The sequence below is a fragment of the Vibrio sp. 1288 genome, from assembly GCF_033344475.1.
The window spans coordinates 57672-100500 of record NZ_JAWPOX010000018.1 but is presented as its reverse complement, the minus strand read 5'-3'; the positions used below and the strand labels follow the sequence as shown (position 1 = coordinate 100500).

The following is a 42829-nucleotide window of genomic DNA, read 5'->3' as shown; positions in this document are numbered from 1 at the left end:
AGCGCATTATATAGTAATTGTTTTTGTGATGTAACACCAAAAGCAACCGTTTGCGTCATTTTTTTTGTCAAATTTGAATTACAACTAAAATGTCGATAAAACACACAATGTCACGTTATAAGTGTGTGATTCACTTTGCCCCATGAGCTCGCTTTGATATAAAGGCAAATAGAAATTTTCCAAGATGTACCTATTAATGCAAATAAGTCACTTCAACCGGCTCAAGCGCAGTGCTCTAATTTTAGTTTCTGTTCTTTTACTCTCTGCTTGCCAGATTGAGTCGGAGCCCAAAAGTGAATTTGAAAAAATTCAAGAACGTGGTGTGCTTCGTGTTGGCACGCTAAACAATCAGCTTTCCTACTACATAGGTCCCGATGGTCCCGCAGGGTTGGATTACGAATTGGCGCGTCAGTTTGCGGAGCAGCTCAGCGTCAAACTCGAGATTAAACCAGCCTTTCGCCAAGCTGAGCTTTTTCCTGCTCTTAAGAAAGGAGATATCGATATCATCGCTACGGGTTTAAATCAAACGTCACAAGCAGTCAAACGATTTAGACCAGGCCCTGCCTATTATTATGTAAGCCAACAAGTGGTATATAAAAAAGGGCAACTTCGACCACGTGATATCGAACAACTCATTGAATACCAAGCCTCGAAAGACGACGAGTCCGACGAAGATACAAATGCAGGCGCTCAAACATTAAAGATCGTTGAACAATCGCAATATGTTCCGACCCTAACAGCGTTACAGAAGCAGTATCCAGAACTTCAGTTTGAAATTGTTGGTGATGCTGACACGAGAGACTTACTCAAATACGTATCGACGGGTGAGTTACGTTTTACTGTGACTGATTCGGTAGAACTTTCCCTAGCTCAACGCCTTTACCCCGATCTTGCGCTCGCGTTTGAACTTACAGAAGATCAACCAGTGTCTTGGTTTACTCGACGTTCTGAAGACGAAAGTTTGTATGCGATGCTGATAGAGTTTTTCGGTAACATCAAACAATCAGGAGAACTGTCCACCCTCGAAGAAAAGTACATTGGTCATATTGAAGCATTTGACTACGTTGATACTCGCGCATTCATTCGAGCTCTGGATGACAAATTGCCTAAATGGGCACCTTTATTCCAAAAATACAGCGAAGAGTTCGACTGGCGATTAATTGCAGCATTGGCTTATCAAGAGTCACACTGGAAACCAACAGCAAAATCGCCAACGGGTGTTAGGGGGATGATGATGCTGACTCTGCCAACGGCGAAAAGCGTCGGGGTGACTAACCGTTTGGATCCTGAGCAATCTGTTCGTGGTGGTGTCGAGTACTTACGTCGAATTGTAAGTCGCGTGCCTGATAGCATTAACGAGCATGAAAAAATATGGTTTGCGTTAGCTTCATACAATATTGGTTACGGCCACATGATGGACGCACGACGACTCACCAAAGCACAAGGTGGCGATCCGAACGCTTGGGCCGATGTAAAAGACAGGCTGCCTTTACTACGTCAGAAGCGCTATTACAGCCAAACTCGCTATGGTTACGCCAGAGGCGATGAAGCGCGTAATTACGTAGAAAATATTCGACGTTACTACCAATCCATCATTGGTCATGTCAGCCAACAGCCAGCGATTGATGAGAATAGCGATGACTTGCAAGTGATTCCGCCGCTCAACCCCGACATTTTGATATCGGGCGCAGTAGAGACCGTCGTAGAACAAGTCTCTGGCGCTTCTGACGTCACGGTTGAAGAAGACACCGAACAAGAAAGCATTGAAGAATAAACCCGCGGTAAACTAAAAAATGACGAGCCTATGAAGCTCGTCATTTTTGTTGAGTCCTAACGAAAACTTATCTAGACTCCAATATTCTGAGTGACACCAACCACACTCAACCATTCCTTTGGTTGGTCGCCTTTTCTTCATCGTTAGTAAAACTGATTGCTTTGTAACAGATTACTTTACAACCACATGGTTTAGCTCACTTGATGAAGCGGCACTTTCGGCTACACTCTGCCGAAATAACGTCACTCCTATTATTAAGCATCGTATTGAAATTGTTTGCTGGCTCTGTGCAATGCAGAAGTCAAATGAAGAACGTTTAAACCATACAATGTTTAGTGCGATTATCGAGCCTATTGCCAAGCATCGATGAGCCGCGCTTTACTGGTATAAGTCTTGTCTGCAGGAGGTTTTGAATATGAGAAGACGTAGAGTGCAGTCAAAGCGTTTAAATAACACAGTAGCTGCTATCCGACGTAAACGTAAACTGACATGTATGAAAAAGAAAGTAAGTTCACGTAATCGTGTTTTTGTACATTTAGTCAATCACTAGTGCGTCCAAGCAAACATCTACCACGTTGTAGGTGTTTGCTAGCCCTCACTACTCCCACTACCTTGCTCGCTCTCTCGATTTTCTAATGCTTTTTGTGCTTGCTTCTTCGCTTTAATTTCCTTTCGGCGACGCTTAAAAAACGCTTGTAGCTGAGTGCGGCACTCATCTTCTAGCAGCCCCTTTTCAACTAAGGCGTAATGGTAAGCGGCTTGGCTTTCAAACAAATTAAGCACTGTTCCTGCAGCTCCAGCTTTTAAATCTGGCGCTCCAAAAACAACCCGCTTAACGCGGCTATGCAATAAGGCTCCGGCACACATTGGGCATGGCTCAAGTGTTACATATAACGTCGTATCCAGAAGGCGGTAATTTTCTAGCTTTTGGCCTGCTTTACGCAGTGTTTGGATCTCAGCATGTGCGGTAGCGTCATGGGTGCCAATAGAGCGGTTCCAGCCCTCAGCGATAATTTCACCATCTTTGACAAGCACTGCGCCGACAGGTACTTCCCCCTCAGCTTCTGCTTGCTCAGCAAGCTCCATCGCTCTGCGCATAAACAATTCATCTTGAGGGGAAAACGGATGGTTAGACAAAGGAGGCTCCAAAGAAACAAAAAACGATTGAAGTCAGGAATTTTATCACCAACTTCGGTTTCACTACAGCAACACATCACGGGACAAAGTCTGCAACTCCAAAAAACTAGTTACAAGACCTATCGATGTTCGTTTTACGAGAACAAAAAAGCGCAGATCGAAGACCTGCGCTTTTTGGCTGCCAATTAGCGGCTTTCACACCCTACACGTTTTTACATTGTGTAAGTGTAAGGAGCTTGAATGCCTAGCGGGATACCTACCATCCAATAAGCAACTAGGAAGATAGACCAACCGATCAGCATTGCGATCGAGAATGGCATCATTAGTGACGCAAGCGTACCGATACCAGCCGACTTCACATAACGCTGACAGTAAACCACTACAAGAGGGAAAAATACCATTAGAGGCGAAATGATGTTCGATACAGAGTCCCCCACACGGTAAGCCGCCTGAGACAGCTCAGGCGAGATACCAACCGCCATTAGCATTGGCACTAGGATTGGACCAATTAAAGCCCATTTTGCAGATGCCGAACCAATAAGTAGGTTTACAGACGCGGTTAGAAGTATCATACCGATGATGGTCACTTCACCTGGTAGGTTCATCGCTTTTAAGCCTTCTGCGCCATACAACGCTAGCATCGTACCGATGTTTGACTGAGCAAATGCAGATAGGAACTGAGCACAGAAGAACGACATAACAATGTATGCGCCCATGGTTGACATAGTATCAGCCATCGCTTTGATAATGTCGTTGCTGGTCTTGAACGTTCCAGACACTTTACCGTAAACGTAACCAGGAATGATAAACAGAATAAAGATCAACGGCACGATAGACTTCATTATCGGTGCTGAGAAGGCAGTAATTTCACCTTCAGGCGAGCGAAGTGCTGATGTTTCTGGAATTAACGCTGCAACAAGTAAAGCAATACCCGCCATCATTGCCCAACCAGCATAACGGAATGCTTTTGATTCCAGTTCAGTAAATGAACCTAGGTTTGGCGCGGTTTCCGCATCCTCATCAATTGGCATTTTTGATAAACGAGGCTCGATGATTTTCTCTGTCACGTACCAACCAATCCCCACAATAATGATGGAGGATAGGCCAGTGAAGAAGATGTTCGCTAATGGGTTAACCACATATTCAGGATCAAGAACCTGCGCCGCGGTTTGCGTAAAGCCTGCTAGTAGTGGATCGATACCTGAAGGGATAAAGTTTGCAGAGAAGCCACCAGATACACCTGCAAATGCTGCCGCAATACCTGCTAAAGGGTGACGACCTGCCGCATGGAAGATAATACCGCCAAGAGGAATAACCAGAACATAGCCTGCATCTGCCGCAGTATGCGATACAATGGCAACCAAAATAAGCATTGGAGTAAGAAGCTTAGCTGGCGTGAAGTTCAGCATCTTCTTAAGACCCGTCGTAATAAAGCCCGAAGAATCTGCAACACCCACACCTAGCATTGCGACAAGTACGATACCCAGTGGCGCAAAGCCAGTAAACGTCGTCACCATGTTAGCAAGGAAACTTGCTAGCGCTTCGCCCGTAAGTAAGTTGGTGATAGTAAGAGCTTCGCCCGTTCGAGGGTTTGGAAGATCGAATGATACATTCGACAAAAGTGCTGACGCCGCCCAAGTAATGATCAATGCCCAGAAGAACAAAATCGCAGGATCAGGAATTTTGTTACCTGTCCTCTCGATAAAGTTTAAAAAGCGCTCCATCCCGCTCGGCTTCGATGATGGTGCCTTATTTACAGCTTGGTTACTCATGGTAACTCCATAGTGAATGATGTTGGTGCCAAGGCCTATTTGAATAATTATAACGACCTACTATCCAACGAGTATTCTAGTAAACACCAATGGAGAAAGCACAAGGTTCTAGATTTTTTTTCATAATTGGAGACATATTTTGCAAAAACACCACTTCAATTAAACATAATAAAAACAGTAGCACATCAACTCGATTAACAGTTCAAAAACCATTTATTAACCGTGACAAATCCGGTATCAAACAGGAATTACACCCGCATTTGTCTCAGCCCATGTATGCAATTGAACTTAGTTTTCGAATTCACTGTATTGTGAGATCATCGTTTTAAGCTGAACTGATCGCGTCTCGCCGATTCTATCCTTCCAGATAGAGGTAATGGTGATAGTTTTCAGTGTTCCTGAAACCGTGGCAGCTGGAACTTCCCACTCGACGACATAAGATCCAGCAACAGAAGAGCCTGTTGCAATAGAAGCAAAATTTGCAGGTGTGATGGTAGACATCGCCGCAGAAGCACCACGCGTCCGGAACCATTCGAGCTGGTTTTCTGCTAGACGCAGTGCTTCAATACTTTTTATGGCATATTCGGATTCGCGTTCTAGATATACGTTTAGCTTAGTTAAACCTAGAGCCCCAACACCGATAAGCAGAAAAGAAATTAGAACTTCAAGAAGGTTAAAACCTTTTTGTTTAGAGATCATTCCAGGAGCCCTTCTTCCAGCGGAAATTAATAATCGGATCAACGACCTCATCGATGTTATCTCGGTTGTAAGCAAAATTTAGAGAGTTAACAAAATAAGCACTGTAACCTGGACTATCTAAGACTTGTCCCCCCGAAAAACTAAATGAGCCACGCTGCAGGTAAACGACTTTATCTAGAGCAAGCGTGGGAAAGTTAGCCGCATCCCCAAAATGATCTTTGGCCTCGAACAAGTTCCAATGTGTATCTAAATCTGTAAGTGAATTAGTCGTAAGTTGATAGAGCATACCAGGGAATGTCATTGAACCATGTACAGCAAAAATACCATCTTGAACCACAAGTAATATTGGAGCTTCTCCAGTAGCGGCAAAAGCTTCATTAAGATAATCAATGCCTCCTTTGATTAGTATCCCATCAGAATCATTCTCATACTCTCCAGAGCTATTCTTTTTAGAGGAAGTAAACTCACAGGACCCCGTAACCCAAATATGAGTTTTCCCTGCTGAAATTTGCTCCCCAACTTTCTTTCCACAATCAGTAACGACTTGGTTAGTTGAGTCGTCGTAATCAATCGTAGTAAACCCCCAGCCTGATTTCACCGAGTTCCAGTCACTGCGTTGCTCTCTAAAAATGTCGTAAAATGGCTCTAGGTCTGCATCTTGAATAAAGTCCTCTCCGTAATCTGAGTCAGAAGAGGTCACACTCATATGTTCCGATTTACAATCTATATTGTTGTGAACAAAATCAGCATAAGGGGCAGAACCATGTATAACCCCTTGGTTTGTCGCTCCAGCACGTGAGTGAAATGCATTCTTATAGCGAATAGCAACACACTCCCACCCACTTCCTACAAATTCGCCAGGATCTGGTGTTGAAAATGCGGAGCTACCATTAACGTATAAATCTGTACTACTTTTTAGTGCTCCGGACGCTCTTCCTCTTGAAAGGACAAGTTGTTTTTCAACGGTCCGGCTGGAGTTTGGAGCTGGTTTGCTTAACAGCTTGTTGTCGGTTTCCAATGCTAATTGATGTAAACCTAAAGGTGTTTCACATCGGCTTGAAATTAGTGAAGTTGCAGAAGAAATATCACCGGTACTTTGAACTAAAGAATAGAAACACTCCAATCCCCCTTCTGCAAGCCAATGTTCTTGTCGTGCTTCAATTTGATTGTTGGCACGCTTGATCTGATAAAAAAGAGACTTGTAGCTACCAAGCGACATCATTAATGCCGCAACTAGCAATACACCCACAACTAATAACGCAGCTGCACCTTGTTGTTTCTTCATTACTGCCAGTTCCTTTGCATCGCAGTAAACGACTGCTGCGTGCGAATATCTGTCACGTCTTTCAATTCGGTTCCCAATGTAATGGTCACCAGTGCACTTTTTGCATCAGTGCTTTCTAGCAAATCACTAGTCAGGTCAAATCGATTAACGTGAATAACTTTTTTATCAAAGAGAGTGTTACATGAGCCTGTGCCTGCAAGGTTGACCACGTCATTAACATCCCATATCGTTATTTGCTTTTTTTCACACACAAATAGCGACTCTGGCGTATTAACTCGTTGCTCATAAGCCACGTTTTTATATAAAGGAGCAGAGCCAGAAACACCTATGTAATAGGCGTAAGCAATTAGCCCTCTATCAACATCATCAAGAGTGTAAATTGTGTTCGCTGAGCCCGAGATTTTTATAGAATGACCATTGTTACCGTCAAAACCAGCACGCTGAATGTCGCTCTTGAGCATCTGCACGACACTTTCAGAATTCTGTAACAACATTAACTCTTTCGAACGCTCCATTATCACTCGTTGACCACTCACATAGATTGACCCCACTGTCGCAAGAGAAATAAGCCCAAGCACAGATGCGATCATAAACTCAATAAGGCTCGCCCCTTTTTGTTTAAACATAGCCATCCTTAAGAGCAAGTTGAATAACCGTAATATTCTGTGCCGCTGTTATCACTACATACTCTTACGCGGGCTGATAAAGTATGAGAAATGAGTTTTAAGGCTTTTGATGATTCACCAACAGGATGAAACTTCAAGTTTCCTGATGATGGTCGACCATGGACATCGTCGAAGCTGATTTGATCGGAAGCATAGCTCGGGGTAACGACAATACCGTAATACGGCTTACCTGATAAAGAGAACAACACAGTCCCAGCTCCCTCAGCTCCGTTATCTGTCAAATCAATACGCCAGTTTCCGTCACTGGATGAGCTCCCAGACATGATGATGTGTGCCCAAAGTCTTTCACGCCGTAATACTGCTTCAGACTTACCTTCAATAACAAAGCCATGCAATTCATTAGCTAAGCGCTGCATTTTGTTGGTTTCAAAGACATTCTTGAAAGATGGTGCAGCTGTAGCCAATAAAGCACTCAGTACAGCAACAGTAATAAGAAGCTCCAACAACGTAAACCCGCGAGGCATTTCCCAAATTCCTATGTAAACGGCAAAAGGGCCGTAATTCATCTTGCACAGATGCTATCACCTGCCAAAAATAGGCGGAAAAGTGAAAAGGAAACTACTCGTGATGATTCGAATTTCTCGTTGTAACGGCTACAAAAAAGGATTGAGAGGGATGACATTGATCGAATTACTGGTAGCTGTAGTGATTGTCGGGATCATTGCTGCAGTCGCATACCCCTCTTACACTAATCATGTAATCAAGTCTCATAGGACGGTTGCCTTGAGCGATCTTAGTCGAATTCAGCTAGAGCTAGAGACATCTTATGATGGTGGGTACGACTGGAGTCATATTCTCTCTGGAGGCACATGCACTCTATGTGACTCAGACACAAATAGATTTTCTTTCGATATTGCGAGCTCTGCAAGTACGGCCTATACCATTACAGCAACAGCAAAATCGTCTCTGGGACAAGACGACGACGAGTGCTTGACTGGTTCTAAAACGATTACTTTAACGTCAACAAATGTCGAAGAACCAAGTGATTGCTGGAATTAGGAAGAACACCGAGATGCAAAAAGGCCTGCATTTTAGCAGGCCTTTGTATGTGTGCTTTTCGCTAACGTCTTAGCTGGTTAAATCATCAAAGAACTTTTTCACACCGTTGAAAAAGCCTTCTGATTTAGGCTTGTGCTTTGTCGCCGCTTCACCACCACAAGACTCTTCAAACTCTTTGAGCAGTTCTTTTTGGCGTGAGCTTAGATTTACTGGTGTTTCGACAACCAACTTCACAATAAGATCACCAACACCGCCACCGCGAACGCCTTTCACACCTTTACCACGCATACGGAACATACGACCTGTTTGCGTTTCTGAAGGCACTTTTAGGCTTACGCGACCATCTAGGGTTGGTACTTCAACTTCACCACCTAGAGCTGCCATCGCAAAGCTTACTGGCACTTCACAGTATAGGTTGTTGCCATCACGCTCGAAGATATGGTGCTCTTTCACGTGCACTTGTACATACAAGTCGCCAGCAGGCGCCCCCATTTCTCCCGCTTCACCTTCGCCAGATAGGCGAATACGATCGCCAGTATCAACACCTGCCGGGATCTTAACGTTAAGTGTTTTTGTTTTCTGCTTACGACCTTGACCATGACACTCATTACAAGGGTCTTTAATGATTTTACCTTTGCCGTGACAGGTAGGACAGGTTTGTTGCACTGCGAAGAAGCCCTGGCGCATCTGTACTTGACCATGACCATGACAGGTACCACATGTTTCAGCAGATGAACCTTTCTTCGCGCCACTACCATCACAGGTATCACAGTGTACTAGTGTCGGTACTTCGATCTCCTTCGTTACACCACGAACCGCTTCTTCTAGCGTCAATTCCATGTTGTAACGTAGGTCAGCACCTCGCTGGGCACGGTGGCCACCACCGCCACGACGACCACCACCAAAGATGTCACCGAATACATCGCCAAAGATGTCGCCGAAATCAGCACCGCCGCCGCCAAAGCCGCCGCCACCGAAACCACCGCCGCCTTGTTCAAAAGCAGCATGACCGTATTGGTCGTACGCCGCTTTCTTTTGAGGGTCGGTCAGAACTTCGTACGCTTCTTTTACTTCTTTAAACTTGTCCGCCGCAGAATCATCACCCTGGTTTCGGTCTGGGTGGAATTTCATCGCTAGACGCTTATACGCCTTTTTGATATCGCGCTCTGAGGCATCACGGCTTACGCCTAACACTTCGTAAAAATCACGTTTTGACATGTTCTTCGTCACCAGTTAATTACTACAAACGGCATCGATTCACCGCTTGGTGTTTGTATCGTTCTAGGTAAGTGCACTTGTCTGCAACATACTTAACTAGAAAGACAGCGTTTACAAACAGACGGGCGTAAGAGTTGCCCCAAACGCCCGCACACGAAGTCTTATCGACCCCAGATGGCTATGCAACCATCTGGTTAAGAAATATTATTTCTTGTCGTCTTTAACTTCTTCGAACTCAGCATCTACAACGTCGTCTTCTTTAGACTGTGCACCTGCGTCAGCACCTTGTGCTTGCTGCGCTTGAGCTTGTTGTTGAGCGATTTCCATCAGCTTTTGAGAAGCAGTCATTAGTGCTTGAACTTTAGCATCGATAGCTTCTTTGTCTTCGCCTTTACGTGCTGTTTCTAGCTCAGAAATTGCTGCTTCAATCTTCTCTTTCTCTTCTGCAGGTAGCGCTTCACCAGCTTCTTCTACTTGCTTACGAGTACCGTGAATCATTTGGTCAGCTTGGTTACGTGCAGTTGCTAGCTCTTCGAACTTCTTGTCCGCTTCTTTGTTAGCTTCTGCTTCTTGAACCATTTTCTCGATGTCTTCATCGCTTAGACCGCCAGAAGCTTGGATAGTGATCTTCTGCTCTTTACCAGTCTGCTTGTCTTTCGCAGATACGTGTAGGATACCGTCCGCATCAAGGTCAAACGTAACCTCGATTTGTGGCATACCACGTGGTGCAGGCTGGATGCCTTCTAGGTTAAATTGGCCTAGAGACTTGTTGTACATCGCTTGCTTACGCTCACCTTGTAGAACGTGGATAGTTACCGCGCTCTGGTTGTCTTCCGCTGTAGAGAAAACTTGGTTCGCTTTAGTTGGGATAGTTGTGTTCTTCTCAACTAACTTAGTCATCACGCCACCCATTGTCTCGATACCTAGAGACAGTGGAGTTACGTCTAGTAGTAGTACGTCTTTAACGTCACCAGCAAGTACACCACCTTGAACTGCAGCACCCATTGCTACTGCTTCGTCAGGGTTTACGTCACGGCGCGCTTCTTTACCAAAGAACTCAGCAACTTTCGCTTGAACCATTGGCATACGAGTCTGACCACCAACTAGGATTACGTCAGTGATGTCGTTTACTGATAGGTCAGCGTCAGCTAGAGCTACTTTTAATGGCTCAAGAGAGCGTTGTACTAGGTCTTCAACTAGAGATTCTAGTTTTGCACGAGTCACTTTAATGTTCATGTGCTTAGGACCAGTTGCATCTGCAGTAACGTAAGGTAGGTTTACGTCTGTTTGAGAAGTAGAAGAAAGCTCGATTTTCGCTTTCTCTGCTGCTTCTTTAACACGCTGCATTGCTAGTGGGTCGTTCTTAAGGTTGATGCCTTGCTCTTTGTTGAACTCATCAACCAAGTAGTTGATTAGACGGTTATCAAAGTCTTCACCACCTAGGTGAGTATCACCGTTAGTTGCTAGAACTTCGAATGTTTTCTCGCCTTCAACTTCATCAATTTCGATGATTGAAATATCGAATGTACCACCACCAAGGTCGTATACCGCGATAGTGCGATCGCCGCCCTTCTTATCAAGACCGTAAGCTAGCGCAGCTGCTGTTGGTTCGTTGATGATACGTTTAACTTCTAGACCTGCGATACGGCCAGCATCTTTTGTCGCTTGACGCTGAGCATCGTTAAAGTAAGCAGGTACTGTGATAACTGCGCCAGTTACTTCCTCACCAAGGAAGTCTTCAGCAGTTTTCTTCATTTTCTTAAGAACTTCAGCAGAAACCTGAGGAGCTGCCATTTTTTGGCCTTTCGCTTCTACCCAAGCATCACCGTTGTCAGCCTTAACGATTTTGTAAGGCATGATTTCGATGTCACGCTGAACTTCTTCGTCTTCAAAACGACGACCGATTAGACGCTTAATTGCAAATAGCGTGTTTTCTGGGTTAGTTACTGCTTGACGTTTCGCTGGTTGACCTACTAGCGTCTCACCGTCAGTGTAAGCAATAACCGATGCAGTAGTACGTTCGCCCTCTGCGTTTTCAATTACACGTGGTTTGTCGCCGTCTAATACAGCAACACATGAGTTAGTAGTACCTAAGTCAATACCAATGATTTTACCCATCTGGCTATCTCCGAATAAATTCTATTTTCGTTTGGTTATAACCCCAATGTGGGGGGAGGAGAATCGGGTTTCAACCCTTGCTCACAAACAAAAATAATCAATGTTTGCTTCTCTATGCCACATAGATAAGGGCGGCAAAATGCTTTTCAAGGGCAGAATTAAAAAAAAGCGTCTTTTTTCGAAATTTATGTGTTTCTTTCTGATTAGTTGGGAACTCGTCACACTGCTGTAGCGCAACAAAACGTCATTTCCCAGATAAATTTATTTATGTCCGACTCTTCCTAAATAAAAAACGAGCTCATAAGAGCTCGCTTCAATATTAGGGTTAAAATAAATTATTCAAGGTATTAGGCGTTCGCTTGAGCAGGCTCAGCATCAACACCTTCTTCTTTACCGATCTCACCTTCTGTTTTTGCAACAATGGTGTTCACTGCCGTGTCGCCGACAACGTTAGATGATGTACAGAACATATCATTAATACGGTCGACCGCTGCAATGATTGCTAAACCTTCAGGTGGTAAACCTAGTTGGTGAAGCAAAACGCCTACCATTACCACGCCGCCCCCAGGAACACCGCCAGCACCAATAGATAACAGAAGAATAGTTAAGCCAAGTGTGAAGATGTCTGCGGTGTTAATTGGCTGGCCAAAAGCGTTCGCAACAAACATCGTTGCTAGAGCAATATAGATAGAAACACCAGACATATTCATCGTTGCGCCCAGTGGTACACCGAAGCCAGCAACCGATTTAGAGACCTGAAGCTTTTCTGTCAGTGTGCGCATCGTTACCGGGATAGTCGCGTTTGAGCTCGCGGTAGATAGAGAGAAAAGAATCTGCTCACGAGTTGCACGTAGGAAAGTCTTTGGAGAAGTTCCTGTCGCAATACTCACTGCCATTGGGTAGAAGAAGAAGATCCAGAACACCAACATCGCAACCACCAAAGCCACGTAACCGGCAACGGACATTAATGTATTGGCGTTTAGCGTTGCACCTAGTTGAATCATTAGTGCGAACACACCATATGGTGCAAGACTCATCACTAATCCAACCAATTTCATCATGATTTCATTTGCCATTTTGAATGTGCGAATAGCTGGGCCACCACGAGAATCCAAAGCTTGAATTGCAAGCCCCGTCAAAATTGCCATAAAGATGATTTGCAGCATGTCGCCGCTAGCAAACGCTTGTACAGGATTGCTAGGAACAATGTTAACAACTAAAGAGAAAATGTCCGGCGTCTCTGTCGTTGTCAGCTGTACAGCCTCAGATACCGTTCCTGCTAGATTAGCGCCCGCTCCTGGCTGGAAGATCAAGCCGACAGTCAAAGCCGCCGTAATCGCAATGATGGTGTTAAGAATGTAAAGGGTAAAAGTTTTTCCACCAAGACGACCAAATGCACTGATGTCTTTCAAGTCAACAATGCCGCATACGATTGAAACGTAAACTAAAGGAACAACAAGCAATTTGATCAGTGAGACGAACATGCCGCCAACACCTTCTGCTGCTCCAAGTAGGTATGTATCAAAAATCGCAATACCGCTAAATAAGTACTGAATTGCTGTCCCCAGCACAAGGCCGGCAAACAAGCCTATAAAAATCTTACTAGAAAGCGATTTATCCATTATAAATCTCCGATATGTTGTGTTTACTATTTACATTTTTGTAGTTATATATGCTTACTTTTAAAGCATTAGTCGCAAATCATACACACCGAAGTTACAAAATAAAGTGACAATTTACATTTTTGTTAACGACATTGTTTTAGAAAAAATGACTATATTTACATTCCTATGCAGAACAAATATTCACACAACGAATGATTACAATCACTTATAGCCCTTTCCGTTAATAAACACGCAGCGAGATGAGAGAAAATCTCCTATAGGAAAATAATTAACCAATAGGAAAAAATATGAAGGGGATCAAATTTTCATTTATCGATATACAACGAAGTTCGATGCAGTCATTTATGTTTAAAACAAAAAAGCGCCCATCAAAAATGATGGGCGCTTTTATATTTAAAAAACAGGTAGTTAAAGTTACTTAGCAACCATTACCATTGCCGGACGAATCACACGGCCGTTTAGTTCGTAACCTTTTTGCATAACAAACATAACAGTGTTTGATTCATGATCAGGGCTCTCCTGAATCGACATCGCTTGATGGAACTCTGGATTGAATGCTTCACCTTCAGGGTTGATTGCTTTCAAGCCAAATTTCGCTACAACGTCTACAAACGTTTTATGTGTTAGTTCAACGCCTTCTAGGAACGGCTTCACAGTTTCATTCTCTGTATCTGCCGCTTGAATTGCACGCTCTAGGTTATCAATAACAGGAAGCAGCTCTTCTGCAAACTTGTTCAACGCAAACTTACGTGCTTTATCGATCTCTTGCTCAGTGCGACGACGCATGTTTTCTACTTCAGCTTTAGAACGCAACACCGCATCTTGTTGCTCTTTTACTTTTGCCTCGCTAGACAATAGTGCCGCTTCTAGTTGAGCAATCTTAGCGTCTGTCTCATCACCAAGCTCTTCAAGCTCAGCTTCAACTTCTTGTGCTTCAGCTTCTACTTTTTCAGCCTCTTCGATGATTTGATCAAGCTCTTCTTCTGTAACTTTGTTTTCTTCGTTGCTCATGATATCTCCAGAATTCAACATAATGCCCTTAAAGCCATGCGCGTTTTTGCGGGCTTTAACCACATAAAAATTCGCATATTTAGGTGACTTGCCATTATTATGGGGATGAAGATTCCTGATTCAAGCCTCTTTAATGCGGAAATGCTATGAAAAATCCATGTAACGTGATCGCGATTATCGGAAAACCAAGAGATCAACAAGCAATTCAAACTCATAAAGAGTTGTACCAATGGTTGACCTCTGAGGGCTATAAAGTATTCATTGACGATCGCCTTGCCGCAATACTGGATGATATCCCACAGAGTCAGTTTGCTAGCTTAGTTGAACTAGGAAAAAATGCCGATCTAGCCATTGTGGTTGGTGGCGATGGCAACATGTTAGGTGCGGCAAGAATTTTATCCCGATTTGATGTGCCAGTTATAGGCGTGAACCGTGGAAATTTGGGCTTCTTAACTGACTTGAACCCAGACGACTTCCAAGCGTCTCTGCAAGCGGTACTCGACGGTGATTATATTGAAGAGGAACGTTTTCTTTTAGAGGCGGAAGTACACCGCCACGGACAAATAAAGAGCCATAACGCTGCGCTAAACGAAGCCGTACTTCACCCAGGGCAAATTGCTCATATGATTGAATTTGAAGTGTACATAGATGAAAGCTTCGCCTTCTCTTTACGGGCCGACGGTTTGATTGTCTCCACTCCGACTGGCTCGACGGCATATTCACTTTCTGGCGGCGGCCCAATTCTTTCTCCTAGCTTGAATGCCATTTCACTCGTGCCAATGTTCCCTCATACATTGTCGAGTCGACCTTTGGTGGTTGATGGAAAACGTCGAATTAAATTGGTGGTATCACCAGAAAACCGTGGAACACAAGAAGTTAGCTGTGATGGACAAGTCTCACTTCCAGTTACCCCTGGCGACGAAATTCACATCTATCAAAGTCCAAATGTACTAAAGCTCATCCATCCAAAAGACTACAGCTACTATCACGTCTTACGGAATAAGCTTGGCTGGTCTAGTAAATTGTTCTAACACTTGTTACTCAGGGCAATAACTTCAATAAAAAAGCCAGCAGCTTAATTGCTACTGGCTTTTGGCTTTCTTAGACAAGAAATAGACACAAAGTAGTGAGGCGACACGATATTTGTCATCATTAAAGAGAAGCTTATAAATTTTGATCCTGTGGGCAAACTTTACACAAAAGATAGAAAAGCAAATTCAATGATCTATGTCCGGTGATATTCTCACCATGAATAGAGTATTAACTCTATTTCATACAATCAATAAAGGACATATTATGAAGAAAACCATCATTCTGTCTGTTCTCAGTACATTAGCACTTATTGGCTGCCAATCAGAGGAAACGCAAGTCAACAGTGTGTCCAATGCAAAAGCGGAAGATATCACTAAGACGAAACGGGCCCTAGCTCAACAATTGAGTGAGAATTATGCTGCCATTGAACCCATGCTGAGAAGAGATATTACTCCGCAACAGACTAACGTGTCTGTATCAGCATTTGTTAAGCAAAACCCTAACTCAGAGTTCAGCCGCCAGCTTGTACAAGCTGACACTCAAATTCGTAGCTGGAAAGGTATTTCTGAATACTCTGATCAGTTGTTAGAAGTTCGCTTGGCAAATGAAGCCATGATAACAGCATGGCAAAGTGGCGAGGTCGAGCCATTATTTGCATTTGAACCAAGTGGTGATGATGAGAATTGGCAATACATCGAAGCATTTGATGTGTATGGCAACATCCATCAACTCGATGTTTACCAGCTCCCTGAGGTACCTGTACTTGTCGTTGATAACAATAGCTCTGCAGAGCTAAAAGCAGGCTTGCAAGCTATGCAAGCTGAGATGAAAAAACTCGGTCAACCAGCTTTAGTTCAACCATATATTGCTGATGAACAACGCCAAAATACACCGCTATTGTCAAGTAGCGCAGTGGGCGAAGCGGCTCCAATTCAAACCACGCAGCTGAAAAAGATCCGTCTAGCCGATGACAAAGAACCTTGGATCTCTGGCAAGGCAGAAATCTACGCTATCGTAACGGGCGTCAATCCAAGTCGTGATGAACCTACTCTCGATTTGGTGGAGCTTCCATACTTAGACTACGATAACCAAGATTACTATCCAAATCAGATCATTATTCACTGGTCTCGTTACCGCTGGGGTGCGGCAGACATTGTGCTCATGGAGCAAGATGACGGCACAGACTATAAACAACTGGCAAAACTCCTTGTTCAAGTTGCCGAAGAAGTATTGAAAGCGATTCCAGATCCAGAAGTTCAGGCTTACGCGATTATTCCGCAAATCACGAACAAGATCATCGACACTATCCCCGATGGTGTACTCACGAATGATGATGACTTCGTCGACGTTTACTACACTCTAATGCAAGACACTTCATACGTGGATCACCCAGGTGCAGGTGTGAATGCAGTCGTCACACTAGAACCACTAACGATTAACCCAACTCGTCCGTAACCTGTTCAACTTTAATGAGTCGTTGTAATCACATCGGCTCATTTTTCCCACTTCATCACAAAAAAACAGCCTACAAAGAAAATTTTCCTTACCCGACTTTACTGTATAAAGAAACAGTATATACTGTTCTCTTATACAGTATTGTTCAGTTATACAGGTAAATAAAATGCTGGCTCATCTAAGTGTTAATAATTTTGCGATTGTTAAGTCTTTACAACTCGAGCTTTCTAAGGGCATGACCACCATTACAGGTGAAACAGGCGCGGGTAAATCCATTGCTATTGATGCTTTAGGGCTCTGCTTAGGCGGACGAGCCGATGCCGGCATGGTGCGACAAGGTGAAGAGAAAACCGAAGTTAGCGCCGCTTTTTTATTGGACAACAACTTACATGCAACACGTTGGTTAGAAGATAACGATCTGCTAGATGGCAGTGAGTGTATTTTGCGTCGTATTATCACAAAAGAAGGCCGCTCAAGAGCCTTCATTAATGGCAGCCCTGTTCCACTATCACAGCTCAAATCTCTAGGGCAGCTACTTATCAATATCCATGGGCAGCACGCTCATCATCAATTGATGAAAAGTGAGCACCAAATGGCCATGCTCGACCAATATGCTGGGCATTTAAACCTACTAAAAAGCACACGAAGTGCTTACCAGCATTGGCGTCAGGCGGATAATAACCTCAAGCAGCTAAAAGAAAATAGCCAGCAAAACCAGGCGCAAAAACAGTTGCTTGAATACCAAATCAAAGAACTGAATGAGTTATCGCTAGGTGAAGAAGAATTTGCAGAGCTCGAGCAAGAGCACAAACGACTATCCAACAGTGGTGAACTCGCCACTACCTGTCAGCAAGCCATCGAACTTATTTACGAAGGTGAAGAAGTCAATGCGCTTGGTATTTTGCAATCGGCCAATCACTCCCTAATTCAATTAGCCGAATTAGATGAAAAGCTATCTGAGCTACCTAACATGCTGTCAGAAGCAATGATTCAACTTGAAGAAACGAAGAATGAATTACGCAGCTACTTAGATGGCATCGATGTTGATCCAGCTCGTATGGCTTATGTAGAAGAACGTTTTTCTAAAGTGATGTCTGTAGCTCGTAAACACCACGTAATGCCAGAAGAACTCTACCAGCATCATCAAGATCTTCTGGCCCAAGTAGAAGCGTTAGATTGCTCCGATGAACGTTTAGATGAACTTGCTCAAGAAGTAGAACACAAGTACCAAAGCTTTCTAACACAAGCAGAAAAACTGCACAAATCACGCAGCCGTTACGCAAAAGAACTGAACAAACTGATCACACAAAGCATGCACGAATTGAGCATGGAGAAAGCAGTATTCAGTATCGAAGTTAGCAATGACAACACGCACCCATCGCCGCTTGGCATGGACAGCGTGTGCTTCTTAGTATCGACCAACCCGGGACAACCATTACAACCTATAGCAAAAGTTGCGTCAGGCGGTGAGCTATCACGCATCTCTCTAGCGATCCAAGTGATCACCGCTCAGAAAGTAGATACACCAAGTTTAATCTTCGATGAAGTGGACGTAGGTATTAGTGGCCCAACAGCTGCCGTAGTGGGCAAAATGCTACGCAAGCTTGGCGAATCAACTCAGGTATTGTGTGTCACTCACCTCCCTCAAGTTGCCGGATGCGGCCATCAACAAATGTTTGTAGCTAAGCAAACCAAAGCAGGCCAAACCGAAACCCAAATGCACGCATTAGATGAACAACAACGTGTGGCAGAATTAGCTCGCTTACTTGGGGGTAGTCAAATAACCGACTCAACGTTGGCAAACGCAAAAGAACTGCTTATCGCCGCTTAATAAATCGACAAGGGATGAGAAATGGATATCAGAGCAATACACAAAACCAACTGCTTAGATCTCATCCCTATTTTTATTGAGTTAGAACATTACTACTTCAAAGAAAAAGCTTCATCAAAACACGATCTGGTCCATTATCTAAAGAACCAAGTTTTCTCTGAACATTCTGGCGTTCATATCATTGCGGTTTACGATAATGATGACGTCGTAGGCTTTGCATCTTATACCATCATGTTCCCTGCCCCAAAACTCTCAGGGCAGATGTACTTAAAAGATCTGTTCGTATCTTCGAAGGTTCGAGGAAAAGGGGTTGGTCTCAAGTTAATGAAGTATCTGGCATCTTTGGCGATCAAGTGTAGATGCCAAAGGTTGGACTGGACAGCTGAAAGTAGTAACCCTACCGCAGGTCAGTTTTACCGCTCAATTGGTGCAACACTAATTCATGAAAAAGAGTATTATCGTTTTTCAGGTGATGCATTACGCGAATTCGCCAAAACCGACTAACGAGTCACTAGGCTTTGCTCACCGCTGAAAGCGTCCATCACCCTACTTCCGATTGAAATTTGCTCTTCGTCACCTAACTAATACGTCATGTGGTGACATTTACCGCCTAATATCGGTGAATAAATGCAACTCAACTCAAAATTCGTTGTCAGATTGTCTACCATACGACGCATAGCTTTTTACATCTGCGTCGAGCTTGTTTATTATCAGCGCAGTATTTTAAAGGTTACTAAGAAATTATTATGCAATTAAAGAAGTGGTTAGTTGCCGTACCATTAGCAATGACATTGCTGACAGGATGTTCGGTATTGGAAAGACTGGTTTATCGTATTGATATCAACCAAGGCAACTATGTAGAACAAAGTGCGGTTGATAAATTAAAGTTTGGGATGACTAAAGCACAGGTTCGCTTCGTATTAGGGTCGCCAATGCTTATTGAAAACGGCTATCCAAACACTTGGTATTACATCTATCATCATACTCCTGGCCATGGCGAACCAGTACAGAAAGATCTGATTGTAAACTTTAATGACCAAGGCACACTCGCAGACATCAGTGGTGACTTTCCAAAAAGTGACGCATTTTACGAGCAAATTCAGTAAACTGACTTTTGCAAAAAAACCTCCCGTTTGGGAGGTTTTTTATTATATAGAAATCACGTTAGTCAAACTTTGAGTAACTCACATGAGCTATTGGGTTTATATTAATCCTGCTTATTTTTACGTACAGTACTAGGCTTGCCACCTGTGACTGGGTCTGCACTTCCCTCGGCTTTAGCCTGCTCCGCCCTTTTACGGCGAATCTCTTTCGGATCGGCGAGTAACGGACGATAAATCTCTATTCGGTCTCGATCTCGAACGGTCGCATCCAACTTCACGTTACGACTAAACACACCCACTTTGTTCTTGGACAAATCAATTTCAGGGTACAACTCCAATACACCGGATTGTCGAATGATCTCTTCTACCGTTGCGTGATTATTTACCACTAAGTTAAATACACGCTGTTCATGAGGAAGAGCATAGACAACCTCAACGTGAATCATATCTGACTCAATACTCATAACACTCGTAGACCTGTTTTGCGCGTTTAGTAAATGCATTTACCATATTACTAGTAAGCTCGTTAAAAATCTTACCGAAGGCCATCTCAATCATTTTACTTGAGAATTCAAACTCAAGCTTTAGTTCAACCTTGCAAGCTTGCTCATCTAGCGCGGTAAAAATCCAACCACCACGCAACGTCTTAAACGGGCCATCCACCAAGTTCATCATAATTGCCTGACCGGGGATCAACTCATTTGAAGTCGTAAACGTTTTGCTGATTCCAGCCTTCGCCACATCGACAGAAGCCACCATACCATTCCCCGAAGACTCAATGATTCTAGAGCCCGAGCAACCAGGCAGAAATTCAGGGTATTTAGCAACATCATTAACCAGATTGAACATCTGTTCGGCGCTAAAAGACACAAGCGCAGAACGGCTGACTTGCTTCATACATACTCCTATCGATACATGTACAGATTTAAAGCTACTCGCCAATTTTACTTTTATTCCACGATTGCGCAAATAAAAGGATTTCCTATCCGATATCCAACCCGTATAATGACGCTATTATGGCAAAGAAAAAAACGAAACAAAAAGCGGGTAGCAATACTATCGCGCTGAATAAAAAAGCTCGCCACGAGTATTTCATCGATGATGAAATCGAAGCTGGCTTGGAGCTCCAAGGTTGGGAAGTGAAAGCCCTTCGCCAAGGTAAAGCCAATATTTCTGAAAGTTACGTATTTATGCGTGACGGTGAAGCCTTTGTGAGTGGCATGACAATCACTCCTTTAAATCAGGCATCGACACACGTTGTGGCGAACCCTACACGTGTGCGTAAACTACTAATGAGTCGTCGTGAGCTGGATAACCTATTCGGACGTGTAAACCGTGAAGGTATGACATTAACGGCCCTCTCACTGTACTGGTCTCGCTCTTGGGTGAAACTAAAAATTGGCGTAGCAAAAGGTAAAAAGCTGCACGATAAACGTACGGATCTAAAAGAAAAAGACTGGGCAAGAGAAAAAGCACGCGTAATGAAGAGCGCACTGCGTTAATCTTGACCACTTAAACGCATAGTACTGGACAGCCAATGCTTTTCTGTTACTATGCGAATATTACCTGGGGCTGATTTAGGATTCGACGGGAATTCAGAAGTCTGAGGTGCATGCCGAGGTGCGGTAGGCCTCGTTAACAAACCGCAAAAAAATAGTCGCAAACGACGAAAACTACGCACTAGCAGCTTAATAACCTGCTAAGAGCTCTCTCGCCCTAGCTTCCGCACGTAAGACGGGGAATAACGAGGGATCAAACCCAAACGCGCTAGCCCGGATTCTCCCGCCTGAGAGATGAACGGCGAATTTTAATTCAGGCTAGTCATTCATTAGCGTGTCGGTTCGCAGGTGGGTGGCGAAATTAAAGATCGACTAAGCATGTAGTACCAATGATGAACGGTTTTCGGACGCGGGTTCAACTCCCGCCAGCTCCACCAAACGTTTGGAAAAGGCCACCTTCGGGTGGCCTTTTTTGTATCAACTAAAATAGTCTCTTTTTTCAAACATTCATGCTTTCTGAAATCTTACTACATAGATTACCGCATACCTTTGGCCCATGTAGGTTTACAAACTCGTTGAGTATTAATCAGTAAACAAGAAGTTCATAAGTACTAATCAAAAAGGCAGAAAGCATGGTACTAAAAGCCCTGCAACTTAAAAGTCTTCTGCTTACCTATCCTTTCTAAGAGATAACTAGATCTAAGTCTAAAGTCTATACTCATCTCCCTCGATGAATTGATTGATGTATTCATTGTTAGTCCCTACTCGCTTGTTTCATTACAACTCTATAGATGTAATGACTACAAACAGTAGTTACAAAAAATAATGTAACTCTAATCACAAAGTTAACCTTAGATATTGAACAGAAACACAACATATATAGATTTTTAAATTTCAAAATGAAAATATTGTTGTGAAAAATTAAGTTGCTGGAATTATTACAGTCATATTAGTGAGCATTGTAATGAATTTTGAAGAAAGTAAATTGAATGACGAACACGTTAATCAATACACACCGCAAATCAATGGTGTGTTAACAAAGAAAGGAAAACCACTTAGTAGCCTAAAGGTTAGCCTTAGTATTGGTTTAAGCATGTCAGGGAAATCAATAGACTTATCAACATTCACAGACAGTACTGGTCGCTTTGAGTTTTCTCCAGTCTATGAAAATAAAGACGTCATAAGCACTCCTCTCATTGATCGCTATGTAACTATTGTTTTAGTCGCAGAACTCAGCAATGATGAAAGTACTATTATTTGGGAAGGAAGCTTTGATGGTTATAAAATAGAGGATTACGTAAAAAATAACATGGCTAACCTTGCTTGTGACACTGAGAACCCTCTTAAGTACTTTGCTTTTTCAATTGATGATGAAGAAAACGATGACTACTACGTAAACAGCCAATGTAACTTATTTGGTTATATAGACTCTGACTTGTATGGAAATTAAATAATGCACTCATGATGAAACTCCAGTTCCTATGTCTCCTCTTTGGCCATTCATTCACGGGGGCATTGAGTATCGGTTAGAAGGAGGTTCTGGTATCGACTTCCACGCTCATGGACTAGGAAAAAATCTGTTCTGGGTTATGTCAATAACGCTACAAGTAATGAGTGATCGGCACTACAATCTAAGCCTTAAACTTATCTAGAACGCAACGTATTTCTTGACTTCAACAATAGATATAACGCTCGGATGACTGATGGTTGGGTAAGTAAAATAGTCTCTTCAACTTTGACTTTACTAAGAATTTCAGGTCTGGGTCATATAATACAACAGATGCGACCGTAGGCCTTGCTACTTGGGTTCAATTAGCTAATTTCAGAGCTAAAAAATGAACGTAAAGAACACGTTCTCGGTATTATAGGCCACATAAATGTAATGTCAGACAATGCGGAAATTAACCTATCTAATATTACTTGCAGAGCAATAAAGCTTTGTTTTTCAAGGTTAGTAAAAAGGCTAGACAGTCATGCTAGCAATGTATTAAATACCCTGGAGTAACAATAAAATAAATTAGCCATCGTTTTATATATACGCTTCATCGGCCTTAAATTATTTGAGTGATAAATAATAAAAGTGCGAAGCTATTCTGCTTCGCAATTTTATTGAGTCCAGCACGGCTAACTATATTAGAAGCGATACTCTACACCTAGTGATGCTTGGTTAAAGTCTGTTTCCGTGTTTGCACCGTTCGCGACATTCTCCGCATTGAGTTCTACGTCGTACCACATATATTCTGCGTTAACTAAGAAGTTATCAGTAACTTTAAAACCCACACCGGCACCAGCGAATACACCTTCATCATCTTTGTTGCCTTGGAAGCCCGCAACGTTGTAATCCGTCGAGTACCACATTTGACCTCCTTTTGCGTAAAGGTCGACACGATCAGCAATGGGAGCGGTAACTTTTAGAGCCGCTGTATAGCCGTCCGTTTCGGCATTTGCTAGGTTATTACCATAGCTACCGAAATCAATGTAACCACCTTCCAACGCTAAGTAAGGATTAAAACGGTAACCAACTAAACCTTGAATAACATCGCTGTCATCATCAAAGTCATCTTGTCCATCAACTTTTAAGTAACCGTAGTTGGCGCCAACATATACACCATGATCGTTGGAGTCCGCAGCATGTGATAAAGTACTAAACGTTGCTAAAGAAAAAAGGCTAATCAAAGTAACAACATTGCTTTTCATTTCGTTCTCCTAATATAAGTTCCATTGAAGGTTCGAATAGTAAAGAGCAAATGCAATGCCAACTTTAAATTAATGAAAAATATATTTAATTTTATAGAATACTGACAATACTCTAAAGATCGCCGAACAAAAATAGAAAAAAAGAGCTGTCTGTTTACTTTATATAAACAATACTAAATTGAGGTTAATCGCTGATGTGAAAAAGATTCTTGTTAATTTGTAGATTTTTCAAAGAAATTAAATAAACATCTAAAATACTCTTGTAGATTAATCAGTCAAAAAAATGCTTAGCTAGTTTTTATAAGAAAGGAAGCTAATCACACATACGTTGCATCTTACTTTGCTTCAAGCCGTGAATATTCTACTCTTTGCCTAAGCAGAGTTTAATGGAACTGAAGTATGTTAAAAGGCAGTGAATACCCTTCTATTCGAGCATTAAGGACGTTTGTCGCGGTCTCTAATTACCTCAGTTTCTCTAAAGCAGCGGATGCCCTATGTATTACGCAAAGCGCAGTAAGCAAACAAATCGCATCGCTGGAGCAATTGGTGGGTTTACCTTTAATACAAAGATGGGCGAGTGGTATTGAGTTAACCGAAGAAGGCAAGCGTTATCTGCCGCAAGTCACAGAAGCTTTGGAGCTTATTCAGCATGCAACTGCCAACTTAATCCAGTCAGATTCAAAGCAAGAATTACTCACCGTGGACGTAACCCCTTCTTTTGCCAGTCTTTGGTTGATACCTAATATTGATGACTTCCACCAGCAACATCCTAACATCCGAGTAAGAGTCTGTACTGGGGATGGGAACGTCAAAGATTCGAGCAACGAAAGTGACTTACATATTCGCTGCCTTCCATTATCCACGCATTATGAATACAGCCACTTACTATGCGAAGAAATACTACTATTGGTCGGTACTAACGCTCCTGCACTCAAGAATGTGCACGCTGTTAGCGACTATCCGCTGATACCTCAAATCACTCGTCCTCAGTTGTGGGAGCAATTTAAGGCGGCACATGCAGTAGAATCAACCGTTACCTATCACTCTGTAGGCTTTGAACATTTTTACCTAGCTTACGAAGCCGTCAAAATGGGAAAAGGACTCGCCTTACTTCCTGATTTTATGGCGCAGAATTCTATTTTAAGAGGGGATATCCAACATATTCTCAACCTAACTTTACAGAGTGGTTATGGTTATTACGTGATGATCCCGAATTATCGCCTATCGGCTAAGAAAGTGGCGGCGTTTTACGAATGGTTGAAGAGCAAACTAAGCTAATATTGTTTTCTTGAAATGCTTTTGGTAAACCAAAACAACTCAAAGACTTCAGTATCTGTCTGCTCCAAATTGTGGCATTCTCATTAACACTGTTTCAAAAGGATAAATGGATTGAAAGATATGGACAGCAATTCGCCCAAACTCTCATTACGTACCATTGAGCCAACGGATTACCCTGAGCTTGCAGAACTAATGGACTTAGTGTTTCCTGATGTTGGCGGCTCATGGCCACGGCTGACTATTATGGATCTCATTCATCAGTTTCCTGATGGCCAAATCTGTATTGAAGATAACGGCAAAATAGTCGGTGCAGCATTGACCATTAAAGTGGACTACAACCGCTTTTCTCTTCCTCATCTATATACCGACATCATTACCGAAAACAACGTCATACAGAATCAAGTAACCGGTGATGCAATGTATGGTCTCGATGTATTTGTCCACCCGGACTATCGAGGGCTACGTTTAGGTCGACGTTTGTATGATGCGCGTAAAGAGCTTTGCCGGAGTAAGAACTTCAAAGCAATTTTAGCCGGTGGCCGCATCCCGAATTACCACAAATATGCTGACGAATTGAGCGTGGCTGAATACATCGACAAGATAAAACGCCGTGAGCTTCACGATCCTATTTTGTCTTTTCAGCTTGCAAATGACTTCGATGTAAAGCGTATTATGCGTGGTTACTTGCCAGAGGATAGTGCTTCTAAAGGCTACGCAACTCTACTGGAGTGGGATAACTTTTTCTACGAAGAGGATATTCAATCCGTCCATGATGTAGAAAAAACGCTGATTCGTATTGGTGTTGTGCAGTGGCAAATGCGCGCCATGAATGACTTAGAGGACTTGCTCGATCAGGCTGAGTTCTTCATTTCTTCTCTTGCGAACTACAAAGCCGATTTCGCCCTATTCCCTGAATTCTTTAACGCGCCGCTGATGGGATTGCAAAACGACCAAAATTCCGTCGAAGCAATTCGCTTTTTGGCTAGCTTTACAGAAGAGATCAAAAACCGCTTCTCGCAAATGGCAGTCACCTACAACATCAACATTATTGCTGGCAGTATGCCCGTCATCGAGGATGGCAAGTTGTATAATGTGGCCTACTTGCTGCAACGAGATGGTGAAATAAACGCTCAATATAAGATCCACATCACGCCCCATGAGCAAAAAGACTGGGTGATCGACGGTGGTGACAATGTTCAAGTGTTCGAAACCGATGCAGGCAAAGTCGGCATACTGATTTGTTATGACAGCGAGTTCCCAGAGTTGGGAAGAATGCTCGCCGAGCAAGGCGCACAAATTGTGTTCGTTCCTTTCTGGACAGACACAAAAAATGGCTACCAACGAGTACGAATCTGTTCCCAATCACGAGCCATCGAAAACGAATGCTACGTTGCAATTGGGGGCAGTGTCGGCAACTTACCTCGTGTTGATAATGTCGATATCCAGTACGCACAATCTGCCGTATTCTCACCGTCGGATATCTATTTCCCACACGATGCGACCTTGACAGAAGCAAGCGCCAACACCGAAATGATAATCTTCGCTGATGTTGATTTGACTAAGTTGAAACAGCTTAATACCGAAGGCTCTGTCACCAACTTACGTCATCGCCGCCTTGATTTGTATGGCGCATTCACCAAAGCCAAAGAGTCATAAGGATCTCCCTAGTTCGCCGCTACCAAAGAGCGTGGCGGCGAGTAAAGCCAGCTGCAGGTTGATTCTGCGCAATTATCAGAGGCATGTCAGTTTTTCTCAACGGTGAGAAACAAGAATTGACCCAATAGGACATTCGGAGTATCACTCCAACTTCGTTCCGCTTTTATTAGGGGAAAGCTTTTGGAACATATTAACGAACTTCTCATGTCAATGAAGCCTTTGCTCGAGCAATATGGCTACGTTGCTCTGATTGTCAGTATATTTCTAGAAGGGATAGGTATCCCGATGCCTGGTCAATCACTGATGATCGCGGCATCTTTGCTCTCGTCAGAACAAGTCATGAACCTAAGTATGGTAATGATGGTATCGTGGCTGAGCTGCTTTTTTGGTAATACCTGTGGCTACTTAATCGGTTATTACTTTGAGGGGTGGTTAGATAAAAAAGGCTACATTTCCGGCCCGAAGATGCAAACGCTTCAATTGACTATCCAGAAATACGGCCCTACGTGCTTGGTGGTCAGCCGCTTTATTGAAGGAATGAAGCAATTTATGCCTCTTGCATGCGGTATCGCGAAAATGCCACGTAGAGAGTTTTTGCTCGGTAACGCCCTCGCGGCGACGGTTTGGGTATTGGTATTCAGCTTGTTAACTCACTTTGCATTTGAACATTTAAGCGTGTTGAGCAACCTGTACACCGAATACAAATATCTGGTATGGGCATTTGCTGCTGTCTTATTTACGTGGATGGTTTTAGGTATTGTTAAACGCAAAAAAGCCAAATCAATGCAATAACAACAGTCTCTTCATTAGCGCATAACTAAAGCTCGTGGTATCAGTGAGATACGCAACACGAGCTTTTATCTTTTTCTGTACGTGTAAAATTTAAACAGCCATTTAGACGTCTAGACGTTGACAATGTAGAAGTGTGATATTAGTCTGCTCTTCTCTCTTATCATTAACATTGTCGTTTACATGTCCGGTTCCCAACAAACTACTAAAACAGTTGCACCGTCTGCGGTCGCACTGATCCCATTAATTGTATTCCTTGCGCTATTTATTGGCGTAGGCACATACTTATCTTTGCAAGGCGTGGAATTTGCCTTCTACCAGCTGCCTGCACCCATCGCGGTGTTACCAGCCATCATCATTGCGTTTCTTTTAAGTAAAGAGAAACTTAACCGCTCAATCGAACACTTCATGCGTGGTGTTGGCCACCCAGACATCATCGCAATGTGTATGATCTATCTGCTTGCAGGTGCCTTTGCTGCGGTAGCAAAAGCCTCTGGCGGTGTTGATGCAACAGTGAACCTTGGTTTATCCGCTATTCCAACCAGCATGATTTTACCGGGCATTTTTCTGATTTCTGCTTTTATCGCAACAGCAATGGGGACTTCGATGGGTACCATCGCAGCCGTTGCCCCCGTAGCGTTGGGTATTGCTGAATCAGCAGGAATGAGCTTACCGTTAACCGCAGGCGTTGTACTGAGCGGCGCTATGTTTGGTGATAACCTTTCTATCATCTCTGACACCACCATCGCGGCGACACGCTCTCAAGGTTGTGAGATGAAAGACAAGTTTAAAGAGAACATTCGTATTGCTTTACCTGCGGCGTTGATCGCGATTGCAGTGTTCGCTTTCAACAGTACTGCGACTCAAGTGCCTGCAACTGGCGATATTGAGTGGCTAAAAGTCTTGCCGTACATCACTATTTTGATCCTAGCGGTATCTGGTGTGAATGTGTTTGTGGTTCTGTCGATTGGCATTCTTTTGGCTGGCGGCGTGAGCTTGGCATCGATTGACAATTACGGACTAACTAATCTAGCCCAAGACGTATACAAAGGCTTTGGTAACATGCAAGAGATCTTCTTGTTATCCATGCTGATTGGTGGCTTGAGTGAACTGATGCGTCGCCAAGGTGGTCTTGCTTTTCTAACAAATTTCGTTAGTAGCCTTATCCACGCGTTTGGCTCTAGTCACTCTAAGCATGCGAACAGTCGTGCAAGCGAGCTAGGTATTGCAGGTTTGGTATCAATGGTCAATGGCTGTACGGCAAACAACACCGTAGCCATCATTATATCGGGCAGCGTTGCTCGCCAACTGGCGGAAGAGAATAATGTCTCTCCTCGCCGCTCAGCAAGCTTGTTAGACATTTTCTCATGCGTGGTGCAAGGCGTGTTGCCTTACGGTGCTCAAGTACTACTGCTAGGTTCCGTGTTCAACCTCTCGCCACTTGAAGTAGTTGCCAATTCTTACTACTGTTTTGCATTAGCGATAGCGGCTGTTGTCGCGGTGTTTATCAAACATCCCGCTCGTCAACCTGTAGCGCAAACTGAGAACTAACGACAAATACCGAAAAGGCTCCGATGGAGCCTTTTTACTTTCCTTTCTTCTTTTTTTCTTTTCCGCGAGCAGATTTACTTCAAAGCTGAACGCAAACTTTGCGCACTGCGTAAAGGAATCGCAAAGCGATGCGCCACATCGCGTAGAGCTTCCACCTGAGCCGCGTTACTGATTGCTAATTCGCCTGCCACATCGAAGTGGTTATTCTCAAACCCCACTCTAACATCGAATCCAAGTAACATCGCACTCGCTAAACAGTCTTGCTCTCGCGCACCAAAAGCACAAATGGCACATCGAATTTCTTCCTCGTCAAAACGCGCCAAATTCAAACCTCGTAAATCCCATGGCGAAGACTGTTGAGTTTGGTGATAACGCCCTAACACCACTAATGCATGCTGATACGTTTTAGGTAACACGCCCGCATCGCGTAGTTGGAAATAACGTTCAATGTCGGTTGTATCGTAGAGAATAATTTGGCTCACGATGCTGTTCTCTGCCAACCAATGGAAAAAGACATGCCCTTCTTTTTCACTTGCGCGATCGGGGATTAACTCCCTCAATGCGAAAGAAGCCGCTTCAGGTTTCACAGCTTTGACTAACGCCCTCTGTTGTGGCGGAGAATATAAACCCACAGCTTCTGTGGTGAGCTGAACCATCATGGTTTCTCCCACCGCTTCTTTCACGGCATGGTAAATTGCCATGTTGTCGTCGATGTCTAATGAATGACATCCGTTGGCATCTCTAGCATGCAAATGGATCATGGCAGCCCCTGCCGTTTGACAAGCGATAGCCTCTGCAACCAGTTCGTCTTTTGTCATAGGTAAGTTGGCGTGATCGTGCTTAGTTTTTCTAGCACCGTTTGGGGCCACGATAATGGCGATAGGTTCTCGCAAATATTGGTTTGCTACTTCCATGTCTCCGCCACCTCTTTTAACGTTAATGAGAGTTTACCGACTAGTTCATCAATATGATGAGACTGAATAATGAATGGCGGTGCGAGCAAAATATGGTGCCCATTAACGCCATCAATCGTTCCGCCCATTGGGTAGCACATTAAGCCATTTTCCATTGCTCGCTGTTTGATGCGTTTGTCTGCCAATGTGGCTTTACTCAGAGGCGCCTTGCTTTCTTTATCCGCCACCAGCTCAATGCCAAAAAACAAGCCTTTACCACGAATGTCGCCAATGTACGGTAAATGGGCCAATGCAGAAGTAAGCTCATTACGCAGCAAAGCACTTTGCTGATTCACCGCCGTTAATAAATCATCTTGGAAGATGGTTTCAATTGTTGCCACGGCAGCAGCGCACGCCACAGGGTGCGCCATAAAGGTATGACCGTGTTGGAAAAAACCGCTTCCATCAGCAATAGCTTGATAGACTCGATCATTCGCAACCACCGCGCCAATAGGTTGATAGCCCGCACCAAGCCCTTTAGCCATACACACCAGATCGGGTTCTGCCTCTTCTTGCTCAAACGCAAAAAAACTGCCACTGCGTCCAACGCCACACATGACTTCATCCAAGATCAATAACACATCGTATTGGTCGCATATTTCGCGAATACGCTTGAAGTAACCTTGTGTGGCAGGCACAGCTCCAGCGGTGGCTCCCACAATGGGCTCAGCGACAAAAGCCATGACATTATCAGCCCCCAACTCAAGAATTTTTGCCTCTAGCTCATTCGCCGCTCGCAATGAGTAATCCAATTCCGACTCATGACTCTGCTGATAACGATAAGCATAGCAAGGGGCGATATGATGGCTCGGGTGTAAGATGGGTTTGAACGGTTCACGTCGCCATTCATTACCTCCGACAGCCAGAGCCCCCAAGGTATTACCGTGATAACTTTGCTGACGCGCGATGAATTGCTTTTTCTCTGGCTTACCTGATTCCACGAAATACTGCCGCGCCATTTTTAGTGCCGACTCCACCGCTTCTGATCCTCCACTGACTAAATACACATGGTTGAACTGTTCAGGCATGTACTGACAAATCAATTCTGCTAGGCGCTCACTGTTGTCACTAGTAAAAAATCCAGTATGAGCAAATGGCACTCGCTCGATCTGTTCCAACATGGCTTTTTTAACGGCGTGATGACTGTGGCCAAGGTTTGATACCGCAGCACCACCACAAGCATCGAGATACTGCTTTCCATGCTTATCGAATAGATAAACACCTTCACCTCTATCGATGATTGGTAGCGTGGCATGGCAATGACGGTGAAATACGTAAGACATTTGAGTCCCTTCCAATGTGTAATACTTGCACACATCATCAGGAACAAACCCAAACGTGACAAGAGAATAAATCTCACCCTCTATGAGCTTTTGGAATGCCACAAACCAAAAACACCAAAACCCTTGATATTTAAACAATAAAATAAAAATAGGCCAGCTTTTTTAAAGGCTGGCCTATGGGTAACCCAAAGCTAAAAACAGAATCGTTTTACGAGTTTAGTGCCTGTTCTAAATCGGCTAGAATATCGTCAATATGTTCAATACCCACCGATAAACGAATCATCTCTGGAGACACACCAGCTTGTTTTTGTTCTGCTTCGCTCAATTGACGATGAGTCGTCGATGCAGGATGACAAGCCAATGATTTTGCATCGCCAATGTTCACCAAACGCTTAAAGATTTTCAAAGCATCATAAAAACGCACACCAGCGTCATAACCATCTTTTAAACCAAACGACAAAATCGCAGAAGGCTTACCTTTCATGTATTTTTCGGCGAGATGGAAGTGTTCAGAACTTGGCAATCCGGCATAACTTACCCAACTGACTTTGTCATTCTGTTCCAAGAATTCAGCCACTTTGAGTGTGTTCTCGGTATGGCGCTCCATACGCAGCGGTAACGTTTCTAGCCCTTGCATAAGCATAAATGCATTCATCGGTGATAATGCGGCTCCGGTATTACGCAGTGGTACGGTACGCGCACGCCCGATAAATGCCGCCTCACCAAACGCTTCGGTATACACCACGCCGTGGTAAGAAGGTTCTGGTTGGTTGAAAACAGGAAAGCGGTCTTTGTGCTGCGCCCAAGGGAATTTACCTGAATCCACAATCACGCCACCCAATGTGGTGCCATGCCCACCAACGTATTTAGTGAGAGAGTGAACTACGATATCCGCACCGAACTCGATGGGTTTGCACAGCACTGGCGTCGCGACGGTGTTATCCACAATCACAGGCACGCCTTGTGCGTGAGCAAGCTCCGCCACACGTTCTAAATCGATGATATTACCTGCAGGGTTACCAATGCTCTCGCAGTACACCGCTTTGGTATTTTCATCAATTAATTCGGCCAAACTTTCTGGCTTGTCATCTTTAGCAAACTTCACCTGAATACCCTGATTTGGCAGCATGTGCGCAAACAAGGTATAAGTACCGCCATAAAGTTGCGGCGTAGAAACGATGTTATCGCCCGCTTGCGCTAAGGTCAGAATCGCATAGTTAATCGCTGCACTCCCCGCACTCACGACCAATCCAGCAATGCCGCCTTCTAACGCCGCCATGCGTTTTTCCAGAACATCGTTAGTCGGATTCATGATGCGAGTGTAGATATTCCCCGGCACTTCCAAGTTAAACAGATCAGCGCCGTGCTGCGCGTTGTCAAACTCGTACGCGACTGTTTGATAAATCGGTGTCGCGACAGATTTGGTGGTCGGGTCAGTTTCGTAACCAAAATGGATGGATAGCGTTTCGTCTTTCATGTTCTTCCCTGTTTTTCATCACTCAAATAGCGGCAAGCAAAGCACTTACCTTGCTTATAAAACTTATATTGCCCAATTTTTCAACAAATAACGTAGGGATGAATCACAGAGATAAAACGCTAATTCAACTGTCCAAGTAACCAGTGACGAAACGTTTCTGTCGCATTCGTACGTGTGTTCATGATCAAGTAATACCCTGCATTGGCAGGAATCGGTTTGAATGGAGAAACCAAACGCTCTGTCGTCAATTCATCCTCAATCAATGCCATTCGAGCCATCGCAATCCCAACGCCAGCTTCGGCTGCAGACATCGCCATATCCGTTCGATTAAAAAAGTGTCCGACATCGGTTTTAAAATCCAACCCCATCGCTGACGCCCAATATAGCCACTCATAGTCACGCGTCGCTTTTTCCCATGGCATCGCATCGTGTAGTAGCGTCGCCTCTTGCCATTGCTTCACTGGCATTGAGTTTTTTTGCTCACCAAACAACGTTTTTAGCCAGCCATGATCCTCAAGGTATTTTGGACTCATCACCGGTAGCAGATGCTCATCCAAAATCAGCTCCGCGTTAGCATTTCTATAAGGATGAAGACCATAGTCAATTGCGGCGTCATAGTCTTTTATCTCACTATTTACCAGCGCACCTTCCGCAAAGATTTGTACTTGGATATCCGGATTATCATGATGGAAGCTTTCGAGCTTTGGGACTAACCATTTGAAAGCAAAAGAAGGCGTCAACTTCAAACGAATTTCATTGGTTTGCTTTTCTACTTTGAGCTCATCAAGCAATTTGCTCAGTTCCGAAAAGTGAAACTGCGTCGCTTGGTGTAACTGAGTGCCTTTTACGGTTAAACGAATACCGCGAGAGTGGCGTTCAAATAAAGTAAAACCTAATAACGCCTCCAAATGAATAATTTGTTGGCTTATGGCACCAGTGGTGAGGTGTAAATGTCTTGCAGCACCAGTAAAGCTGTTGTACTCCGCGACTTGGCTAAATAAACACAAACCACTTATCAGATTACTTTTCATCCTTGAGCCTATAATTTTTCTAAACGCTGTGTGTAATTTATATCGATTGTTAACAAAAGGTAAAGAAAAGAAACTGAGCACTCTGATAAATGTGTGGAGTGCATCAATGGAAGTCATCGTATTAGGCAGCGGCGTTATCGGCTTAACCTCTGCTTGGTATTTATCTCAAGCAGGCTATCAAGTTACCGTCATTGACCGCCAAGCAAGCAGTGCCATGGAAACGAGCTTCGCCAATGCCGGGCAGATCTCATATGGCTATTCTTCGCCTTGGGCTGCGCCTGGTGTTCCTGTTAAAGCCATTAAGTGGTTAATGGAGGAGCATGCTCCACTTAAAATCAAACCCACTCTGAATGCCGACATGATCCGCTGGGCAAGTAAAATGGTCGCGAACTGCACCCTACCTCGCTATCAAGTTAACAAGGCTCGCATGCTTTCGATCGCCAACCACAGCCGTATTTGCTTAGAACAGTTACGCCAAGAACACGCCATTGAGTATCAAGGACGTCAGTTTGGGACCTTGCAAGTATTCCGAACACATCAACAGCTGCAAGCCATTGAAAAGGACATGCAGCTCCTTGAACAAAGCGGAACCCGATTTAAGCTAATGGACGTCGAACAATGTATTGAACAAGAGCCAGGGCTTGCACTTGTGAAAGACAAACTGGTTGGTGGCTTGCATCTACCTGATGACGAAACGGGCGATTGCCATCAATTTTGCCAACAACTAACGGAGCTTGCTAAGGCACACGGTGTCCGATTTGAGTTCGATACTGAAGTAAGCAATTGGGTTACAGTAGGCAAAAAGATCATAGGTGTCCAAACGAACCGAGGACAATTTAAAGCAGACCAATATGTGGTGGCCTCTGGCAGCTACTCTACAGCGCTACTCAAGCAACTCGATATTGATATTCCGGTCTACCCTGTCAAAGGCTATTCACTCACCATCCCGATGGAAGATGAACACTTCTCTCCTCGATCTACTGTGATGGATGAAACCTATAAAGTCGCTATGACTCGATTTGATGACCGAATTCGCGTAGCTGGCACCGCAGAATTAGCAGGGTTTGATGCTTCCCTTCCACAAAAGCGCAAAAACACTATCGAAATGGTCATCCGTGATCTTTTTCCTCGTTGTGGTGACTTCAGCCAAGCTGAGTTTTGGAGCGGCTTTAGGCCAATGACGCCTGATGGCACACCAATTATCGGCGCGACTAAATACGATAACCTTTTTACTAACACCGGACACGGAACTCTGGGCTGGACGATGGCTTGTGGTTCAGGTCAATTGCTAGCAAGCGTAATGAAAGGTGAAAAAGCAAAAGTGATGGATAATGCGGAACTTAACCTTTGTCGTTACGCCTGAGCACATGACTGAACAAAAAACAGACAGACACTTACTCCACAAAATGCATAACCATTGGCATTTTTAACTCATCAAAATCGCAGTACATCTAAATGACAATGTGCTGCATAATTAATCATCAGGCAAATCTTCTACCTAAAAGGAGCAAATAAGCAACAAGAACCAAATTTTAACAACTACTCTCCATTCTGTGTTCATCATCACGCTACAAAGGATTTGTAGCTAAAAAAGTTAACAATTGCATTACATAAAGGGTAATGTATTGTGTGAAAAACAACCACAAACACAACTAACAGGGAAAATACTCATGCAGTCATTAGTTGATTTTCTGAATGGAATTATTTGGAGCCCGGTACTGATCTATTTGTGCCTTGGCGCAGGTTTGTTCTATTCAATCATGACGCGTTTTGTACAAATTCGTCACTTCTTTGAGATGTGGCGCTTATTACTTTCAGGGAAGAGTTCAACAAAAGGGATATCATCATTTCAGGCACTTGCCGTTTCACTGTCTGGCCGTGTAGGTACAGGTAACATTGCTGGTGTTGCTGCTGCTATCGGTTTCGGTGGCCCAGGCGCCGTATTCTGGATGTGGGTCGTAGCCTTCTTTGGCGCTGCAACCGCATACGCAGAATCAACACTTGCACAAATTTATAAAGAAGAAGACGAAGGCGAGTTCCGTGGTGGCCCTGCTTACTATATTGAGAAAGCAATGGGACAAAAATGGTACGCTTGGATCTTTGCTATCGCGACCATCTTTGCTTGTGGTGTTCTACTTCCTGGCGTTCAATCGAACAGTATCGGTAACGCAGTAGAAGCCGCATTTGGCTCAGGTGACATGATTGAAACCGCTATTGGTACCTTCAGTTTTGCTAAAATTTTCACTGGTACGGTTGTTTGTGTCATTTTGGCTTTCATCATTTTTGGTGGCGTAAAGCGTATCGCGAACTTTACCCAAGTCGTTGTGCCATTTATGGCGTTAGCTTACATCATTACTGCGTTTGTCATCATCCTTCTAAACATTGGTGAGGTTCCACGCATTTTCGGCATGATCATTGGTGACGCGTTCACACCAATGGCAGGCGTTGGTGCAGCAATCGGCTGGGGTGTAAAACGTGGTGTCTACTCCAACGAAGCAGGTCAAGGTACTGGTCCTCACGCAGCAGCAGCAGCGAGTGTTGATCACCCAGCTCAGCAAGGTCTTGTTCAATCTTTCTCTATCTACATCGATACATTACTTGTGTGTTCAGCAACCGCGTTCATGATTCTTATCACTGGCGCGTACAACGTAAATGGTGCGATTGAAGGTACATTCCTGGTTCAAAACCTACCAGCGGATATTGGTGCAAATGGCCCTGTGTTTACACAGATGGCGATCGAAAGCGCACTACCTGGCGTGGGTAAGCCATTCATCGCAATCGCTCTATTCTTCTTCGCGTTTACGACCATTCTGGCTTACTACTACATTGCAGAAACGAACATTGCTTACATTCGTCGTACGTTCAAAGTAAATGGACTGATGTTTATTCTGAAAGTCATCATTATTTCATCCGTGTTCTACGGAACCGTGAAAACCGCCAACTTAGCATGGGCGATGGGTGATGTAGGCGTAGGACTGATGGCGTGGCTAAACATCATCGGTATTTTGATCATCTTCTTTATGTCGAAGCCTGCACTCAAAGCATTGAACGACTACGAAGAGCAACAAAAACGTGGTGTGACCGATTTTACATTTAACCCTGTTGCACTGGGCATTAAAGGCGCAGATTACTGGGAAGATAAGTACCGACGTAAAACGGGTAAAGCACCAACGGCAGACAGCAATAGCGCAGAAACTGTTGAGCAACCATCAACATAGCGTTATCACATAAATAAGAAAAAGCAGTGGTCCGATTGAGGACATAAAAAAGGGGGATTAACCAATGGTTAATCCCCCTTTCTTCATTATGAGTAACAGCTTAGGCGATAACCGCTTCAACTTTACGAGCGATTTTTGCTTTACCGACAGGTAATACTTCACGACCAAATTCGTTGTTCAGTACTTGCGCCATTGCAAAGTAAATTGCACTTGCGCCACAGAAGATACCCTCGAAGCCAGCGATAGCACCGATCACTTCGCTACCAGTGAAATCACGAGCAGCAAGCAAGAAGAACAGGATAGTTAGAGAACCAAATACCACTTGCTTCGCTGTTGGGTAACATAGAGAACCAATGAACATGAAACCAGTGAAGATGCCCCAAAGCGCTAGGTACCAACCCATAAAGCTTGCAGGGCTTGCAGGAAGACCCATGTGAGGCATTACGATTAGACCAACCAATGTTAGCCAAAATAGACCGTAAGAAGTAAACGCAGTTGTGCCGAACGTATCACCGCGTTTAAAACACATGATGCCAACGATTACTTGGCTAAGGCCACCGTAAAAGATGCCCATCGCTAGAATCATAGAGTCAATTGGGAAAAATCCTGCATTATGAATATTGAGCAGAATAGTGGTCATACCGAAACCCATTAGACCTAGCGGTGCTGGGTTAGCCAGTTTTGTCGACATGTACAAATACCTTTTTTCAAAAATGTTGATAAAAAATGCGCGCGAATTTTAATGGGCTCCAGAACAAAAGAGAAAAGCTGTTATTGAAAACTTAGATTCCATAAATAAACCACTACATATATAAAAAAAGACCCTGCAAAAAAGCAGAGTCTTTATAGATGGTTAGGTTGTTTTTTTACTCAATCACTGACAAGAAATCTCGTCCCAGAACCAGTTGCTTTGCGTTGGGCTTTCCCACACTCCAGGGCCATTTTTTGCGACAAAACATTTGTTTTGGTACGTCACTTTATCGCCGTTAGCAACTTGCGTTACACCCGGATCCCACTGAATAAAATTGCCTGTCACTGGTGGTTCTGGCTCGGTTACTGGCGGCTCAGGTTCTGTGACGGGCGGCTCTGGCTCAGTCACAGGTGGTTCAGGTTCCGTTGTAGGCGGCTCCGTAGGAGTCCCTGAAACCAGCTTCCACGGGTCTCCTTTCGTTGGCTCATTACCTTGTGACCACCATTTCGCTTCGTAAACAGCACCTTGGTAAGAAACTTGATCACCCGTGTTATATACTTTGCCAGAATCCCAAGCTGCCACACCACCTACAGGCGGATCGACCGGATCCACTGGGTCTGCCTTGTCAACTACACGAACTTCTGGCCAACCCGCATGAGATTGGTAGAAGTTAGTTACACATTTCTCATAGTCACCCGCAACTAGCGCAGAGTAAGCCGTTTGGAAACCAACAAGCTCACATTCAAATGAGTGACCTCCAGGACGATCTGAGTAGTATTTCCAGTTACCATCCCAGTTGGTGTAAAGCACGTCTGTCGCACCATTTAGATTTAAGCTGCCGTAAGGCGTCTGCTGCCAACAGGTATTGGTCTCATCGGCTTCAATTGGAATTTGATAATGAGCGGCAAGTCCTTCCCAATAGCGAATACGGTTAACAGGTTGACCTTTATCTTTGTTTTGCTCCCCACACTCAATACCTCCATTGATCACGTTGATGGTCGTACCAAAGCCGTAACCAATGCCAGCATCAAGCTCACGCTGTGAAGGCACCCAAGTACGGTCAATCACATGTAGCATTGCTGGTTTCGGTGCTTGTGGGGTTAGGAAGAACCAGATAGCCGATGCTAAGTTCAGCCACGAATCCGCAACCAAGCCTGGATTTTTTAGCAATACAGATGCATCACCATCAAACATCACTTCAGAGAACGCGCCATAGTTAAAATGGTAAGAAAGCTGTTTTGCACCACGTCCAAAGTAACCTTGTCCAGGTTCACATGGCCAGCGTTTGTTTTGCCAGTCATTTTGACCACAACCTGTTGTGTAACCTTCTTGCCCTTCAGACCATCCCATTTCTCGCACATGAACCAAAGCTTGCTGCCACTCTTCCAACCCTAGCGGATTATCCGATACGTTATCGATCGAAATATGGCCACCGGTTTCTTGTGCAAAGTGAGCAAACGCTGTCACGATCGATTTTTTACAAATTGCATCCGAATCACGACCGTCTGTGTACTCACCACAGAATGCAGGGAACTTACCAATTGCACGTAGGAAACGCGTGTAAGTGTATTCAGGTGCCGCCATTTGAGTCAGGAAGTCCCACTCACTTTCGGGGAATACACGCTCTACACGCTTCACGTTTTCTGGGTTGGTTGTCGCCCCTGGAACAATCGCTTCAACCACTGAGTTCGGGCGTGTCTCTAATGCTTGCGACCAAATGGCATACATAGGATCAGAAGTTTTGCTTTGCTCTACGGCTTGAACGTCACCACGAGCAATAACATAACCATTCGGATTTTGCGGATCGGGCTGAATATTCATACTCGCATTCACTTGTGCTGCTAAGACACAACTCAATGCAAGAGGAAGATGTTTGAGTGCAAACATGTCTAGTCTCCGGATTTCAACAATACAATATACGAGGAATAACTAGACATATAGTGGATCATATATACGAAACACCGAGCCAAGTACGTTGATTCTGCGAGACAAAATGAATAAATAGGTCCTCACACACATTTTGTCACAAGAAAAATGTTACCTTGACTCAAAAGAAAAGCGGAGACCCTGTGAGCCTCCGCTTTGTGATGTTTCTCTCTTTATTGTTCTGCCGAAACCACCTCTAGCTTCGCGGTTGACTTTTGTTTAGACAGCACAAAATAAACCACACACTGAGAAATAATTGCGGCAAGCACAATCACTGGTGAGGCGTTGATTCCAGCTAAAAGAAAACACCCCAATGCGATCATTCCATTGAGTAATGCGTAAGGTAATTGTGTACGGAAGTGCTCATACTGTTCACACCCCGCTCCTGTCGACGACAAAATCGTAGTTTCAGAGATGGGAGAACAGTGATCGCCAAACAAGCCACCAGATAATACCGCACCAATACAAACCAACAATGGTGCATCAATCGCAACGGCAGTTGGGATTACTAATGGCATCATGATGGCGAACGTCCCCCAAGATGATCCCGTAGCGAATGAGATAACACCAGCAAGCAAAAACGCAACCGCTGGCAATAACCAGTAAGGGAAACCGGCTTGAGCTTGTTCAGCAATGTATGCAGCTGCACCTAATTCTTTCCCAACCGAGCTAAGCGCCCAAGCCAATACCAGAATCACCGCCACTGACATCATGTTTGACATCCCTTTCAGATAAACCTGAATACCATCCGAAAGCTTTCTTACGCCATAAAACGCCATCAGCGCAATTAAAGTGAAGGCCGCGAAGAAATATGCAGAAGAAAGTGCAGCCCTAAACGTTGATCCTGCCACTTTTTGAAATGGAAAACCGTGTGGCACGAGGATGGTACATAGAACCACCAGCATAACGAGCAAAGGTGCCCATACAAAACTAGATTTTGCATCTTTATGCGTAAACACATTCATAGACTCCTGCACTTTCCCAAAGTCGGAGCCCTGCTCTGCTAGTTGTTCAGCCTTCGCCATCGGTCCGAAATCTAATTTGAAGAAAGAGACAATCGGCACAATCGCGATCGCAAGAAAGGCGTAAAACTGATACGGGATCGCACCAATGAAAGCATCCCAATCACTCATACTGACATTCAGGGCAGTAAACTCTTTTTGAATCAATCCCATGATGTAAACGCCCCATCCGATAAAAGGGATCAAGATTGCGACGGGAGAGGAAGTCGAATCGATAATAAAAGCTAATTTTTGGCGTGATACTTTTAACTTATCAAATAAAGGGCGAAAAACAGGGCCAACAATCAGTGGTGTACCAAGGTCTGAGAAGAAAATAACCACACCACCGAACCATGCGGACAGTTGAGCTTGGCATTTACTCGCAACCCATTGAGTAACCTTTTTAGCAAACGCCACACCACCGCCAGATTTCTCCATCAAGGCGACAAAGCCACCAATAAAGACCAAGAGCAAAATGACGCCCGCATTGTAGCTGTCAGTTAATTGCGGCAGTAGATAGCTTTTCATCAATGCACTAAACGAGTCTAGTGGCCCTTTTTCGACAAATGTCCCTTCGAGCATAGCGACACCACTCACCACACCCGCGAATAAACCAACAACGACATTTCTTGTAGTCAGCGCAAGGAAAAGAGTAATAAGGATGGGAATGAGAGAGGTAACGTCAGCCTGTTCCATAGCAATACCATTTATGATAATTAAACAATTAAAATGAATATATATTTAATTTAACCGCATGTATATATCTCTCACAAAAAAGTTGAGCCACCTCTTCACAAACTTGAAGTACAAAAAAACCAGCCCGAAGGCTGGTTCTTATAAACTCAACTGTCTAGAGGAAAATTATTCCCACTCGATAGTCGCTGGTGGCTTACCTGAAATGTCGTAAACAACACGAGAAATGCCATCAACTTCGTTGATAATACGGTTAGAAACCTTACCTAGGAAGTCATATGGTAGGTGTGCCCAATGAGCAGTCATGAAGTCGATAGTTTCTACCGCACGTAGAGACACAACCCAATCGTACTTACGGCCATCGCCCATTACACCAACAGAACGTACTGGTAGGAATACCGTGAACGCTTGAGATACTTTGTTGTATAGATCAGCTGCGTGAAGCTCTTCAATAAAGATAGCATCAGCACGGCGTAGCAAGTCACAGTACTCTTTCTTGATTTCACCAAGAACACGAACACCTAGACCAGGACCTGGGAATGGGTGGCGGTAAAGCATGTTGTAAGGCAGGCCTAATTCTAGACCAATCTTACGAACTTCATCTTTGAACAGCTCACGTAGTGGCTCAACAAGACCCATTTCCATGTCATCTGGAAGACCGCCCACGTTGTGGTGCGATTTGATCACGTGCGCTTTACCAGTCTTAGATGCAGCTGACTCGATTACATCAGGGTAAATCGTACCTTGAGCTAGCCATTTCGCGTTTTTCAGCTTCTTAGACTCTTCATCAAATACATCTACGAATACGTGACCGATAGTCTTACGCTTCTCTTCTGGGTCAGACTTGCCTTCAAGTGCTTTTAGGAAGCGTTCTTCAGCGTCAACTTTGATGATGTTCAAACCAAATTGGTCGCCGAACATATCCATTACTTGTTGACCTTCGTTTAGACGAAGTAAACCGTTATCAACAAATACACACGTTAGCTTGTCGCCGATTGCACGGTGAACTAGCATCGCGACTACCGATGAATCAACACCACCAGATAGACCTAGGATAACTTCGTCGTCACCCACTTGCTCTTTAATACGAGCAACCGCGTCTTCGATGATAGATTCAGAAGTCCATAGACGTTCACAGCCACATACGCCAAGAACAAAGTTCTCAAGCATTTGTAGGCCACCTTTTGTGTGTGTCACTTCTGGGTGGAACTGAACGCCGTAGTATTTCTTCTCTTCATTCGCCATCGCAGCGTAAGGACAAGTGTCTGTCTCACCAACTTTTACGAAATCGGCTGGGATCTCTACTACTTTGTCGCCATGGCTCATCCAAACGTCTTGAGT

At 44.0% G+C, this 42829-nt stretch carries 36 protein-coding genes and 1 other RNA gene (1 of these 37 running past the window's edge); 16 read left to right on the top strand and 21 right to left on the bottom strand.

The genetic code is table 11. The features are described 5' to 3' along the window. The first annotated feature begins 196 nt into the window (after window positions 1–196). Window positions 197–1774 (top strand): membrane-bound lytic murein transglycosylase MltF, encoded by a 1578-nt coding sequence (gene mltF, locus R8O11_RS14870; RefSeq protein ID WP_318194247.1) that lies wholly within the window; start codon window positions 197–199, stop codon window positions 1772–1774. A 588-nt stretch (window positions 1775–2362) separates the two neighbouring features. Here mltF and tadA read toward each other — a convergent pair. The 6 genes from tadA to R8O11_RS14840 form a co-directional block, all read right to left on the bottom strand. Continuing rightward, window positions 2363–2911 carry a tRNA adenosine(34) deaminase TadA gene (gene tadA, locus R8O11_RS14865; protein WP_136976140.1) on the bottom strand — a complete coding sequence of 183 codons (549 nt, stop codon included), beginning with the start codon at window positions 2909–2911 and terminating at the stop codon, window positions 2363–2365. 212 nt (window positions 2912–3123) lie between these two features. After that, window positions 3124–4683 (bottom strand): AbgT family transporter, encoded by a 1560-nt coding sequence (locus R8O11_RS14860; protein ID WP_203345940.1) that lies wholly within the window; start codon window positions 4681–4683, stop codon window positions 3124–3126. A gap of 288 nt (window positions 4684–4971) precedes the next feature. Continuing rightward, window positions 4972–5382, bottom strand: coding sequence for a prepilin-type N-terminal cleavage/methylation domain-containing protein (locus R8O11_RS14855; RefSeq protein WP_054579040.1), 411 nt, complete (start codon window positions 5380–5382; stop codon window positions 4972–4974). Then, window positions 5372–6667 carry a hypothetical protein gene (locus R8O11_RS14850; protein ID WP_054579039.1) on the bottom strand — a complete coding sequence of 432 codons (1296 nt, stop codon included), beginning with the start codon at window positions 6665–6667 and terminating at the stop codon, window positions 5372–5374. Before R8O11_RS14850 ends, R8O11_RS14855 begins: the two co-directional genes overlap by 11 nt. Further along, window positions 6667–7293, bottom strand: a complete 627-nt coding sequence (locus R8O11_RS14845; RefSeq protein ID WP_033905826.1) for a PilW family protein — start codon at window positions 7291–7293, stop codon at window positions 6667–6669. The genes R8O11_RS14850 and R8O11_RS14845 overlap by 1 nt, the downstream gene beginning before the upstream one ends. A gap of 8 nt (window positions 7294–7301) precedes the next feature. Next, window positions 7302–7817, bottom strand: coding sequence for a GspH/FimT family pseudopilin (locus tag R8O11_RS14840; protein WP_033905824.1), 516 nt, complete (start codon window positions 7815–7817; stop codon window positions 7302–7304). Window positions 7818–7920: 103 nt separating this feature from the next. Between R8O11_RS14840 and R8O11_RS14835 the strand changes: the two genes are divergently transcribed. After that, window positions 7921–8352 (top strand): type IV pilin protein, encoded by a 432-nt coding sequence (locus tag R8O11_RS14835; protein WP_054579037.1) that lies wholly within the window; start codon window positions 7921–7923, stop codon window positions 8350–8352. Between the two features lie 69 nt (window positions 8353–8421). On the opposite strand, the gene dnaJ is transcribed toward R8O11_RS14835, so the two are convergent. From dnaJ to grpE, 4 genes are all read right to left on the bottom strand, one after another. Next, entirely contained in the window at window positions 8422–9570 is a 1149-nt protein-coding gene (dnaJ, locus tag R8O11_RS14830) for a molecular chaperone DnaJ (protein WP_005381620.1), read from the bottom strand. 204 nt (window positions 9571–9774) lie between these two features. Next, window positions 9775–11688 carry a molecular chaperone DnaK gene (dnaK, locus tag R8O11_RS14825; protein WP_005381623.1) on the bottom strand — a complete coding sequence of 638 codons (1914 nt, stop codon included), beginning with the start codon at window positions 11686–11688 and terminating at the stop codon, window positions 9775–9777. Window positions 11689–12035: 347 nt separating this feature from the next. Beyond that, complete coding sequence (locus R8O11_RS14820; RefSeq protein ID WP_005381625.1) at window positions 12036–13310, bottom strand: dicarboxylate/amino acid:cation symporter; 1275 nt, start codon at window positions 13308–13310, stop codon at window positions 12036–12038. A 417-nt stretch (window positions 13311–13727) separates the two neighbouring features. After that, window positions 13728–14324, bottom strand: coding sequence for a nucleotide exchange factor GrpE (grpE, locus tag R8O11_RS14815; protein ID WP_021034134.1), 597 nt, complete (start codon window positions 14322–14324; stop codon window positions 13728–13730). A 146-nt stretch (window positions 14325–14470) separates the two neighbouring features. Between grpE and nadK the strand changes: the two genes are divergently transcribed. From nadK to bamE, 5 genes are all read left to right on the top strand, one after another. Continuing rightward, entirely contained in the window at window positions 14471–15355 is an 885-nt protein-coding gene (gene nadK, locus R8O11_RS14810; RefSeq protein ID WP_225466668.1) for an NAD(+) kinase, read from the top strand. 265 nt (window positions 15356–15620) lie between these two features. After that, a complete protein-coding gene (locus R8O11_RS14805; RefSeq protein ID WP_005383752.1) occupies window positions 15621–16811 on the top strand; it encodes a DUF3103 domain-containing protein in 1191 nt (396 codons plus the stop codon). Between the two features lie 166 nt (window positions 16812–16977). Continuing rightward, on the top strand, window positions 16978–18642 hold the full coding sequence (recN, locus tag R8O11_RS14800; RefSeq protein ID WP_005383750.1) for a DNA repair protein RecN: 1665 nt from the start codon (window positions 16978–16980) through the stop codon (window positions 18640–18642). A 21-nt stretch (window positions 18643–18663) separates the two neighbouring features. Continuing rightward, the gene (locus tag R8O11_RS14795) at window positions 18664–19146 is read left to right on the top strand and encodes a GNAT family N-acetyltransferase (RefSeq protein WP_086046555.1); all 483 of its coding nucleotides are present in this window, start codon (window positions 18664–18666) and stop codon (window positions 19144–19146) included. 242 nt (window positions 19147–19388) lie between these two features. After that, the gene (gene bamE, locus R8O11_RS14790) at window positions 19389–19748 is read left to right on the top strand and encodes an outer membrane protein assembly factor BamE (RefSeq protein ID WP_017820585.1); all 360 of its coding nucleotides are present in this window, start codon (window positions 19389–19391) and stop codon (window positions 19746–19748) included. A 101-nt stretch (window positions 19749–19849) separates the two neighbouring features. Here bamE and R8O11_RS14785 read toward each other — a convergent pair whose 3' ends face one another. Next, on the bottom strand, window positions 19850–20209 hold the full coding sequence (locus R8O11_RS14785; RefSeq protein WP_064376794.1) for an RnfH family protein: 360 nt from the start codon (window positions 20207–20209) through the stop codon (window positions 19850–19852). Next, window positions 20199–20642, bottom strand: coding sequence for an SRPBCC family protein (locus R8O11_RS14780; protein WP_005381641.1), 444 nt, complete (start codon window positions 20640–20642; stop codon window positions 20199–20201). The genes R8O11_RS14785 and R8O11_RS14780 overlap by 11 nt, the downstream gene beginning before the upstream one ends. 119 nt (window positions 20643–20761) lie before the next feature. On the opposite strand from R8O11_RS14780, the gene smpB reads away from it, so the two are divergent. From smpB to R8O11_RS14765, 3 genes are all read left to right on the top strand, one after another. Continuing rightward, entirely contained in the window at window positions 20762–21247 is a 486-nt protein-coding gene (gene smpB / locus R8O11_RS14775; protein ID WP_005381642.1) for an SsrA-binding protein SmpB, read from the top strand. Window positions 21248–21313: 66 nt separating this feature from the next. Next, window positions 21314–21681: a transfer-messenger RNA gene (gene ssrA / locus R8O11_RS14770) on the top strand. Window positions 21682–22208: 527 nt separating this feature from the next. Continuing rightward, window positions 22209–22694, top strand: a complete 486-nt coding sequence (locus tag R8O11_RS14765) for a DUF6795 domain-containing protein (RefSeq protein WP_053302978.1) — start codon at window positions 22209–22211, stop codon at window positions 22692–22694. Window positions 22695–23377: 683 nt separating this feature from the next. Here R8O11_RS14765 and R8O11_RS14760 read toward each other — a convergent pair. After that, window positions 23378–23941: a porin family protein gene (locus tag R8O11_RS14760; RefSeq protein WP_005381668.1), complete on the bottom strand. Its 564-nt coding sequence runs from the start codon at window positions 23939–23941 to the stop codon at window positions 23378–23380. Between the two features lie 399 nt (window positions 23942–24340). Here R8O11_RS14760 and R8O11_RS14755 point away from each other — a divergent pair, with 399 nt between their 5' ends. The 4 genes from R8O11_RS14755 (at window position 24341) to R8O11_RS14740 (ending at window position 29215) form a co-directional block, all read left to right on the top strand. Next, window positions 24341–25219 carry a LysR family transcriptional regulator gene (locus tag R8O11_RS14755; protein WP_033905818.1) on the top strand — a complete coding sequence of 293 codons (879 nt, stop codon included), beginning with the start codon at window positions 24341–24343 and terminating at the stop codon, window positions 25217–25219. 120 nt (window positions 25220–25339) lie between these two features. Continuing rightward, on the top strand, window positions 25340–26875 hold the full coding sequence (locus R8O11_RS14750) for a bifunctional GNAT family N-acetyltransferase/carbon-nitrogen hydrolase family protein (RefSeq protein ID WP_047102129.1): 1536 nt from the start codon (window positions 25340–25342) through the stop codon (window positions 26873–26875). Window positions 26876–27079: 204 nt separating this feature from the next. Further along, window positions 27080–27667, top strand: a complete 588-nt coding sequence (locus R8O11_RS14745; protein ID WP_005383738.1) for a DedA family protein — start codon at window positions 27080–27082, stop codon at window positions 27665–27667. A gap of 180 nt (window positions 27668–27847) precedes the next feature. Further along, window positions 27848–29215 carry a Na+/H+ antiporter NhaC family protein gene (locus R8O11_RS14740; RefSeq protein ID WP_318194246.1) on the top strand — a complete coding sequence of 456 codons (1368 nt, stop codon included), beginning with the start codon at window positions 27848–27850 and terminating at the stop codon, window positions 29213–29215. Between the two features lie 74 nt (window positions 29216–29289). Here R8O11_RS14740 and R8O11_RS14735 read toward each other — a convergent pair whose 3' ends face one another. The 4 genes from R8O11_RS14735 to R8O11_RS14720 form a co-directional block, all read right to left on the bottom strand. Continuing rightward, window positions 29290–30129, bottom strand: a complete 840-nt coding sequence (locus R8O11_RS14735; RefSeq protein ID WP_256901337.1) for a 3-keto-5-aminohexanoate cleavage protein — start codon at window positions 30127–30129, stop codon at window positions 29290–29292. Continuing rightward, on the bottom strand, window positions 30120–31451 hold the full coding sequence (locus tag R8O11_RS14730; RefSeq protein ID WP_031780846.1) for an aspartate aminotransferase family protein: 1332 nt from the start codon (window positions 31449–31451) through the stop codon (window positions 30120–30122). Before R8O11_RS14730 ends, R8O11_RS14735 begins: the two co-directional genes overlap by 10 nt. 208 nt (window positions 31452–31659) lie before the next feature. Further along, window positions 31660–32928: an O-acetylhomoserine aminocarboxypropyltransferase/cysteine synthase family protein gene (locus R8O11_RS14725; RefSeq protein ID WP_205460833.1), complete on the bottom strand. Its 1269-nt coding sequence runs from the start codon at window positions 32926–32928 to the stop codon at window positions 31660–31662. Between the two features lie 119 nt (window positions 32929–33047). Then, the gene (locus R8O11_RS14720) at window positions 33048–33959 is read right to left on the bottom strand and encodes a LysR substrate-binding domain-containing protein (RefSeq protein WP_005381678.1); all 912 of its coding nucleotides are present in this window, start codon (window positions 33957–33959) and stop codon (window positions 33048–33050) included. A 106-nt stretch (window positions 33960–34065) separates the two neighbouring features. Between R8O11_RS14720 and R8O11_RS14715 the strand changes: the two genes are divergently transcribed. Then, window positions 34066–35322, top strand: coding sequence for a D-amino acid dehydrogenase (locus R8O11_RS14715; RefSeq protein ID WP_005383728.1), 1257 nt, complete (start codon window positions 34066–34068; stop codon window positions 35320–35322). Between the two features lie 307 nt (window positions 35323–35629). Beyond that, window positions 35630–37177 carry an alanine/glycine:cation symporter family protein gene (locus tag R8O11_RS14710; protein WP_005381681.1) on the top strand — a complete coding sequence of 516 codons (1548 nt, stop codon included), beginning with the start codon at window positions 35630–35632 and terminating at the stop codon, window positions 37175–37177. 100 nt (window positions 37178–37277) lie between these two features. On the opposite strand, the gene R8O11_RS14705 is transcribed toward R8O11_RS14710, so the two are convergent. The 4 genes from R8O11_RS14705 to guaA form a co-directional block, all read right to left on the bottom strand. Then, complete coding sequence (locus tag R8O11_RS14705) at window positions 37278–37868, bottom strand: acetate uptake transporter (protein WP_005381682.1); 591 nt, start codon at window positions 37866–37868, stop codon at window positions 37278–37280. Between the two features lie 183 nt (window positions 37869–38051). After that, window positions 38052–39755 carry a chitinase gene (locus R8O11_RS14700; protein WP_253657037.1) on the bottom strand — a complete coding sequence of 568 codons (1704 nt, stop codon included), beginning with the start codon at window positions 39753–39755 and terminating at the stop codon, window positions 38052–38054. 212 nt (window positions 39756–39967) lie between these two features. Further along, the gene (locus R8O11_RS14695) at window positions 39968–41491 is read right to left on the bottom strand and encodes a Na+/H+ antiporter NhaC family protein (RefSeq protein WP_132937059.1); all 1524 of its coding nucleotides are present in this window, start codon (window positions 41489–41491) and stop codon (window positions 39968–39970) included. Between the two features lie 165 nt (window positions 41492–41656). Next, window positions 41657–42829, bottom strand: the 3' portion of a protein-coding gene (gene guaA, locus R8O11_RS14690) for a glutamine-hydrolyzing GMP synthase (RefSeq protein WP_005381685.1). Its footprint extends 381 nt past the window's final position; 1173 of the gene's 1554 nt are visible here — the last part of the coding sequence; its start codon lies off the right edge, out of view — the gene reads right to left on this strand; its stop codon occupies window positions 41657–41659.

Coding starts and splice junctions, on each gene's coding strand:
- mltF (WP_318194247.1), top strand. CDS start 197: ATGCAAATAAGTCACTTCAACCGGCTCAAGCGCAGTGCTCTAATTTTA.
- R8O11_RS14860 (WP_203345940.1), bottom strand. CDS start 4,683: ATGAGTAACCAAGCTGTAAATAAGGCACCATCATCGAAGCCGAGCGGG.
- R8O11_RS14855 (WP_054579040.1), bottom strand. CDS start 5,382: ATGATCTCTAAACAAAAAGGTTTTAACCTTCTTGAAGTTCTAATTTCT.
- R8O11_RS14850 (WP_054579039.1), bottom strand. CDS start 6,667: ATGAAGAAACAACAAGGTGCAGCTGCGTTATTAGTTGTGGGTGTATTG.
- R8O11_RS14845 (WP_033905826.1), bottom strand. CDS start 7,293: ATGTTTAAACAAAAAGGGGCGAGCCTTATTGAGTTTATGATCGCATCT.
- R8O11_RS14840 (WP_033905824.1), bottom strand. CDS start 7,817: ATGCCTCGCGGGTTTACGTTGTTGGAGCTTCTTATTACTGTTGCTGTA.
- R8O11_RS14835 (WP_054579037.1), top strand. CDS start 7,921: ATGATTCGAATTTCTCGTTGTAACGGCTACAAAAAAGGATTGAGAGGG.
- dnaJ (WP_005381620.1), bottom strand. CDS start 9,570: ATGTCAAAACGTGATTTTTACGAAGTGTTAGGCGTAAGCCGTGATGCC.
- dnaK (WP_005381623.1), bottom strand. CDS start 11,688: ATGGGTAAAATCATTGGTATTGACTTAGGTACTACTAACTCATGTGTT.
- R8O11_RS14820 (WP_005381625.1), bottom strand. CDS start 13,310: ATGGATAAATCGCTTTCTAGTAAGATTTTTATAGGCTTGTTTGCCGGC.
- grpE (WP_021034134.1), bottom strand. CDS start 14,324: ATGAGCAACGAAGAAAACAAAGTTACAGAAGAAGAGCTTGATCAAATC.
- nadK (WP_225466668.1), top strand. CDS start 14,471: ATGAAAAATCCATGTAACGTGATCGCGATTATCGGAAAACCAAGAGAT.
- R8O11_RS14805 (WP_005383752.1), top strand. CDS start 15,621: ATGAAGAAAACCATCATTCTGTCTGTTCTCAGTACATTAGCACTTATT.
- recN (WP_005383750.1), top strand. CDS start 16,978: ATGCTGGCTCATCTAAGTGTTAATAATTTTGCGATTGTTAAGTCTTTA.
- R8O11_RS14795 (WP_086046555.1), top strand. CDS start 18,664: ATGGATATCAGAGCAATACACAAAACCAACTGCTTAGATCTCATCCCT.
- bamE (WP_017820585.1), top strand. CDS start 19,389: ATGCAATTAAAGAAGTGGTTAGTTGCCGTACCATTAGCAATGACATTG.
- R8O11_RS14785 (WP_064376794.1), bottom strand. CDS start 20,209: ATGAGTATTGAGTCAGATATGATTCACGTTGAGGTTGTCTATGCTCTT.
- R8O11_RS14780 (WP_005381641.1), bottom strand. CDS start 20,642: ATGAAGCAAGTCAGCCGTTCTGCGCTTGTGTCTTTTAGCGCCGAACAG.
- smpB (WP_005381642.1), top strand. CDS start 20,762: ATGGCAAAGAAAAAAACGAAACAAAAAGCGGGTAGCAATACTATCGCG.
- R8O11_RS14765 (WP_053302978.1), top strand. CDS start 22,209: ATGAATTTTGAAGAAAGTAAATTGAATGACGAACACGTTAATCAATAC.
- R8O11_RS14760 (WP_005381668.1), bottom strand. CDS start 23,941: ATGAAAAGCAATGTTGTTACTTTGATTAGCCTTTTTTCTTTAGCAACG.
- R8O11_RS14755 (WP_033905818.1), top strand. CDS start 24,341: ATGTTAAAAGGCAGTGAATACCCTTCTATTCGAGCATTAAGGACGTTT.
- R8O11_RS14750 (WP_047102129.1), top strand. CDS start 25,340: ATGGACAGCAATTCGCCCAAACTCTCATTACGTACCATTGAGCCAACG.
- R8O11_RS14745 (WP_005383738.1), top strand. CDS start 27,080: ATGTCAATGAAGCCTTTGCTCGAGCAATATGGCTACGTTGCTCTGATT.
- R8O11_RS14740 (WP_318194246.1), top strand. CDS start 27,848: ATGTCCGGTTCCCAACAAACTACTAAAACAGTTGCACCGTCTGCGGTC.
- R8O11_RS14735 (WP_256901337.1), bottom strand. CDS start 30,129: ATGGAAGTAGCAAACCAATATTTGCGAGAACCTATCGCCATTATCGTG.
- R8O11_RS14730 (WP_031780846.1), bottom strand. CDS start 31,451: ATGTCTTACGTATTTCACCGTCATTGCCATGCCACGCTACCAATCATC.
- R8O11_RS14725 (WP_205460833.1), bottom strand. CDS start 32,928: ATGAAAGACGAAACGCTATCCATCCATTTTGGTTACGAAACTGACCCG.
- R8O11_RS14720 (WP_005381678.1), bottom strand. CDS start 33,959: ATGAAAAGTAATCTGATAAGTGGTTTGTGTTTATTTAGCCAAGTCGCG.
- R8O11_RS14715 (WP_005383728.1), top strand. CDS start 34,066: ATGGAAGTCATCGTATTAGGCAGCGGCGTTATCGGCTTAACCTCTGCT.
- R8O11_RS14710 (WP_005381681.1), top strand. CDS start 35,630: ATGCAGTCATTAGTTGATTTTCTGAATGGAATTATTTGGAGCCCGGTA.
- R8O11_RS14705 (WP_005381682.1), bottom strand. CDS start 37,868: ATGTCGACAAAACTGGCTAACCCAGCACCGCTAGGTCTAATGGGTTTC.
- R8O11_RS14700 (WP_253657037.1), bottom strand. CDS start 39,755: ATGTTTGCACTCAAACATCTTCCTCTTGCATTGAGTTGTGTCTTAGCA.
- R8O11_RS14695 (WP_132937059.1), bottom strand. CDS start 41,491: ATGGAACAGGCTGACGTTACCTCTCTCATTCCCATCCTTATTACTCTT.